The organism is Paenibacillus sp. J22TS3, assembly GCF_018403205.1.
In the GTDB taxonomy this organism is placed as follows: Bacteria; Bacillota; Bacilli; order Paenibacillales; family Paenibacillaceae; genus Fontibacillus; species Fontibacillus tuaregi.
This window is the reverse complement of record NZ_BOSF01000004.1, coordinates 230,686-288,356: the sequence shown is the minus strand read 5'-3', so window position 1 is coordinate 288,356 and position 57,671 is coordinate 230,686. Positions and strand designations below refer to the sequence as shown.

Below are 57,671 nucleotides of genomic sequence, written 5' to 3'. Positions count from 1 at the left end.
TCGTAAACGTGTAATTGAAGCGATAGGAAGAAATATGGACTTATACGGGGTTACCTTATCGACCGGTCATTTATACGGCCTGCTGTTTTTTGCGGACAAGCCGATGACACTCGATGAGATGGGCCATGAGATGAAGATGAGCAAGACCAGTATGAGCACGGGGGTGCGAACGCTGCTGGACCTGAAGATGGTGAACAAGGTCTGGGAGAAGGGTTCACGTAAAGACCTGTATGAGGTCGAATATGACTGGTATCAGACCTTCAATGACTTCTTTGCTATCAAATGGCGTAAAGCGGTCGAGACAAATTTAAATATTCTCAAGCGTTCCATTGACGAGCTGGGAAAATGGATTTCCCGGACAGAGGATGAGAATGTGAAGAAGATTCTCCTGGAGGACCAGCGCAAGATGAGGGAGGCCACCGAGTATTATATGTGGCTGGATCGCCTGATCGATACGCTGGAGAGCGGAGAGATCTATAACCTGGTTCCCAAACACGAGGGCCATGAGAAAGCCTAGGCGGGATACCGCTTAGGCTTTTTTATATAAAATGAACTTTAGAATTAACCGATCTCAGCTTCGATCCCGAGTGATTCTGAAAAAGTGGAGCGTCCGCCTTTGTCTCCGAAATGCCCCTACTTGGATATTTAATTCAAGCATTTCGGAGACAACAGCGGCCTTAAAGAACACTCGGCATCGCAGCGCCTCAATAGGGTAAACTTCATTAGTTCATTTTATATAGCGTATAAATATTGTTGCGAGGTGGCAGAATGATCTACTGTTTGCCATGTATCATAAAAAAAGTTGAATAAGCTGCATTAAAGACATGTAGGTAAGAGAGTGAGTAACAACAAAGAAGCAGGCTCCGTATGAAACGGGCCTGCTTCCTCCAGATATGCTAAAGTCGAGCTTGATTGGCTAAGTGCTCGAGGTTGAATCTTCCGGCTTAACCAAACCGTCCCGAAATATATTCCTGGGTATTCGGTTTGGCAGGGTTCGTAAAGATAATGCTGGTCTCGTTATACTCCACTAAGCTGCCAAGGTAGAAGTAGGCGGTGAAGTCGGACACCCGTGCAGCCTGCTGCATGTTATGGGTTACGATTACGATGGTGAGTGATTTCTTAAGCTCCTCAATGGTCTCTTCAATCTTTGCGGTTGAGATCGGATCAAGTGCGGAGGCAGGCTCATCCAGCAGCAGAATGGACGGATTAACCGAGAGGGCGCGTGCGATGCACAATCTCTGCTGCTGACCCCCGGAGAGCGCGAGCGCAGAGGTGTTCAGACGGTCTTTGACCTCGTCCCACAGCGCGGCTTTACGCAGACTGTCCTCTACAATGCGATCCAGTTCTTTTTTATTCTTAATCCCGTGATATTTGGGGCCAAATGCGATATTCTCATAAATTGACTTATAAAAAGGGTTGGGCCGCTGCCAGACCATTCCGATCTTCTGGCGGAGCACCGTTACATCGGTATCGGCGGAGTTAATATCCTTATCCCCGATCCAGATGCTGCCTGTCTGCCGGGAGCCGGGAATTTCATCGTTCATCCGGTTGAGGGAACGAAGATAGGTCGACTTCCCGCAGCCGGATGGACCGATCAGCGCCGTCACGCTTCGCTCGGCAAAGATCATATCAATGCCTTTTACAGCCTCATGTTCGCCGTAATAGACTTTAAGATTTTCAGTTCGTAAGGTGTCCGTCATGAGCCGTCTCCTCTTCCCATTACTTAAAATTATTTAATCGAAGTGAATTTGCGGTACAGGGCTCTTCCAAGCCAGCGGGCCAGCAGGTTGAACACCAAGACCATGATAACTAGAACGGCGGAAGCTCCCGCCGCAATCTGTACTGCATCCGGGGCAAGGCCTTCGCTGTTTACTTTCCAAATATGAACGGCCAGCGTCTCGGCCGGACGGAACGGATTCAGTGGCGATGCCGCATGCAGCGGATTCCAGTCACTGAAATTGATGTGTGGTGTGGTCATGCCTGCGGTAAAGAGCAGGGCCGCTGCCTCACCGAATACACGTCCTGCAGCCAGGATCGTTCCTGTCACAATAATAGGCAGGGCGACCGGGAACAGGATGGACGTAATGATTTTCCATTTGGACAAGCCCATGGCGAGTCCGGCTTCTTTTTGTTCCTTAGGAACACTGCGGAAGGCTTGCTCGGTTACGCGCACCATCAGCGGCATATTAAAGATGGTCAGCACGATGGCCCCGGAGAACAGGGAGAACCCGAAGTCGAACTGCTGTACCACAACGAGGAGGCCAAACAGCCCCACAACGATGGACGGGAAGGAAGACAGAACTTCCACTATGAGCCGGATGGCGTCAGTTAGACGGTTCGGCTTGGCATACTCTGCCATGTAGATCCCAGCCCCAAGTCCAAGTGGAATCGTGATAATCATGGTCAGGATAAGCAAATATAAGGAATTGAAGAGCTGCGGTCCAATACCGCCGCCTTCACGGATAGTCTGTGGTTCTGAAGTCAGGAAGTGCCAGTCAATATGGCTTAGGCCCCTGAACAGGATGAAGCCCAGCATGCCCAGAAGTACGGCAACAATCAGCAGGGCGAAGAAAACAATTATACCGGTTGCGAGCTTATCGGCGGCTTTCGGTTTCAAAGTTTATGTCTCCTTTCGAGAAGCCTTACGACAAAGACAAAGACGAAGGTCATCAGCATAAGAATCATAGCCATACTCCATAGGGCGTTGTTTTGAACCGAGCCCATTACGGTGTTGCTCATATTTAGAGTAATTACACTGGTCAGCGTAGAAGCTGACTCGAACAGGGAAGTCGGGATATGTGGTGCGTTCCCGATAACCATTTGTACAGCCAATGCTTCACCGAATGCCCGGGCCATACCGAGCACCACCCCTGTAAGAACAGACGGAAGCACGGTTGGCAGAATAACGCCGTAAATCGTCTGCCAGCGGGTGGCCCCCAGACCGTAGGAAGCTTCTTTTAAATTCCGGGGCAGCGCGCTAAGCGCATCTGTGGCAATACTGGTGATGGTAGGCAGAATCATAATGGACAACACGATGGCTCCGGCAGCAACGCCAATCCCCTGCCCGGGAAAGGTTGACCGCAGGAACGGAACGAGAATACTCAGGCCGATGAAGCCGTAGACAACGGATGGGATACCAGCCAGCAGCTCAACTACGGGCTGAAGCACCTTTTTCCCCCAGTTTGGAACAATCTCAGTCATGAACAGTGCGGCACATACGCTCAGGGGGCTTGCGATCAGCGCAGCGAGAAGCGATGTCAGAAAGGAGCCATAAATAAATGGCAGTGCACCGAATTTGTTATCATCAGGGCTCCAAGTGCTTCCGAAAAGGAACTCAGACAAGCTTACATGATCAATGGCAAAGGTTGAGATGCCTTTAGTGGCCACAAAATACACAATGGAGATAATAATAACAATGAGGAAGAGCACACATATGGTTGTATATCCCCGTCCAATCCATTCCTCTGTCCGGTGCTTGCGCAGGAGAAGGGGGGTATCCTGATTAGATTTCATTATGTCCTTCTATCCTTTCTAAAGAGAAAATAGAGGCAGAAGTGTAATCTTCCGCCTCTTGGTCTAATGGCCCTTGCTGCCGTGGTGAAATTACTTCGTTACGTTGCCTGCTTCGTCACGTTTTACCTGCATTTTGTTTGCAGGGATGTAACCGAGTTCCACAACGTCGCCGTTCTGAACTTCGTCAGTCATGAAGTAATCGAGGAACGCCTTGGTAGTGGCATCCGGTTCACCTTTGGTGTACATGTGCTCATAAGCCCATACCGGATATTTACCGGACACGACATTATCTACAGTTGCATCTACACCTTCATATTGAACAGCCTTCACTTTATCATCCAGATAAGACAGGGCAAGGTATCCGATTGCACCAGGAGTTTCGGTTACAAGCTTCTTCACGGTTCCTGAGGAATCTTCTTGAATGGAGCCCTTCAAATCTTCAGTCTTGGTTCCAAGTGCAAACTTCTCAAAGGTTGCGCGGGTTCCGGAGCTGCTTGGACGGTTAACAATTACAATTGCTTGATCTTTACCGCCCACGTCTTTCCAGTTGGTGATTTTACCTGTGAAAATATCCACCAGCTGCTGCTTTGTCAAATTTGTTACGCCTACTTCAGGATTGGTAACTGCCGCGATAGCAACTACGGCTACTTGGTGGTCTACCAATTCCTTGGCAGCCGCTTCGTCTTTCATTTTCTCGGAAGCAAATACGTCGGAGTTCCCGATTTGAACTTGTCCGCCGGACACTTGAGTCAGACCGGTACCACTGCCTCCGCCTTGAACTTGTATGGAAACGCCAGTGTTCTTATCCATGAACTTCTTACCCACTTGTTCAACGAGCGGCTGCAGGGCTGTGGAGCCTGATGCTAGAATGGAACCGCTGAGAGCTGTGGTTTCGGAGGTTGGTTTATTCGTAGTATCCGTAGTCGAGCTTCCACTGCTGTTGTCTTTGTTGCCACAAGCGGCCAGAGATACGGCAAAAGCCAGCGTGAGGGTCAAAAGGAACGACTTCTTCAATTTCATGTTTTGTATTCTCCCCTAGTGAATTAATTTTGGTCGAAATTTGTTCCCGACAAGTAAAATTATAGGACCCAACTATCATTCCAAATTCATAACTTTGTAAAGTTAAAAATAAAAAATGAAATAAAAAACTGATGTATCCATAGATTTTATTTAAATAACTGGCTATTATGAGGAGGTAAGGGAGGCATTGTATGAACATTGTAAAGCTGAAAATTGTCGTTCTTATTGACAAATATAAAAAAATCTCCGATGTGGCGAGGGAGCTTGAGCTCAAGCAGCCCACCGTCACTTTCCATATGAAGAGCCTTGAGGAGGAACTCGGTACGGTCCTATTCGACTCCCGGCGTGGACGTGTCATCCTGACCGAAGCGGGGAGGGCGCTGCTCTATTATGCCCAGAGGATTACCTCATTAACAGATGAAGCGATGAATATCGTAGCTGACTTCGACTCGCTTGAGAGAGGAACGCTGCACATCGGGGCGGGCCTGCTTCCGGGCAACTCCTATCTTCCCGCGTTGGCGGGGAGATTCATGCGTAAATTCCCCGGCATCCACCTGGATATCCGGGTTAGAGCTGACGCGGAGATCATGAAGCTGCTGCAGCGGGCGGAAATTGATCTAGCCGTAATGCATACGGACGGTTCCTTAGAGGAGGAGCATCTGGAATGTGAGCCGCTGGGCCGCGATGAGATGGTACTGATCTATCCCGACGAGCATTCTTTCTCGGCGCTCAAAAAAATTGAGGTTAACCAGATCGCCCAGGAAAGGTTCATTCAGCATGCCAAGGGCTCCTATATCAAGGATTTCTCTGAACGATGGGCTTCTGCGAACCAGGTTAACCTGTGGAACTCGGCAAGCCTGGATTCGCCGGAGGCGGTGAAGCTTGCTGTGCAGGCAAAGGCCGGGATTTCCTTCTATACCCGGAGGGGGCTGCTGCTCCCCTCCGCTCCGGAAGGAATCCGGACCGCCCCGCTCCCCGGCAATGCCATCCGTGAGCCTGAGATCACACTGGTCTACCGCAAAGACAGGCCGGTAACGGCTGCGGGCCGGGAGTTTGCGGCTTTTCTCAGAGCTTTGTAAAACCGGTGTAATCCCAATAGGTCAAGTTATATAGTTAATATTTATTCCTTAATAGAAAAGAACGCTAGTGGTATACTTGGAAAAAAGCTATCCAAACCGATAGCTGTCAGCTGATTGAAAATTGAAGAGGGGCATTCCTTAAATGACAAATAGCAGAACGAATCCTAAGGTTGATGAGTTTATAAGTAAATCTAAGAAGTGGAAAGAAGCTTATGAGAAGTTAAGACAAATTGTTCTTGACTGTGAGCTGACCGAGGAATTCAAGTGGATGCACCCTTGTTACACGCTAGAGAATAAGAACATAGTAATCATTCATGGATTTAAAGAATATTGTGCCCTCCTGTTCCACAAAGGCGTCCTGTTAAAGGACCCGGAGGGAATTCTGATCCAGCAAACGGAGAATGTGCAGGCGGGACGCCAAATCCGGTTCACGAATGTTCAGGAAATCAATGAAATGGAAGCTACCTTGAAAGCCTATATTAATGAAGCCATTGAAGTTGAGAAATCCGGGCTGGAGGTAGAGTTTAAAAAGAACTCGGAGTATCCCATCCCGGAAGAGTTTCAAAATAAACTCGATGAAATCCCTGCCCTGAAAACGGCCTTTGAAGCGCTGACTCCGGGACGGCAGAGAGCCTACCTGCTTTATTTTGCTGGGCCGAAGCAGTCCAAAACCCGGGAATCGAGGGTTGAAAAATATATGCCACTTATTTTAGAGGGAAAAGGACTCAATGATTAACAATATCAATCTCATTTATGAAATGGAGGGAGACCCATGGAAGATGAGAAGCAAAGGCTGAGTATTGAGGCCGCCAGGCTTTATTATCTATCTGATTACAGTCAGCAGGATATCGCAACAAGGCTTGGCGTCTCCCGCCCTACGATATCGAGGCTGCTGCAGCATGCCAAGGATCAGGGGTATGTGCGCATTGATATCATCGATCCTCTGGAGGATTTGGATACGCTTGGGGACAGCCTGAAGGCCAAGTATAATCTGGATCATGTGCTTGTAAGTTACTCGCCGCTTAATGAGTATCAGGAGATTCAGAAGCACATCAGCAAGCGTGCGGCTGAATATCTGCATGACATCGTTCAGGATACGGATATCATTGGCGTAACCTGGGGAACAACCATGTACGCAGTCGCACAGAACCTTGAGCCGAAGCATGTTAAGGGAGTGGAGGTTGTCCAGCTGAAAGGCGGAGTGAGCCATTCCCACGTCAACACATACGCGGTGGAGACCGTGAATTTGTTCGCTGAAGCCTATCAGACCGCTGCCCGTTATCTTCCGCTCCCGGTCATCTTTGACAATATTGCAGTGAAGCAGATGGTCGAGCAGGATCGGCATATCCAGAGGATTATCGAGCTCGGCAGGCAGGCGAACATCGCCATATTTACCGTTGGAACGGTGAAGAGTGATGCGCTGCTGTTCCGTCTGGGTTATTTCAGCAAGGAGGAGCAGCACCTGCTGGAATCAACCGGCGTGGGGGATATCTGCTCCAGATTTTTTGATACAGAAGGAAATATTATCAGTGAAGAGATTAACCAGCGCACGGTGGGCATTGATCTTCCAGACCTAAGAAACAAGGAGAAGTCGATCCTTGTGGCTGGAGGCCACCGCAAGATTGAAGCGATCCGGGCAGCCCTTATTGGGGGGTATGCAAATATTTTGGTTACGGATCAATTCACGGCCCAGTCTTTGTTATTATGATGAATCTGCCGCCTGCTGCGGCAGATTTTTTTGTATCTTTTGGGTGAATACTAGGATATAGATCACACTTGAACATAATTTCATAATAACGTTTACATTTGTTCAATGGCGTGGTAAGATAGCTATGAATCAAGCTAATGTCTAGACAACTTTCTCTGAGGAGTGAACAATATGAATGTTGCAGCATTAATCGATCATACTCTGCTTCGTGCGGATGCAACGAAGAGTGAGATTACTAAGCTTACAGAAGAAGCAAAGAAATATGAGTTTGTCTCGGTATGTGTGAATCCAACTTGGGTTGCTTACTGCGCCGAGCAGCTTGCAGGCACTCCGGTCAAGGTATGTACAGTTATCGGTTTTCCGTTAGGGGCTAACACACCTGAAGTCAAAGCCTTTGAAGCTTCCAACGCGATTCAGAACGGAGCCGGAGAAGTGGATATGGTCATCAACATCGGTGCTCTGAAGGACCGCAACGATGAGCTTGTGGAACGGGACATCAGAGCTGTGGTCGATGCTGCAGCAGGCAAAGCACTGGTTAAGGTTATTATTGAGACCAGCCTTCTGACAGATGAAGAGAAGGTTCGTGCATGTGAGCTGGCGGTTAAAGCCGGAGCGGACTTTGTGAAGACTTCGACTGGCTTCTCGACAGGCGGAGCGACTCCAGAAGATGTGGCTTTAATGCGCCGCACGGTAGGAGATGCGGTTGGGGTTAAGGCATCCGGCGGCGTACGCAGCCTTGAAGATATGACCAAGATGGTGGAAGCCGGCGCTAACCGGATCGGAGCCAGCTCGGGTGTGAAGATCATGGAAGGCGGACAGTCTACATCTTCTTATTAAGATAGGCCTATCCAAGAAGGAGGAGTTATCCATGAAAGACCAGTTGATTCATGAAGCGATTGAAGCACGGAAGACGGCCTATGTGCCTTATTCGAAATTTCAAGTCGGAGCCGCGGTATTGACGGACGGAAAGGTGTACCGTGGGTGCAACATCGAGAATGCTTCGTTCGGTCTGACCAACTGTGCTGAACGCACGGCGATCTTCAAGGCAGTATCTGAAGGTCATAAAAGAATCGAAGCCATTGCAGTCGTTGCGGACACTGAGGGTCCGGTATCCCCGTGTGGGGCTTGCCGTCAGGTACTGGCTGAATTTTGCGATCAAGATACGAAGATTTATTTGACTAACCTTCATGGTGACACGGAAGAGTGGACGATGGAACGCCTCCTTCCTGGAGCCTTTCAGGCTGAGGATATGGATAAGAAGAATTAATCCTGCGGGATTTTTTCTTTTTTCAACACGCTGTAAGCGCTTAATGAAAATACGAAATTGAGTTAGGAGAAAAGACTACATGAAATACTTAATTGCGTTAATTGGGATTGTGGTGGTATTTCTGCTTACCTATCTCGCAAGCAATGACAAGCGCAAGATTCGCTACAGGCCGTTAGTTATCATGATTGTCCTGCAGGCGGTGCTTGCTTTTATCCTGCTGAATACGGGTGTAGGGGAATTCCTAATCGGAGGTTTTGCTTCGGTATTTGATAATCTGCTCAGTTATGCTTCTGAAGGGGTTAACTTTGTATTTGGCGGTCTGGCAAATGAAGGACAGGCTCCATTCTTCCTGTCCGTGCTGCTGCCCATCATCTTCATTTCGGCGTTGATCGGAATTTTGCAGTACACGAGAGTTCTTCCTTTTGTCATTAAATACATTGGACTTATATTGAGTAAAGTAAATGGAATGGGTAAACTGGAATCCTACAACGCTGTAGCTTCGGCGATTTTAGGACAATCCGAGGTATTTATTTCCGTGAAAAAGCAAATCGGCATGCTGCCGAAGCACCGTCTCTACACGCTGTGTGCTTCTGCCATGTCTACGGTCTCCATGTCAATCGTGGGTGCGTATATGACCATGATTAATCCCAAGTATGTGGTGACCGCCCTGGTGCTCAACCTCTTCGGTGGATTCATCATTGCTTCTATTCTGAACCCTTATGAGGTGTCCAAGGATGAGGATATTCTGGAGGTGCAGGAGGAAGAGAAGCAGTCGTTCTTTGAAATGCTCGGAGAGTACATTATGGACGGCTTCAAGGTTGCAACGACCGTTGCAGCCATGCTGATTGGTTTCGTAGCCCTGATTGCGCTGGTTAATGGGATTTTCAACGGAATCTTTGGGGTTTCGTTCCAAGAGCTGCTGGGTTATGTATTCGCTCCGTTTGCCTTTGTAATGGGAGTTCCATGGAAGGAAGCGGTAGAGGCTGGAAGCATCATGGCAACGAAGATGGTGTCCAACGAGTTCGTGGCCATGCTGGATCTTGGCAAGCATACGGCGCTTTCCGCACATACCGTCGGAATTGTATCCGTATTCCTGGTATCTTTTGCGAACTTCTCCTCTATCGGAATTATCGCAGGTGCGGTAAAAGGGCTGCATGAGAAGCAGGGGAATGTGGTAGCACGATTTGGTCTTAAATTGTTATACGGAGCTACTATGGTAAGTGTGCTGTCGGCTACAGTTGCAGGGTTGTTTATCTAAGACACAAGGTAAGGGAGATGCTGAACATGGCAGATTTTAAAAGAATTCATGTAGTCGTGATGGACTCTGTTGGGATTGGCGAAGCGCCGGATGCCGCCCAGTTCGATGATTTCGATGTGGACACATTCGGTCATATCGCCGAGGCAACCGGAGGGCTTAACATGCCGAACATGGCTAAGCTGGGTCTGTCCAACATCAAGGAGGTCAAGGGAGTTCAGAAGGCGGACAAGCCGATGGCTTATTACACCAAGATGCAGGAAGCTTCCAAAGGCAAAGATACTATGACAGGACACTGGGAGATCATGGGCCTCTACATTGACACCCCGTTCCGTGTATTTGAGAACGGTTTTCCGGATGAGCTGATTCAGCGCATCGAAGAGAAGACGGGCCGCAAGGTAATCGGCAACAAGCCGGCCAGCGGAACCGAGATCATCGCAGAACTCGGGGAAGAGCATGTGAAGACGGGCGCCCTGATCGTATATACTTCCGCGGATTCCGTTCTGCAGATTGCCGCTCACGAAGACATTGTGCCTCTGAAGGAACTGTATGAAATTTGCGAATTCTGCCGTGAGATTACGCTGGATGATCCATATATGCTTGGACGTATTATCGCACGGCCGTTCGTGGGCGAACCAGGTAAATTCACCCGGACTGCGAACCGTCATGACTACGCGCTTAAGCCGTTTGGCCGGACTACGATGAATGAGCTTAAGGATGCGGGGCTGGATGTGATCGCACTTGGCAAAATCTCGGATATTTATGACGGCGAAGGGGTAACCAAATCAATCCGTACTGTGTCCAATATGGACGGTATGGACAAACTCGTTCAGGTGCTGGACGAGAAGTTCACCGGGATCAGCTTCCTGAACCTCGTTGACTTCGATGCCCTGTTCGGACACCGCCGTGATCCGGAAGGCTATGCCAAAGCTCTGGAAGAGTACGATGCGCGTCTGCCTGAGGTTTTTGCCAAGCTGACGGATGAGGACCTGCTGATTATTACAGCCGACCACGGGAACGACCCGACTTACCGTGGGACAGACCATACCCGTGAATATGTGCCGCTCTTGGTCTACTCGCCGAAATTTGCTGAAGGCAAGGAACTGCCGCTTCGTAAGACGTTTGCCGATATCGGTGCAACGGTTGCGGAGAACTTCGGGGTGAAGATGCCAGAGTACGGAACGAGCTTCCTGACGGATTTGAAATAATTATAAATAATGGGAGGATTCACACATGAGCGTTCATATTAATGCAAAAAAAGGCGATATCGCCGAGACGATTCTATTGCCAGGTGACCCGCTCCGGGCCAAATATATTGCAGAGACTTACCTTGAAGACGCAACTTGTTACAACCAGGTACGGGGAATGCTTGGATTTACCGGTACGTACAAAGGAAAAAGAATATCGGTACAGGGTTCTGGAATGGGCGTTCCGTCCATCAGTATCTATGTGAATGAGCTAATCAGTGAATATGGTGTGAAGAACCTGATCCGCGTGGGAACCTGCGGAGCAATGCAGCAGAACATCCGCGTGCGTGATGTCATTCTTGCGCAAGCATCTTCTACGGACTCCAGCATGAACCGCAACTTGTTCGGCGGATATGATTTTGCTCCTGTGGCAAGTTTCCCGCTGCTTAAAGCAGCTTATGATCGTGCGGTGGAGAAAGGATTGAAGCTGCATGTCGGCAATATTTTCAGCTCGGATATCTTCTATCGTGATGACAAATCCATCACCCAGAAGCTGATGGATTACGGGGTTCTGGCGGTTGAGATGGAGACGACAGCCCTCTACACCCTGGCTGCGAAGTTCGGTGTTAACGCACTGACCATTCTGACTGTGAGCGACCATCTTCTTACAGGGGAAGAAACTACAGCGGAAGAGCGTCAGACCACATTTAACGAAATGTTAGAGGTTGCTTTGGATACAGCGATTACTTTGTAAGTATATATAGTGAACTTTAGAATAAACCGATCTTAGTGGAGAGGTCTATGCAGGTCGGCATTGCAACAAAATGTGAGGAGAGTGTAAGTATGAGAATGGTGGATCTTATTGAGAAGAAGCGCGACGGTAAGGAATTATCAACAGAAGAAATCAACTTCATTATCGAAGGCTATACCAAAGGGGATATTCCTGATTATCAGGTAAGCGCGCTTGCCATGGCGATCTTCTTCAAGGACATGACAGAACGCGAACGCGCGGATCTGACCATGGCGATGGTGAACTCCGGAGAGACCATCGACTTGTCCGCAATTGAAGGCGTGAAGGTGGATAAGCACTCGACTGGCGGTGTCGGAGATACCACTACGCTCGTGCTTGCGCCCCTCGTTGCCGCCCTGGACATTCCAGTGGCAAAGATGTCAGGCCGCGGACTGGGCCATACCGGTGGTACGATTGACAAGCTGGAAGCCATTGAAGGCTTCCACGTGGAGATTACCAAGGAGGAATTCACGGATCTTGTGAACAATCACAAGATTGCGGTCATCGGGCAGACCGGAAACATCACCCCTGCCGACAAGAAATTGTACGCGCTGCGGGATGTGACAGCAACGGTAGACTCCATCGCGCTGATCGCCAGCTCGATCATGAGTAAGAAGATCGCGGCTGGTTCTGACGCCATCGTGCTTGACGTGAAGACTGGGGCTGGCGCATTTATGAAAACAGCCGAAGATGCCAGAGCACTTGCGCATGCCATGGTCAGCATTGGCAACAATGTAGGCCGCAGAACGATGGCGGTGATCTCAGATATGAGCCAGCCTCTGGGCTTGGCTATCGGGAATGCGCTTGAGGTCAAGGAAGCCATTGATACCCTCAAGGGTCATGGTCCTAAAGATCTTGAGGAGCTGTGTCTGGCCCTTGGACGCCAGATGGTCTTCCTGGCAGGCAAGGCGGCATCTCTGGAAGAAGCGGAAGAGAAGCTACGGGAAGTGATCAAGAACGGCAAGGCGCTTGAGAAGTTCAAAGAGTTCATCGCGAATCAGGGCGGCGACGCTTCGATTGTGGATCATCCTGAGAAACTTCCGCAGGCCGCTTATCTGATTGAAGTTCCAGCCAAGACCGATGGGGTTGTGGCCGAGATTGTGGCCGACGAGATCGGTACAGCTGCGATGCTGCTTGGGGCAGGACGCGCTACCAAGGAGTCGGAAATTGACTTGGCCGTAGGTCTGATGCTTAACAAGAAGATCGGGGATCAGGTTAAAGCTGGAGAGTCTCTGGTGACCATCCATGCCAACCGCGAGCAGGTGGACGATGTGATCGAAATGATTTATGAGAACATCCGTATTGCGGATCATGCGGAAGCGCCTGTCTTGGTGCACGGGATCGTAACGGAGTAAATGATCTGGTAGCTGGATCAGCTGACCGGATCGGATAACGATATTTATTTAAAGAGCATGGACCTTTGCGGGTCCATGCTCTTTTTCATGTGCAGATAAGTGATTATTAACTATAAAAGGTTGTCTTAACTCGTAGGGACGGCTTGAGATGAGGCTTGGAGCATAGTGACTTGGAGCATGGTGAAGGCCTACACACCCGACTAATGTCCTGAATTTTACGGTGCCTCTGGTCCCTGGTTGACAAGGGTCATCGTCTGATTACTGTCCCAAATAGAAGAAAGCCCTATGTAGCCCTTTCTTCGTATATCCTACCCCGCAGGTCGTGATTTGTGCTGAAATTCATGGCCCTTTCCTCCTTAAATTGCGAAAAAGTGTTTACGTTATATTGGATTCGGGTATTGTTATTATCGAAGATTGGGTTACCGCACGAAAATTGGATGACCCGTAACGAAGATTGAATGACCCGTATCCGGTAACTAAACGGCTAAATTTCGCATGCACTGTTAGCATGCAGTGGTATTAGGAGGAGAACATATGAATACGAATTTGACCGTTCATCAGGCGATGGCTTATCAGCACTATCAGCCCTTCAGAACTCAAAATGTTAATATACAGAAAAAAGAGAGCGAGAACGACAACCATCGGAGCTTCCGGGATATTTTAAGTGAGAAAATGGAGTCATCTAAGTCTGGTCTAAGAAGATAGACCTTTGTGTGAATTTTTACTGCACCCAAGACAAATACATAGAATATTTGATTGTCCACCTCTTTGTCCACACTGGTTTTGTTAAAGTATGGCTGCTTAGGTGGACTGCTGCTTTTTCAGCTATTATGGAAACATATCGAACGAACGGTACTTTTTTAGAAAGAGGTTAGTAATAAATAGCTTGAATAAGCTGCCAGACCACCTTCAAGATGTTGTCATGAACGAATTAAGGGGGAATATGGGTTGAGCAGGCGGCGCCTATGGGGCGGCAGGTTAACCGGCAAATTCATGATTTGCCTGTTGGTGGCGGTTGTGGCTGCAGGAACGGCTGCAGCAGAAGGGGAACGGCATAACATCTTTGGGGCCGCCGGGCTGGGGCCGGGTATACGAATTACCGATGTTCAGTTGACTAGAAATGTCCAGTACACCCTTGGCGGGATTACTTCCGAGAAACATGGTTATATCGCGTTGGCGAATAAGGAAGGGGACATCATTTGGTCCAAGGACATTGGAATTTCCGAGGATGACAAACAGATTCAATTCACAAGTGTACAGTCTGATGTGCAGGGGGCTTATTACCTCGGCGGTTCCCAGCCAGGGAGAAGTCAATATTATGCCGATCTTTATTTTACTAAGCTGGATAACAGCGGAGCTGTGAAGTGGAAAAAGGTTGTTGAGACGGGAGGCTTTGGGTACGTTTATTCCGTTGCTCCTGTGTCAGATGGGGGGATGGTTTACACTGCCGTCTCGTCAAAAAATGATCAGTCTCAGGATGCCTATATTGGAAGGTTGAACAAAAAGGGAGAGTCCGTCTGGACCAAGGTGATTTCTTCAAGTGGCTCAGACCCTGAAGGGGTGACCGCAGAGTCTATCTATCCTTCTGAGGATGGGAGCTTTCTAGTTGGAGGAAGCCAGAACGGCAGATGCTCGGTATGGAAACTGGATTCAGCGGGGAAGATGGTGTGGAGTAAAAATTTCAAGGGAGCTTCAAGCGGTAGAGTGACCGCATCCAAGGATGGGGGAGGTGTCGCGGCACACGTAAGCAGAACAGGAGAAGGTCGGCTGGTAAAGCTTGGGCGGGCAGGCGGAGAAGAGTGGAGCCAACCGTTTAAGGCCAAGGCCATCTTGTCTCTTGAACTGTCACAAGATGGAGGTTACTTGCTTGGTACCCCTGAAGGAATCGTTAAATTCAATCATCATGGTGAAGTCCAAGGGACATCAAATATACGTAAAGTAACCGGCTTGTACAAGACCGCCGGGACGACTATGGTTGCAGTCCGTTCCTTAAACCGTTTGGAGAAACTGTCTTTAGGCAGTTTCACTTCTCTTAAGTCTGATCGAAATCTGTCCAAGCTGCAGCCGAAGGTGGCGGACAAGCTTCAATTCGACTCCGAGGAATACAGCATCAGTAGCGGGGATACCTTTGATACGGTCGTACTCTCCTCCAGATCCGGCAGTGGAAGGCGTGTGCCTGTAACTAAGCTCAGCAAGTTCCAATCAGACAATCCGAAGGTACTCACCATTGACAACGAAGGGAACATTACAGGCGTGAAGCGGGGAAAGACTGTGATCCGGGCGAGCTATGAAGGGCAGAGCGTTACTGCGGAAGTAAGTGTGTACTAACGGGATTTAACCATATAGGCCAACTAAATATCTACAGCAGGTCAAGACTGAAGTGCTCAGTGTGCATCTTGATTTGCTGTTTTTTTATACATGAGTGAACCCAATTTTAGGATGAGTGTATAAAAATGGAATATATTGGCTGGAAAAAGGGTCTGTTCAGCAGTATGACTGCGGTGATGCTGGTTGCGGGCTCATGGTCGGGGCAAGCGTCGGCAGCGGAGAGAGATGCACAATCTGGGATTCAGTCGGCTTTTCCATTTAGTTCTGCGGTAGTCCAGGAGCCTGCGACCCAGTGGGAGAAGAAGCTGGATGGGATAGTCAGCGAAATTACAGGTGTATCCCTAATTGAGCAGGGTAAGTTTTCATTTGGGGGCTTGGGTCAGCGTAACTCGTACAATGAATTTGAGCACGCCGTTTTAGGCCGCATGGATGAGCAAGGGAACTTGGAGTGGAGCAGGGAGTTAGAACTGAGAGAGCCGTATTACCATAAGATTATCAAGATACTCCAAGTGAAGCCTGCGGAGGATGGTGGATATATTATTGCGGGAGAAGTTCCGAGTTTTCATTTTAGGTACACTTCAGGATATATTGCCAAAACCGATCGAAATGGGGATCTACTATAGGAGAAGTACTTTGAGGGCGCTGGCCAGGTGAAAATCAGTTCTCTGACTGAAACTACCGATGGGGGATTTCTCTATACGACAAATGAGGTACTTGGATCGTCAGGATTAGCTGGTGCAAAAGTCAAAAAGATTGACCAAACCGGCGGCACTGAATGGGACCTTAGGTTAGGGATGGGCCATCTTGAAAATCAAGTGGCGTTTACTACGAATATCGACGAGTCTGAAGATGGAGGCGCCATCATCGCCGGTTCCAAGGGCCGCACCCCCCAACTATGGAAGATTAGTGCAAATGGGGAATTGGAATGGATCAAGGATGATCCGAGTGTGAACGGCCGGGTCAAGACCGTGAATGGAGGATATCTTATAGCCAGTCGGGGTGCCGAACAATTCAATTTGCTTAAGACAGATGGAGCGGGAAATACGGAATGGAGTAAGAAAGTGGGAAGCGGCAGTATACAAGGGCTTTATGAGAATCCGCATGGATATCTATTTGGAGCAACAACCGGAATTTATCAGACCGACATTTCAGGTAATCTACTATGGGCGAAATCTCTGGGAAATGTAGCTGTGGTAGAATCTCTTGCGAATAGAGAGGTTGTAGCGGTCGCGGATAAAAACCGGTTGGTCAAGTTATCGTGGAACACTCCTGCCGATCCGGATAATCCTGGCACCGACCCGAATCTGCCTGGGGATGGCTTAAGGTTTGAAGATGAAGAGTACAGCATTAATGTGGGAGACACCTTCGATACTGTAGTTACAGTAAATGGAGCGGAAGGAACTCCCGTTAAGGTAACCAAATTCAGCACGTACAAGTCGGACAACCCGGACGTGCTGTCCATTGATGCTCAAGGCAACATCACAGGACTGAAGCGTGGGGTGGCCGTAATCACGGCCATTTATGGTGGCAAGACGGCAGCAGCAATGGTGAATGTTTATTAATATATTCTATCAATAAGTAGGATTGAACCCTTCAGCCATAGTGGGCTGGAGGGTTTTTGTGATGCTCAGAAACAAGTGGACTTAGGATTGCCTGGTAAAATCTGTGTTAAAACATTTTCGGCAATTAATATAAAATCCTGTCTTTTTTTGTCGATATAACTAATTAAATCATAATACAAGGTGTAACAAATTAAAGATTTGCAGGAACATATTCTCGATCATGTTATATCAGCAGCAATATCTTTAATTCAATCCACTTAGTAGGCAAAAAAAATAATATTCGAGGTGCTGCCATGTCTGTGAAATTTAAGCTGATTATCATGTTTATCTTAGTTGCCCTAATCACAATTGCGCCTACCAGCTATTTAAGTTTTAAGAACCTGGAGCAGCAGGCTACCCAAAGGGTCGAGAGCAAAATGCTAGGAACAGCCAATACAGTAACTAGTGATCTGAATGGCTGGATTCAAGGGAATATTAAGGTCGTCAAAACTTTGGGAACACTCCTGCAAGACGCTGTGTCTGAGGACCAACTGACCCCCGCTTATCTGCAGGCACATAAAAATGATGACATCGCCCGGAGTGTCACGAGTATTTATGTTGGGTATGAGGATGGAAAGTTTATTGATTCGGGAAATGCACCGCAGAATTTTGATCCCCGGAGCAGACCGTGGTACAAGCAGGCCAAAGAGACTGGCAAGCTCGTTGTTACCGATCCTTACCTTGATATGGGAACGAAGAGTTATACCATTTCCATCAGTTATCCCTTCAAAAATCAAAACGGCCAGCTTCAAGGAGTAATCGGGCTGGATATTCTACTGACCGATATCACGCCGATTGTGAGCAAGGTAAACCTGGATGGGATGGGCTTTGCATTCTTGGTGGATAAGAACGGAACTGTTCTGGCTCATCCAGATAAGAAGCTGCTCAATACGAACCTCAAGAACAACGCTGACCTAAAATCTGTGGTAGGCGATATGATATCCAAGCCTTCAGGCCAAGCGGAGTATACGCACACGAATGATACCCAGATCCTTGTGTATAAAAAAATCCCGAGCTCCGGCTGGGTGGTGGCAGCGTCCATCTCCAAAGATCTGGCTTATGAGCAGCTGACTCAAATCCGCACGCAGTTCATTTGGATCAATGTAGTTGTGCTTGGGATTGTGATTGCCTTGGCATTCTTTCTCTCCATGCAGATTATTAAGCCTTTGGCACGTCTTAAAGCAACCTCACAGAAGATGTCTGAAGGGGATCTGACGGTGAAAGTATCCGTTAACGGGAAAGATGAGATTGCCGAGCTAGGGCACTCCTTTAATACCATGGCGGAGAATTTGCGTCATCTTATTCAGAAGGTGGCGGATTCAGCCACCACGATAGACACTACATCCAAGAATATGCATCATCATGCGTCTGACAGCGGCAAGATCGCGGAACAGATCTCGACGGCGGTGGAAGAACTGGCCAAGGGAGCAACAGACCAGGCAGAGTCGGTCTTTACGGGAGCAGAGATGGTCACTGAGATGACCCAGTCGGTTCAACGCATTTCACAGAACGTCGAACGCTCTGTCCAGATGATCGATCAAGTGAACCAAGCGGTGAGCGATGGCTTTAAGACCATTGTGAACCAAGTACAGCTCTCGGGAGAGAGCAAGCTGACCACGAAGGATGTGGGGGAATCTATTCAGCTTCTGGCAGATAAATCACACCGGATTGAAGAGATTGTCGGGGTCATTCATAACCTTGCCACACAGACTAATCTGCTTGCACTGAATGCGGCTATTGAAGCGGCCCGGGCTGGGGAGCACGGCAGAGGATTTGCTGTCGTAGCCGGGGAGGTTCGCAAGCTGGCTGAGCAGTCGGCCGCATCGAGTGACAATATTATTGTGCTGATTAAGGAGATTCAGCAGGCCACCCTGCAAAGTGTGGATAAGATGGCAAAAGCCAAACAAGTCGTTGAATACCAGGAGTCTGCGGTAAGCGATACGAAAGCTTCGTTTGATAAAATTAAGGAATCTGTGGAGAACATTGTGGTCCAGATTCACGAGGTGTCTGCAGCGGAATCTGCGCTGAGTGCCAATGCCACCAATATTTCCGATGTCATCTCGACGGTTGCGGCTGTGGCGGAACAAAGCGCGGCATCTACGGAAGAAGTAGCTTCCTCGACTCATGAGCAGTCAGGAGCGATTATTCAGATCTCTGAGCTGTCCGGGGAGCTTGCAAAGAACGCGGACAGTCTTCTGGAAGAGGTAGGTAGATTTAAGATATAATCTAAGACTAATAAAACACCTCCAAGAAAATGCAACCCCATGTCATAAGATATGGGACAGGAATCTTGGAGGTGTTTTTCTTGTGGCAGCAGGCCAAATTTCCATATATATCTATTTCTACTCTTGGGCTGCGGTGATATTCCGCCTTCCATATATCCGGTTCAGCACAATCCCGAATACCATGCCGGCGAGCGACATGACCGAGATTGTTAAGAACAGCGCCTGTCCGCCAAAGGCCTCATACAGGGCTCCGCCAGCATAGGAGGCGATAATTCCCGATACACCGAAGAACAGGAGAGCCAGTACCGTCTGACTGGTAGCCCGCCATTCGACCGGCGCAATCCGGTACAAGTACTGGATTGCGGCAGAGTAGAATATAGGGAAGGTGAGAATTTGCAGCAGTTGAATGTACACCAGAGCATGCGGGTCTGTGACCCAGGCTGAGATGAAGAAACGCAGGAAATAGAAAGCGCTGGCAATGGTAATGATCATCAGCTCGTGTCCCTTGCGCATCCACCAGAAGCTGAGGGCGAAGACGACAATTTCACTACCGGCCGCAAGGAACCAGGCCTGGCCAACGAGCTCGGAATTCCCGCCGAGCTGGCCGATGTAGACTCCGAGGAACGTATCGTTCATCCGGGCCGGGACAGAGCTGATGAACACAAGAACCAGGAACAGCAGAGTTTCGCGGTTCCCGAGAAATTTCTTCAGGCTCTCCAGCGTAACAGGTTTCCCGGCAACGGGGGCATCTGGCATAATCAGACTGATCAGAAAGCTGACACCGCCGATGATGGCGAACAGGTAGGCAAGGCTATGGGCTCCGTACCAGGACATAATATATCCCGCGGCAAGGGACATAACCCCATAACCCAAAGCACCATAAGTTCGGATTGAACCGTAGCTGACCCCAGCTGCTTCACCGACCCGGAAGTTGAGGCTTTCGGTCAACGGATCGATCGGCATCAGAAAGAAATAGAGAAACATGGCATAGACAATCAGCATGCCGTAGCTTGTCGAGGCATAAAGCAGATATCCAAGTAAGGTGGAAAATATAAGCAGCAGCAGAAGCACTTTACGGATGGTCTTGGTGCGGTCACTGATCATCCCCCATAAGGGCTGGGCAATAATTGTGATAAATCCGCCGCTTCCCACGATGAATCCAATTTGGGCGGGATTCAGCCCTTGTTCGCTGAGATACACCGGAAGAAACGGGATAAAGATGGCCAGAAGCGCAAAATACAAAAAATTAAACGCCCGCAGCGGGGTAGTTGATTTCATAGCTATAATACCTGCCTTATGATGACATATTTGATTCACTGAACCAATTTATTCATTGTAACATGGCAGTGCACATTTCTGAATCCGGGATTTAACTTTAAGCATGTAAACGAATAAAATTAAAAATAGTACTTGGTTGATGGACTCTTAAAGGTTAATATAGACATAATCAAAATACACTTTTGGGAGGAAGAGTATGCAATATGTTAGTACACGGGGGCAAGTAGAACCCAAAGGTTTTATCGATACAGTGCTCATGGGGCTTGCGGATGATGGCGGACTGATGATTCCCCGGGAAATCCCGGTCATTTCCCCCTCCACATTGGAAGAGTGGAGGAATCTGAGCTATGAAGAGCTGTTCCTGCGCATTTTCTCTTACTACATTAATAATGAGATTCCTGCCGAGGACTTGAAGGATATGGTACGGCGCAGCTATGCGAGCTTCCGTTCTCCGGAAGTGGCACCGGTTAGAAAGATTAATGACTCTCTGTACATTCTTGAGCTGTTCCATGGTCCTACCTTTGCCTTCAAGGATGTGGCGCTGCAATTTATGGGAGAATTCTATTCTTATGTCTCCAAGAAGCAGGGGGAGATCATTCATATTCTCGGAGCTACCTCTGGAGATACCGGAGCGGCCGCGATCCAAGGTGTACGAGGCAAGGAAGGGATTAAGATTTGCATTCTCTACCCTCATCAGAAGGTCAGCAAGATTCAAGAGCTTCAGATGACCACGGTGAACGATGACAATGTGCTCAACCTCTCAGTCAAAGGAAACTTTGATGACTGCCAGAAAGTGATTAAAGACCTGTTCGCGGATCTGGACTTCAAGGCGAAGCATCATCTTCGGGCGATCAATTCGATTAACTTTGTGCGTATTCTGGCCCAGACCGTATATTATTTCTATGCCTACTTCCGTACGGATCTGGAGGACCAGCAGTCCAAGAAGATCAACATCAGCGTGCCGTCCGGCAACTTCGGCAACGTATTCTCCGGTTTCCTGGCCAAGAAGATGGGACTGCCTATTCATAAGCTGATTATTGCGACGAATGAAAATAATATTTTGGAGCGCTTTGTGCGCACTGGTGAATATAAGCCAGGGGACTTTAAGAGCACGTACAGTCCTTCCATGGATATTCAGGTTGCCAGCAACTTTGAGAGATATCTCTATTACCTGCTGGATGAGGATGCCGGGAAGGTCGCGGAATATATGGCTCAACTGAAGAATGAGGGACAAATCAACATCAGTCCTGAGCTTCTTAAGCGGGTACAGTCTGAATTTTCGGCTTACGGGGCTTCCAATGAGGAGTGCCTTGAATATGTCGGGAAGTATTATAAAGATTACAACTATCTGCTTGATCCGCACACGGCATGCGGAGTTGCAGCTTACCAAGAATGCAGCGGAGACGGTGAGGTTACCATATCGCTTGCTACCGCTCATCCGGCGAAATTTGATGAAGCGATTGGACTCTGCCAAATCAAGCAGCAGTTCCCGGATGAAATCTCGGCACTCTTGTCGAAGCCTCAATACCAGCAGGTTGTTGACTACGATCAGGACAAGATTGTTCGTGAACTGGAAACGTTCTACGGAGACAAGTAAGAGAGTTTATTTTATAAATAGAACCTTCGATATTCCCACCCCTTGGGGTGGCATCGAAGGTTCTTTGTCTTTTGCGCTTAAATCTATTCCTGTCCGAATGGGGATTCTGATCTGGAAATCGTTCACATGCGCTACAGCCGGAAGCGAGAGGAGAGCTCTTAAAGCTCCACGGTCATAGTGGTCAAGGACTGCACAGCCTCTTCAACCTCTGTCATGGTTGCAAGCTGCTGATTCACAATAAATCTCATTCTTGCAACCTTCTTTCATTCTAGGTTTTAAAAGATTTCATAAGTCTTTGCTCTCTATATATCGTATAATTTAGGCTGTTCCTAAAGACGATGGATCTGAATTTATAGAAGTTGGGTTAAATTACCTAGCAGTAAGGGGGAAGAATAAGATGAAGCTGGTATCCTGGAATGTGAACGGGCTGAGAGCCTGTGTGAATAAAGGGTTTAATGATTATTTTGACGCGGTGGATGCAGATATATTTTGTGTGCAGGAGATCAAGCTTCAGGAAGGTCAGATCGATCTGGATCATGGAGGAAGGTATCTGCAGTATTGGAACTATGCCGAGAAGAAAGGCTACTCCGGGACAGCGGTATTCAGCAAGATCAAACCGCTATCGGTGCGCTACGGCCTGGAGGAGGATCATGAACCGGAAGGGCGCGTGCTGACCCTGGAGTTCCAGGAATTCTACCTGGTTAATGTCTATACGCCAAACGCCAAGCGGGACCTGTCCAGGCTGGATTATCGTCTGGAATGGGAGGACCGGTTCAGGTCTTACCTGCTGAAGCTGGATGCACGCAAGCCGGTTATCGTGTGTGGGGATATGAATGTGGCACACCAGGAGATTGATATCAAGAATGCCAAGGGGAATAAGGGCAACTCGGGATTTACAGCTGAGGAACGGGATAAGATGAGCCGGCTGCTGGAAGCCGGATTTATAGATACCTTCCGCCACTTTTATCCGGACCGGGAGGAGGCTTACAGCTGGTGGTCCAATATGCCTAAGGTTCGGGAGCGGAATGTGGGTTGGCGGATCGACTACTTCCTTGCTTCCACAAGGCTTGGGCCTAATCTGGCTGACGCCGAGATCCATTCCCACGTCCTGGGAAGCGACCACTGTCCGGTCGTATTAATTCTAGCGGATGAGTTGAAATAGATGGGTGCCATTAGAAGAGGAGGAGCCTATGAATGATTCTAGCCATATCAGACAAGAGATCGAAGCACATCTCCAGCGGCAGCGGTGTTATCAGGAGGGTGGATATACCCGCAGTGTGAGCAAGAGATTGGACAGATTGGCGCGGCTTGCGGAGGTGCTCAAGTCTTATGAGCCTGATATTATGGTTGCGCTGCGGCAGGATCTGAACAAATCTGAGCTGGAATCCTACACAACCGAATTGGGGATTGTGCTTGAGGAGATCAGACACATTCGCAGACGCCTGCGCAGGTGGGTGAAGCCGCGCAAGGTCAAGACAGCGCTCACCCATGTCGGCTCCAAAGGATATATTGTGCCTGAGCCTTATGGCACCGTGCTGATTATCGCCCCATGGAATTACCCCTTCCAATTGGCAGTATCCCCGCTGGTGGGTGCGATTGCGGCAGGGAATACAGTCGTGCTTAAGCCCTCCGAGTTGGCGCCTGCCATGTCGGCGCTGCTGAAGCGGGTGCTGGGCGAGGTGTTTAGCGAAGATGAGGTGGTTGTCCTAGAAGGTGGTGTAGAGGTAAGCACCGCACTGCTTGAACAGAAATTTGACTATATTTTCTTCACCGGGAGTGTGAATGTTGGACGCATTGTGATGGAGGCCGCTTCCAAGCACCTAACTCCGGTCACCCTGGAGCTTGGAGGGAAAAGTCCTTGCATCGTCCATTATGATGCGGATGTGAAGCTTGCGGCCAGACGGATTGCCTTCGGCAAATTCACCAATGCAGGCCAGACCTGCGTGGCTCCGGATTATTTGTGGGTTCATAAGGACATCAAGGAGGAATTGTTATCCGAGCTGAAGATTGCCGTGCAAAGTTTCTACGGGGAACGTCCCCTGCAGCATCCTGATTATGGCCGGATCGTAAGCCGCAGGCACTTCGACAGGCTGGTATCCTTCACGGGGAATGGGCGGATTGTTATGGGGGGCGACTCGGATGAGGAGCTCCTCAAGATCGAACCTACTGTCATTGACCAGGTAACTTGGGATATGCCTATGATGAAAGAGGAAATCTTTGGTCCGGTATTTCCGGTAATGGAGTATGATTCCCTGGATCAGGTTATCCAAGGAGTCCGCAGCCATCCCAAGCCGCTAGCGCTGTACTTGTTCAGCGAGAGCCGCTCTGTCCAGCAGCAGGTGACAGAGTCCCTATCTTTTGGCGGCGGCACGATTAACGACACGCTGATGCATCTCGCGACCCCCTATCTGCCGTTCGGCGGCGTTGGAGAGAGCGGCATGGGCAGCTACCACGGCTATGAGAGCTTCAAGACCTTTTCGCATGAGAAGAGTGTGCTCGTGCAAACTACCCGTTTTGACTTCACTTTCCGGTATCCTTCCTCCAAACATGCTCTGAAAATAATGAAGAAGCTGTTGAAGTAAAGGAAAGCTGTTTGCGCTATGCTCAGTACGGGCAATAAAAAACAAACCCCCTGTCTAAAAAGACGGGGGATCTCATTTAATCTGAAGGAGAGCACTTAACAGGAGCTCTTTTTATTTTTGCAAAATATATTGACCTGTTCCCTTGTATGTATTCGTCTTAGAATTCCAGGTCAGAATTCCTTCCACCGGGTCCCATCCGCCTTCTTCCCGGTACTTTTTCCAATATTGATGTACCCTTCCCTTGGGATCGATCTTAACTCCCTGATCGCCCATTAACTGCAGCACCTTCTTCAGTGTTCTTCCCTGGAGTCTGTATACATACAGCTGGGTATTTGAAGGAAAAAAGGAGTAGGTCACAGCAACATGTTTTTCTTTTTTGGATACCGGGTAGATTTGGATGGATGGGTCCTCCCCGTATTCCTCGTCGCTTATTATTCCTGTATTGATAAGAGCAACAGCACCTTTGGAATCCACGTAGTAGAAGTTACCCGATTTAGTCAGCACAAAAGATTCATTCTTCTTGTCCGCATTGATGTCCGCTGTTTTTATTACGGTAATGACTTCTTTAGGATACTTTTTCTTCATTATATCCTGAGGTTTAACGGCTTGGGCATCCACAGACGAACCCAAGAACATAGGAATTGAAATTAGTAAAATAAATGATGCTAATAACTTGCTTGCTTTCATATGGACCTCCGTGTACAGTTCCCCGTCATTTAAACTGGACTTACTGCTTGGATAATTATGGTGACTTGAAGATTTAGATAAATATACCATACGAGATATGCATGTGAAAAGGCTTAGGGGCAGCCCGTGGGTTGTTATTCCCGAAAGCTGCCCTTAAAAGCCTTATAACCTTACGGGTTGGATACTCCCGTGTAGATCAGAATCGCATCCCGGAGAAATTCTGCCGTTCCCGGCACCTTCTCATCATAATGCGCTTTGAATCTCTCGTCATCCACATACATTTGGGCGAGCCCAGCATGGGCTTCCTTGCTGTAACTGCTCCAGTAGTGAGTCAGCCACTTCTTATGCAGCTCCGCTGTTTTTTGCGCCAGTTCACCTGCCGGGTCCCCTGTTTTGAAGGCTTCGGCTAAAGTGGCATACAGCTCTTCGGTTAGACGGGTAACTTCCTCGTACTCGGATTGGCTCATATTCTTCAGCTTGGCGTTCGATCGGGCGACAGCATCCTCGCCGTATTTCTCCCGGATTTCCTGTCCGTACTTGAGTTCATTTTCATCAATCAGCTTCTGTTTGAAGCCTTCGAATTTTTCCTGATCGGTCATGGTAATTCTCCCTTCATGCAGTGCGATGGTCTTCTCCACATTGGAGATGAGCAGGTCGAGCTGCCTTTTCTTGTCCAGGAGCTGTTCGCGATGGTCCTTCAGGGCGCTGACTCCATCGAAGGAATCGGAGTTCACAAGTTCATTAATCCGTTCCAGACTAAGTCCAAGCTCCCTGTAGAATAAAATGTGCTGTAATCTGTCCACTTCGGCCTGGCCGTAGATCCGATAGCCAGATGAGTTCATTCTTGCCGGCTTAAGAATGCCAATCTCATCATAGTAGCGGAGCGTCCTTGTGCTAATACCAGCCATCCGGCCAAGCTTCTGTATCGTGTATTCCATCTTGAATTCCCTCCTGACAACTAAAGGGTACACCTTAACGCTACGTGAAGGTCAAGGGGATTTTCGAACTTTTGACCGATTCAGAACTTTTTATTCGGCTCAACTCACCACTTCAACCGTAAATCCCCCTGGAGCCTTCACATAAAAGGTATAGCCGTGAGCATGCTTTGGAGGATTAACATCATAGCCGTCTTCCTTCAGCCTCTGATTGATTTGATCTACGACGGCCTCACTTTCCTGGGTGAACCCGATATGAAATGTTTCGGGATAATGAACTTCTGAGCCTTTCATCAAGGTAAGGATAATCTGGTTGTCATCGTTCAACAGAGCAAACGCATTCCCGCGTGTATTCAGACAGCGCAGCCCGAAATACTTTACCAGAAAGTCCTTAGCAGCAGTTACATCCGTGACCGTAAGATTGAGATGGTTCAGAATCATGAGATCACTCCTTTTTCATATTGTTAAGAAGATGGTGGGGGCTTAGTTATCATATTAAACCGAAATAATGGCTGGTGTAAAATGGAAAAAAAGAAGAACAAGGGCCTATAACGGTCCTTGTTCTTCTTTAGGGGAAGGAGAGGGGGCATGCCATATAATCTGGTGGCTTGTTTTACTAATTTTCTCATAGAATAAGGCTGAATCCTTGCGGATTACCCGGATGATAACATGGAAGAAGAACCAGGCGTTCATGGCGAACACCACCAGCCCCAAGAAGGCTCTTCCGATGTCTGGGATTTCACCCAGAGAGCCAACCATCAGCCGATTCATTCCGAAGAAGAGCCAGTATAGAAGACCATAACGGACGATTAGGGACGCAAGGCTAATCCGCTCCTGTCCGTCGGTGAGACGGATGCGCACCAGCCATTTTCCGGGAGTAACCCCGTTAGTGATCCAAGGAATCAGAATGAAATACAGGCCAGTTGCCACCCAGAAGGAGAACGGGATTTGGAGAATAATGCATATTCCCAGCAGGATAGGCCATAGTATGGAGTCCACTAGGAAAGCCATTGCCCGCCGGGTATAAGTAACCCGTTTGGCAGATACATCCACCTTGGCATCGAGCTGCTCGATACGGGGCAGCAGACCGGCCAGCCATTCAGCTGCAAGATATCCTATGATTCCCCCGAGCGTATTGGTCATTAAATCGTCAACGTCAAATACACGGTAGGCATGGTCATACAGCCCATAAATGCCGGTAACCTGTGTCACCTCGAAGAACAGGGACAGCAGGAACGAGAGCAGCAGTCCGCGCAGCCAGCTGATGCGGAAATAGTAGCGGAGCACCATCCCGAAAGGAACCGTCAGCAGCACGTTGAACACAACCTGAAGAAAAGCGCGTTCTTTCAGAAGGTGAATATAGCTGGACGGCTGGGAGAAGTTGACGGAAGTTTCCTTCAGAATATCATGAATAAAATTAAGCGGAACGAGCTGCAGCGCGCCGGAGGCCAGCGGCGGGTTATGCCTTGAGGAAGGCAGCGGCAGGATAACCAGGAACAGAGCGTTCAGCAAGTATAAGAGAAAGAGATAGAGCACTAGCGCCCGCACCTTGTTAATATAACCATGCTTACGGTATTGAACGATCAGAAATGGGAGTGTGAAGGCCATTGCCACAAAAGGGAATGCGAGAAAAGCATACGAAATCGGGAACAAATAAGAGTGAAGCATATATGTGTACACCTGCCTGTAGGGTAATCTTCGGCTGTTCGCAAACAGCCGGTACTCATCATAACACAGGTTAAGTTATTTTCTGGTTAAATTTTGTTTAAAAATCGGCATAAGGTTACACAGATTATTTCAGCGGAAGCTGTTTGGACAGCTTCTCGAATTGCTCAAGATACGGATTTATTTTCGTCTGAATCCGCTGCAAATATTTTAAAGCTTCTTGATTCTTACGCTCCTCGGCTTTCGTATCTCCAGGGAATATGGAGTAGACTTTGTGGACAGAGCCGTTAAGGTAATCTACGCTGAACAAGGTTCCCTTTCTCCAATCTGTCTTCATATTCGTATTGCTGCCCATGACAGTCAAAGTTTCGCGGGAGCTTTTGTAGGTGAAGCTGTAATCGGGATCTGCCACGGCATGAATGACATCGTAACCCTCTTGAAGCACTCCGTTCTTAAAGGTTCCTGTTTGAATCTCGTTCCATCTGACGGTACCGTCCTGCCGGGTTACTTTGTGAGTCAGCGTGCCTTTGCCATTCATTTGGTCCTGCTTCCAAGCTCCCGTGTATACGATCTTATGCTTCTCATCATCAGAAACATATTCATTCACATATTTGCCGGTTCCGTCGCGCTTGCCGCTGATAAAATCACCCGAGTACTGCTTGCTTGTCCCCCACGAGATCGTCCCTCTCCCCGAGGGCATACCTTCCTTGACTTCACCGTAATACGTAGCCTGCCCGGCTACCTGAATCCGTTCTTTGACGGAAGCGGCATCGGCTGAAGCTGATGCCGCAGTCACAGAAGCTGCTGTCAAGGAGAGGCTGAGTGCTGCAGTCAGAGTTAGAGCTGATATTTTGTTCATGGTGCTACATCCTTTCAAGATTATGTAATGGTGTTTGGCTTTCTTCCATATTAGACGCAAGAATCTGCGGTAAGTTGCCATCTCCAGCAGAGCGGACGCCCACGGGGGATGGCTGGTTGAGTGTCCCCCATTGCTGGAATCCACGGCAGGCTCTATAATTAGATGCGGCCTGCGGATGATGTCTGTAGGCATCATCAAGAGGTTAGGGGCAGACTGATGAACATTAAAACTAAATCTTTCGTATCTTGGGAGTTTCTTTATATTATCGGAATTATTGCGATTTCGTTCTCATCCATCTTTATTCGTTGGTCGACCGCGGAGGTCTCCGTCGTCGGCATGTATCGTCTGTACATGACGAATCTGCTAATGCTGGCGGCTGCATGGAAATACCGCAAGGAAATCTTATCGCTTAAGCCTAAGCAGTGGCTGGGGCTGCTGCTGTCTGGAGCCATGCTTGGACTGCATTTCCTGCTGTGGATGGGTTCCCTCCGCTTGACCACGGTAGCCAGTTCCACGGTGATTCTGACACTGGAGCCGATTCTTGTAGTGTTCGGTTCATTCTTCTTGTTCGGGGCGAAGATCAACCGCTTCATGATGGCGGGAATGGGTCTTGCCCTGATTGGCTCGATAGCCATCGGCTCAGGAGATTTCAAGCTGTCGGGTACGGCGCTCCAAGGGGATATATTGTCTCTGCTTGGCACGGTAGCAGTTGCCGCCCACATGCTGATGGGCAAGCGGCTGCTGGGGGGAATGAGCGCCTTTGTATATAATTTCTGGGTGTTTTTCATAGCGGCAACCATGCTCGCGGGATATAATCTGTTCCGCGGTTACCCGTTTACCGGCTATGCGCCGGAGGAGTGGGGGATCTACCTGCTGCTTGCTCTCGTACCTACCTTGTTCGGCCATTACTTGTTCAACTGGCTGATGAAATTCATCAGCGCCTCGGCGGTATCCATGGCTGTCCTTGGCGAGCCGGTCGTTGCCTCGCTGCTGGCGTGGCTGCTGCTTAAGGAAAGCTTGACAGGTCTGCAGCTGTCGGCCGGCGCAGCCATTCTGGCAGGGGTATGGATCTTTATCCGTTATGGCAAAGAAGCTCCGGACACTGCCGGAACTGAACCTCCGTCGCTTAAGGAGTCTGCCTGAACTTTGAACTGGTGAAAGACCGGGTGCTCGCCGCATCCGGTTTTTTTATGCAAGAGTCCCCTGGGAGACTGATTAATTTGTAACGATATGTGGGGCGTACGTTGTGTATATTGGAGTGTCTCTAGACAGGAGCCCTTCCCGAGTTCCAGGCTTTTACATAGGATAGAGAAATTGAAGTCTGAAGAAGTCGGACGCTGGTCTATCCTAAGGAGGGATGGGAAGTGGGCAAGTCAAGAACCATTAGGAGAGGCGGGGGTCAGCGGCGGACCGCGAAGCAGCAGCCAACAGCCGCACTCTTGCGGCGAGTGGCGGCAGGAATGCTGCCATTTCTGAGAGCTGTGGAACGCAGCCGCGGGTATGCTGCAGCCTGGAGCCGGGCGGTTGTCAAAGCTGACCTGGATGCCATGCGCAGGCTGCTGCATAGGGTGTCGCCGCGGCTTGGAAATCAGGGCCTGGGCAGCAACGGAATTGGCTACTTCATCTCCTTCTCGGCAGCAGGGGCCTATTATTCAAGTGGAACTACGATACCGCCGGGCAGCGTACAATTTTACTTCAATCCCCGGGTGCACCGATTGGTTGCCAAGGCTCTTCTGCCGTACTATCGCGAGCTGGTCTCCGAATCGGGATACGCGCTGGCGCTGGCCCGTGCAATCCGGCGGGGGGACCGGATGGCGGCAGCCCGGCTTGTCCGCAGCCGGATTCGAACGCGTGCACTGAAGTCCGTAAGGATCGAAGAGGCCGGGATTGTGCTGAGCTTTAAATATTCATTTAGCAAATATGAATATAACCATCTGCTCATTCAAGAGATTGATTAATGCCCGGAGCCCGCGCAAGCGGGTTTTCTTTTTTTGCCAGTATCCTATTGCAAGTATTCAGTTGTAGGATAAAACAATTTAAACCAAACTTGAACTTGATAAAAGTGGTAGTCCATTCAACAATATTCCATGAGGGAGCATTCACCTCAGAATTTAATGTTCAAGTCCCTACTATGAATTTTAGGAGTGATGGTGCTATGAAAACTTATATCCAAGTTATCCAATTCAAAGAACCAGTGAGAGGTTGTTACTCATAAGGACGTACTCCTCTCATTAGGTAATGGGAGGTAAAAGAAATTGTTAAATGAAGATTTACGCCATAGCTGCGGGCCCGTGGTAGAACTCAGACCGGTTGATGAAAACAACTGGTATGACTGCACCGAGCTCGAAGTGTCAGATGAGCAGAAAAGCTTTTTTCCTGTGCCGGCAGTCTATTGGCTTGCAGAATCAGCCTATTGCGGGTTCACCCCGCTGGCCTTGTACACTGGTGAAGAGCTGGTCGGTTATGCTGTAACGGCTGTCGATCCTGACGACGGGAGCCACTGGATCATGGCTTTTATGATTGACCAGCGATTCCAGAATCGGGGTTTGGGAAGATCAGGAATGAAGCAGCTTATCCAGTATATGCGGGATAAGTACGCCTGCAGTAAGATTGTAATCGGGCACCGGCCCGAGAATGTCCGGGCAGCTGCTTTGTACGCTTCCCTAGGCTTTGAAGAGGTAGACCGTGAAGAACAAGAAGTTATTCGTGAATTGAGGTTTTCGTGATCCATCACGAAGCTGGAGGATCTCGCCGCCATAATATTATGGCGGCTTTTCCGTTTGCTTTGAGGATCTCATCGCTTAGTCGACGGGTTACCTATATTAGATGGAATGTCTGTAATCCCTCAGACTTAAGAAGGATAATAAAATCCAAATTTTGGCTATAGGAATGTGAACAGAGTCATAGTCCGATTGATGCAGGCTAACTTGGTTGAAAATCAGATAAACACATTGCGGTGCAGGAAGAGGTTTCCAATCCATAGACAAAAAGGTGATTTTTTAGGCAAAAACTATTGAAATTCCAAGCCGCTTTAACAGGATCATATGTTATATTGGAGGTAATAGAGTAGAAAATTGCCTTTTTTCAATTTTGTTTTCAAATTATTTTCATAGATGTAATTCGCTAGGTATCCGGGCCCAGTGTTTATATATGCTTATAAGGTTAAAAAGGAGTGGGATGAATGGACGATAAGCGTGTCTCGGTGGTTGTTCCTGCTTACAACGAAGAGAAGGTAATCCGGTTATGCTATGACGCACTAACGGACGTCATGATGAGCATAGACTATGAATACGAGCTGCTCTTTGTTAATGATGGCAGCAAGGATCAGACGATGCGTATTCTGGACGAGCTGGCCAAGCAGGATGAGCATGTGCGGGTGATTAACTTCGCCAGGAATTTTGGCCACCAGGCCGCGGTAACTGCGGGAATCAATCAATCCAGAGGGGACTGTGTCGTTATTATTGATGCGGATCTGCAGGACCCTCCCGAAGTCATTCGTGACATGCTCAGAAAGTGGGAGGAAGGGTACGAGGTTGTGTACGGAAAGCGGAGGAAACGCAAAGGCGAGACACTCTTCAAGCTTGTTACGGCTTCGTTGTTTTATCGTTTTCTTAGACGGATGTCAGACACCGAAATTCCGCGCGATACAGGGGATTTCCGTCTGATTGACCGCAAGATCGTGCATGTGTTCAACCGGATGACAGAGCGGAACAAATTTATCCGGGGGATCGTCAGTTGGATTGGATTCAACCAGACCTTTGTCGAGTATGACCGGAATGAACGGGCCGCCGGAGAGACGAAGTATCCACTGCGCAAAATGATCGCCTTTGCTTCTGACGGAATTATTTCCTTCTCCTCCAAACCGCTCAAGCTGATTACCCGAATGGGTATGCTGACGGTTGTCCTGGCTTTTGCGGTGCTTGTGTACTCGTTATGCGCGAAGTTGTTCAACCTCCCCCAAGTAGAGCGGGGCTGGACGTCGATTATGATGGCCATTACCCTGTTCAGTGGTGTGCAGATGCTGTCGCTTGGCATTATAGGCGAATACATTGCCCGCATCTACGATGAGAGCAAGAACAGACCCCAGTACATTATTAAAGACACCGTACACTATTCACATGAGGAAATGAAGCTGCAGCAGGGGGCCTACTCAAGTGAATATCCCCGGTCTGAAATGGTTTCTAAGTGAACAGGGAAAGACCATGAAGCTGGCTCAGGGCGGGAGGTTAGAAAGTGAAAAAATATTGGACAGGCGGACTTAGTGCCGTTTTGCTGCTAAATGTCCTTATGGCTTGTGGAAATGCCCCGGCCCAGACTGCTCTGCCGAACCCGCCGGAACAGCAGAACAAATCTCAGAAAGCGGTGCCTGACCGTACTTCCCGGTTTAGCGATCAGCTTGGGCTGCAGCCGCACCGTGAAGAGACTGAACGTTTCATCATGAGTAAGATGTACGGACCTTATGGAGTGTACACGAATTATCAGGATTCGGATGAATCGGATACGGCTGCCACAGGGCATGAGGTGCTGAGTGAGTCCGCTGGGCTTCTGATGCGGTATGACGTGCTGATGAACCGGAAGGATGCCTTTCAGACCGAATGGGAACGGGCGAAGCAGGTTTTTGAGCTTGCTTCAGGCTTCAGCTACCGGTACAGCCCCAAGCAGGACAAGAAATACACGATCAATGCTGCCGTCGACGATCTTCGGATGATCAGGGCCTTGTATGATGCGGGGGAGAAGTTTCATTCCGCTGCATATACGGAATTGGCAGACACTTACGGCAAGCGGTTCTCCAGTTATAACATCAAGGGCGGCAAGCTTTACGACTTCTACGATGACATTTATAAGGTCACGAATGATTTTGTAACCTTGTGTTATATTGATCTGACTACGTTAAAACGGCTGCCCCTCCCTTCCACGGAAAAGGAAACCTTAATCAGCAATATGCAGAAGATTATTGAGCAGGGCTACTTGTCGGACGAGTTCCCATTTTACGAGACGAGATATCATTATTCTACGGACACATACCACTCAGAGGGCATCAATACGGTTGAATCGCTGCTGACGATTCTGTCGTTATCTGAAGCCGGTCTCCAGAAGCCGGCAAGCATTGCTTATTTGAAGCAGCAGGTTAAGGCTGGAACCCTGTACGGAAAGTATGACAAGAAGGGCAAGCCGCAAAATCAGATTCAGTCTACCGCAATTTATGCGATAACCGCCTTGATCGGTTCGGCACTGAAGGATGCTGATTTATATGGGGACAGCATCCAGCAGATGGAGAAATACCGGGTTACCGATAAGAACAGTCTGCTGTTTGGCGGATATGGCGATGCGGCTGCTATCCAAGCTTTTTCATTTGATAATTTAATGGCATTGCTCGCTTATGCTCACTAGCAGCCCGGGCATTTGAGAGAACGAAGGTAGGTGTGTGAATTTTGCCAAAAGCCAAGTGGTTGAAAGGGTTCGGGTCCAGAGTGGCCCTTCTCAGCCGTTATGTTTCGCCTTCTTTATTGGCAGCATCATTGGTGCTGATCATTACGGTTTTTGCCTTGTTCGTGCCGCCCTATATTGGGATGGCTGACAATGGCGATTATTTTCGCGTCTTGTACAGCAACGGACTGTATTTTAATAACCCTGAGTATGACAGTTTATACTTGGGCTATTTTAACAAAGCATTTGGGATATTCCAGTATTACAACGAAAACGGAGCTACCTTGACCTCCTCCCAATCCCTGCTTATTCGTTTGTCGGTATGGGTGAATCAATGGTTCGACAAGCAGGTGTTTGACATCCGGGTGCAAGGGGCTCTGTTGGTGCTTTTATATACAGTTGGCGTTTATCTATTCGTTGAGGCGTTAACCTGGAAAGTAAAACCGAAGTATGGGTACTGGGTGGCAGTGCTGGCTGTGTTTCTGTTTGCGGATACGGCCTATACGGCATATTTCAACTCGTTCTTCAGCGAGAGTATGGTTTGGATCATGCTGATCTATTTGTTCGCTTCGGGCCTGCTGCTGTACCGGAAACGATATCCTGACTATATGATGATGATTGTGTTCTTTATAAGCGGTCTGTTGCTAACAACGAGCAAACAGCAAAATGCCCCCGTCGGTATCATTGTTGCAGTGATCGGCATTATCTTTATTTTCGTGCGCAAGCAGCGGATTTACAGAACCTTTGTAGCCTCATCGCTGGTGCTTCTAATGCTTACCGGGATTGCCACCTATGTGCTGATTCCGAAGGAATTCGTTAATATCAACAAATACCATGCTATGACCCGCGGTGTGCTTATGCAGTCTGAAGACCCTGAGGAGACCTTGAAGTCCTTCGGGATCGACAAGCAGTACGCCATTCTTAATGGAAGCATTTATTATGAGCCTTACACGACAGTGGATGTGAACTCCCAGATCCTTGAGAATAACTTCTATAATCACTACGGCTTCGCATCTATTCTTGCTTATTACGTCAGCCACCCGGATCAAGCGGGGAAAATGATGGACCTGGCAGCTAAGAATGCGTTTACGATCCGGCCATCCGCAATGGGGAACTATGAGAAGTCGGTGGGTAAGCCCTTTGGGGCGCAGTCGATGTTTTTCTCTGGATATAGTGAGCTGAAAAAAGCGCTTGCCCCTAAGACATTTGGCTTCATCATCATCTGGATACTGGTTGTAGCGGGATTGTACACCCCGCAATTTGCTGCCGCGGTCAAGGCCAAGCACGTGCGCGGCATGGTACGGCTGCCGTTAATTCTTATGCTGATGTTGATGGGGCTCTCCGGAATCCTCGTTTCGATTATCGGGGCAGGGGATGCGGATTTGTCGAAACATGAATTTTTGTTTACAGCTGCTTTTGATTTGGTTACGTTCACCGCAGTAGCGGACGCGATATGCCGGAATTTGTGGCATGACCAGCCTGCTGAATATGAGTCAGCATGAGGGCACAGATGATACAGGTAGAAGGGAGGGGCGACATTTCATGAGACGAAACCACCGCTGGGGTGTTGTGCTGGTCGTGCTTCTGCTGCTGGTAACCAGTGCGGTTCATCCTGCTCAGGTGCGGGCGGCGGCCCCATCCTCTTTTTCCTCGGTTCTTGTTGTGTATGACAGTCTTGGAGTGGGTATGAAACAGGAAGGAAATGTGGAGGCCTTGAAGAGGCTGCTTGCAGCATTTCACGTACAAGTTACGGCGGAATCGGTAGATTCATATACCGCAGGATCGCTAAGCAAATATTCCAAGCTCATCGAGGTGCGCAACCGCTCTGATTTCTTAGATGACAACAATGATTTCCTCAAGGACAAGCAGTCTTATACCGGGGACTTCCTCTATATTGGCGAGAAGCCGGGAGAGAAGCTGGTTCAGTCCTTGGGGCTTCAGCTTCAAGCCGAACAGAAGGTAGCGGATCTTCAGATTGGGACCTTTGCCGAGAGATCCATCAGCGTCCCCTACTTGTATGACTCGAAGCAGCCCGGTGTGAAGAAGTATGGCCAGTTGAAAGTACAAGCCGCAGATATAAGTTACCCTTATGGAATACGTAAGGGGGCTAACGCTTATGTTCCTTTTATGGACAAGGATACTTTAAGCGAGCTTGCCCTGTCCTACGTGCTGAAGGATTGGCTTCAGGAGAATCAGGAAGGCCATTATTTTCTTGTTTTTAAAGAGATTTACCCCTTTTCAGATCTGGGCTTGCTGGAGAAAATGTCGGATGAGCTGTTTGAAGCAGGGATCCCGTTCATTGTTAGCGTGCATCCGGTATACAGCAATACCGATTATCCGGCCATGAAACGTTATATCAATACGTTGAAGTACATCCAGTCCCGTAATGGGACGATTCTTGTAGAAGCTCCTATTGTCGCCTCCACCATCCAGGATCTGGATAGAAGCTTATATCAACAGACAGAGCATTTTATTGATGCGCTGGCACAAGAGGGCGTCGTTCCGCTGGGAATGGGAGCCCAGATGTACTGGTCTTATGATGAGCATTACGTGTCGGAAGGAATGGCGTTTTTTGACTCTGTGATCCTGTTCCCGGATACGCGGCAGATCTACAAAGCGAAACGGAATCGTTCAACCGCCTACGCGTCCTCACTGTACAGTCTGGACTCTGCGTTCTTGCAGCGTTATCTTTCCGATGACCGCCATATCGCTCCGCTACCGATGGACACTGCGGTAACATTTGATTTTGTGCAGAAGGAATCGGAGCTGGAAGGACTGATTGAGGGGCTGAAGAAGAGCTGGATCGCTTTTGAAGACTACAAAAGTGAAGCCCATCATGTGAAAACCAAAACCAACGAGCTAGGCTCAGACCGGGGTTCTCTGGTGCTGAATGGGGTCAGCTTGGGCATTCAGGCCAGCCATGTGGAGACCAGTTCGAAGTATGTATACAAGCAGCAGGGCAAGATGAGCTTTGAGACCTGGTTTACGGTTCAGAATCAAATTTTTATTGTAATTATATTCATCACCTTGTTTGTATTCGGCGGCTTCCTTATTATTGGTTATCGCATGTATAAACGGAAATTTTACAAGTGAGGAGGCAGTTTAATGACTGCTGCAGACATCTTGATGCTGATTGCTGTCGTGAGTATTTGGTCACTGCTTCTTGTGAATGTGGTGCTGATTATCGCCGGCTATCTCTACTATATGGAGAATGAGAACCGGGAGGTGCCGCCGCTTCCCGAGGAGGTACCGTTTGTCACGCTGATGGTTCCTGCACATAACGAGGGCAAGGTGATCACGCAAACGGTCGAGGCCTTACTTGCACTAGATTATCCGCATGACCGCTATGAGATCATCGTCATTAACGATAATTCGAGCGATAACAGCAGTGAATTGCTTGCAAAGCTGCAGGCTAAGTACCCAGCTCGGCAGTTGGTCGTGATTAATACAGATAACATTACCGGTGGAAAAGGGAAGTCGAACGCGCTGAATATCGGCTTTCAACGGAGCAGAGGCGAGTTTATCGCTATCTACGATGCTGACAATACCCCGGAGAAGACGGCCCTGCGTTATCTGGTCGCCGAGCTGAGCCATGATCCAACCCTTGGCGCGGTAATTGGCAAGTTCCGTACACGCAACCGTTTTGCAAGCCTGTTAACCCGGTTTATCAACATTGAGACCTTATCCTTCCAGTGGATGGCTCAGGCCGGCCGTTGGAAGCTGTTCAAGCTCTGCACCATTCCAGGTACGAACTTTATTATGCGCCGGGAGATTATCGAGGAGATCGGCGGATGGGATGTTAAGGCGATTGCCGAGGATACGGAAATCAGCTTCCGCATCTACATGATGGGTTACCGGATCAAATTCCAGCCCAAGTCTGTGACCTGGGAGCAGGAACCTCAAACGCTGAAGGTATGGTTTAAGCAGCGGACGAGATGGGCCAAGGGGAATATTTATGTCATTGTCAAAAATGTGCCGTTGTTGTTCAACCGGTCAGCCAAACGAATACATTTCGACCTTCTTTATTTCCTATCCATCTATTTTCTGCTGCTGACCTCGCTGATTGTGTCCGATGCGCTGCTGATTCTATACGCGCTTGGGCTGGTGCATACGACCATTGCCGGGCTGAGCTCATTTCTATGGCTGCTCGCTATTATTCTGTTTGTGAGCGGGACCTTTATTACGCTGATTACGGAAAAGGGAGAAATGAGACTCTCGAATCTATGGATCATTATGCTGATGTATATCTCGTATTGTCAGCTGTGGATGGTTGTTGTTGCCTACGGCATGTATAACTATATCAAAGATTTGCTGTTTAAAAGAGAAGTCAAATGGTATAAAACCGAACGTTATTAAGACAAGACAAGGGGGAGAAATGTGAATACCAAATCAACGGTCTCCGGTATTCTTTGCTTGATTCTATTCTTTATTACCAGTGGTCAGGTATTTGCGCTGCCTGATTCAAGCGGCAGGTTAACCTACGAGGCACCGCTTACTACCTCAAATGTCTCCTTATCTGGAGTCACCGCCTCCAGCTCCATGTATATCCGGCTGGAGGATTACTGGAATGTCAACTCGCTGACGCTGCACTTGGATTATCAGGCCACCCAGTTGGCAGCCAAGGAGCATTCAAGTGTAACCCTCAAGATGAACGGTACAGGGTTCTACTCCTTCCGTCCTGTAGTGGAAAAGAAGCAGATGAACTTAACGGTACCTGTACCCAAAGAGTTACTCGTTCAGGGCAACAATACACTGTCCATCAACGGGTATATTGTGACCGATCTCCCTGATGGTGTTTGTGTCCCTACAGAGAAACGGGACAGCTGGCTTGAGCTGTATAAGACCTCATATGCTGAGATTAATTATACGAAACAAGCTATAGGAACCAGCATTCATAGCTTTTATCAGCAGTTTGTGGGGACGGATACTTTAAAAGACAAGATGAGCGCGCTCGCAGTTCCAAACCACAGCGACTCTTCCGAGCTAGAGGCGGCAGTCTATGCTCTCTCAGGCTTGGCCAAGGGGAACCGGTCAGAAGATGCCACGATTCCGATGCTGACTCTGGAGGATGCAGATCTGGCCCAGCGGAGTCAACTTGTTATCGTCTCCCTGTTTAAGAACCTGCCTGACAAGTGGAAGACAGCACTCGGACAACCCGATGTGCATGACAAGGCGCTCATCCGCATGGTAAATGCAGGTTCACAATCTGCGCTTATTGTGACCTCGGATGATCCGCTTATGCTCAAGAAGGCAGGGCGTTTTGTTGGCAACGTGTCACTGGTGAGCCAGGTGGATGGTCCTGAGAAGTGGATCGATCAGAATACGAATGTCGAGACCCCGGCCATTAATGTGAGCCGTGACGTCACGCTTACAGAGACTGGAGATAAGCTGACCGGCATGATGCATCAGGAGAAGAGCTACTTCGTCTCTCTCCCGGCCAACCGGTCTATTGCGGAATCAAGCAAAATCAGTCTGGATTTCCGGTATTCGGACAACCTGGATTTTGACCGTTCCCTTGTCACCATCCTGATTAACGATACGCCTATCGGCAGCAAGAAGCTTACAAAGGAATTATCCAATCAGGACGAGCTTACGCTGACCATACCGAAGAACCTGGGAAGCACGGGCAGTATAACAGTTACAGCAGCATTTGATCTGGAGCTGAAAAGTGCGGGTTGTATCGAGCTTCAGGATCAGATGCCATGGGCTTATATTACCAAGGATTCTCTGCTGCAGTTGAATACCAAGGACCGTACGGATATGTTGTTCAACAGCTATCCGAATCCGTTCCTCCGCGATGCAAGCTTTAACCAAATTGCTGTGCTTGTTCCGGACAAGATGGATCCCTACGATTACCTTACGGTTGGAAGCCTGTTCCACCTGCTTGGCAAGTACGCGGAAGCCAATACTGGCCAGGTGACGTTCTACAAGAATCAGGAACTTCCCGCAGACTCGAAGATGCAGCATTACAATCTTATCTCTGTCGGCTCATTCAAGGATAATCCTTGGCTGCAAAAGCATAACAATAAACTGTTTTTTCAATACAGCCAGGATGGGGAAAGATTTGTATCCAATGAGAAGATGAGCATTGAGGAGAACTATGGCAAGCGGATTGGGACGCTGCAGCTGATGGAATCGCCTTATAATCAAGGCTACGGCTGGCTTGCAGTGACTGGCCCAAGCTCCAAGACCAGCTTCCTGGTATCGAATCTGCTGTCGAGCGATAGTATGAAGTGGAAAGTGTATGGGGATGGCGTGGTGACGGATGTAGATGGAAACACGAAAGCCTTCCGCTTCAAGAAAGAAGTCCAGCAGGAAGGAAGCGGCTTGGTGGAGCAGATTACCGAACGCGGAGACGTGCTCGCTTTTATTGTGGCACTGGCACTTACCTTCATTCTGGTTGTCGTTTCACTGATATTCCTGATTCGTAAGTACAGGAAGAAAGCAGGTGAAGAGTGATGAAACGCTATCAGAGCAGTTTAATGTCTGATGCGGCATTTTTGCTGCTGTTTGTCCTCTGTTTTGTCCATATCCTGTTTACGGCAGGCGATCCGAATCACTATCTGATCAATATGATTCTGCTTAATGTCTCATTTCTGATTGCGATTATCACTTATTTCACCGGGCTTACCGCAGGTCTGATTCTAAACATTGTTTTTATTTTCGGATATGGAACGTATACGATTTATCAAACCGTTATCGTAGGGCAGCCTCTGCAGGCCTATAATTACTACTGGCTGGTTATGACACCTCTATTAACGGCGATCATTGCTCTGCTGACCTTCTCGAACCGGCGTCTGCAGCAAGATGCGGACCAGCTTCAGAAGAGGAATGCTACGCTTGCAACATTGGATGAACGTACGAATTTGAAGAACAGCCGCTCCTTTCAAAGTGATGCTACCATCTTCATGGCGCTTTCCAACCGGTACAAAATTCCGTTAACCCTGCTTGTCATGACGGTTAAACACTGGGATGAGCTGAGCCGGATGATCAGTGAGGCCCAGATGACGGAGATGATTTACGACATTTCGAGAATGAGTGAGACCAGCATTCGTCTCAACGATTCTCTGTATATGCTGAATGCGGAACGGCCTACCTGGGGACTGCTGCTGTTCACCGATCAAGACAGTGCCAAGATCGTGGTGGATCGTCTGAAAGAAAAAGTGGAATCATTCAACACGGTTGAATTCTCAAACAAGTATAAACTGGACATGAAGCTTACAATCGGAGCTGCCCAGTATACGCCTGAGGAGGTTCCGACACCACTTGACTTCATTGCCAAGGCACGCCAGAAGATGGAATATGATGTATAGAGGATAGAAGGTGAGGGTCCTTATGAAGTCTTATGCGGCTCGAGAGTCTCTGCGTGCCATTGTGATCTTTGGCCTTGTAGGTCTTGTGAATACAGGTGTAGACGTTGCAGTATTCACTTTGTTAACCTGGTGTCATCTTCCTTGGCTGGTGGCGCAGGTAGCGGCTTATGGGTGCGGGGTGATGAACAGCTTCCTGATGAACCGTAAGTGGACATTTAAACAGCAGAAGACGTCCTCAAAGGAGCTCATTCGCTTTATTATTCTGAACCTGCTGACTTTGGGGGTCACCTCAGTCTGTATGCTGCTTGTACACGAGCAGATCGGAGCTCCGCTGTGGATTAGCAAGGGAGTATCAACCCTGGTAGGGTTGGTGTTTAACTTTGCAGGAAGCCGCTGGTGGGTGTTCCAGGCGAAGCCTTCCCGTGAGGAGGCCGCGTCTTTATAGGCGCCTATTCACAGTAGTGTATCCATAACTACAGGCAGTTCTTTTGCAATTATGCAGAAGAGCTGCCTTTTTGTAATGTGCCGTAAGTCCATAGACACGCACACGAAAATCTTAAAAATACTCCTATATTTGTAAATGGTTCCTGATTATGATCAAGTTGCGGCTCACATTGTACCTGCACAGAAAAGGAGGGAATTGCAGGGTTTTTTGACACCGCTTACATGCTTGTACTACTAGGGCCCGAGCGGGTGTTTATAGCTGTGCCAGATTTACGTTTTCGAGGAAACAATTATTCTGAAGGGAGAAATGTAAAACGTGAAAAGCCAAAGACGTGTCACCGCCTGGATTTGTATCGTGACAATGATCGCAGGAATGCTCCTCTCACCTATCGGATTCCCTAATCCTGTTGCCCGTGCCGACGGCAAGCCGAATCTCGCGGCGGGCAAAGCGGCGGCCGAATCCGGCCATGCCGACGTATACACTTCTTCCAATGTAACGGACGGCAACCCGGATACGTATTGGGAAAGTACCAACAATGCCTTCCCGCAATGGGTTCAGGTCGACCTTGGCAGTGCGGCTCAAATCAGCCAAGTCGTACTAAAGCTTCCGTCCGGATGGGAGAGCCGGTCGCAGACCTTATCCGTACAGGGAAGCACGAACGGAACCAGCTTCTCGAATCTTAAGGCATCTTCCAGCTATACATTTGATCCGGGCGCCAAGAATACGGTATCCATCGACTTTGCCCCAGCCAGCGCACGCTACGTGCGGGTCCATGTGACCGCCAACACAGGTTGGCCTGCCGCACAGGTTTCTGAGCTGGAAGTCTATGGTTCATCCGGCACTGCTGATAATCAGCCTCCGACAGCCCCGGCAAACCTGAGCTTTACGCAGCCTAATCCGGGTACGATCAATCTGACTTGGAATGCGGCAGCTGATAATGTCGGCGTTACCGGATATGACATCTACGCGAACAACCAGCTTCGCGGGAGTGTGAACGGTTCAACCCTTCAGTTCACCGACCAGCAACCTTCGAACGAAACGGTGACCTATTATGTCATCGCGAAGGACGCTGCGGGCAACGCTTCCCCGCCAAGCAATTCCGTAACCCGGACCGGTTCAGGCAGCGATAATGGAACGAATCTGGCTGTTGGCAAGCCAATTACGGCCTCATCATCGACATTCACCTTTGTGGCGGCCAATGCCAATGATAACGATACGAACACGTATTGGGAAGGCAATGGTCATCCGAGCACGCTCACGGTGGATCTCGGAGCCAATGCTGATGTCAGCTCCGTCATGATCAAGCTGAATCCTTCCAGTGAATGGGCCACCCGTACACAGACAATTCAAGTACTCGGGCATGATCAAAATTCATCCGTCTTTAAGAATCTGGTCTCTGCCGCTTCTTATACGTTCAACCCGGCTTCCCAAAACACGGTGACAATTCCCGTGAACGCAGCAGCGAGCAGTGTGCAGCTCCGGTTTACAACGAACTCGGGAGCTCCTGGCGGTCAAGTTGCCGAGTTCCAAGTTATCGGCAAGCCTGCGCCTAACCCGGACCTGACGGTAACTGGCATCTCTTGGTCTCCGTCTTCCCCAGACGAGACCCATCCGGTTACGCTTAACGCCACTGTCCGGAATATCGGCTCTGTGGCTTCACCTGCAACGAAGGTGAACTTCTACCTTGGAGGCACCCTCGCCGGGACAGCTTCTGTAGGTACCATCGCTGCAGGAGCATCGTCGAATGTCTCCACGAGCATTAACCCCAAGAATGCCGGCTCTTACACCGTGACAGCGAAGGTGGATGAGGATAATACGGTCGCGGAGATGGACGACACCAATAACAGCTATACCCATCCTTCACCGCTGGTCATTGGCCAGGTCCAAAGCTCTGACTTGATTGGAACGGCTGCATGGACACCAAACAATCCAAGCGCCGGGAATACGGTCACCTTTACGGTGAATCTCAAGAATCAGGGAACCATGGCTTCCGCGAGCGGAGCGCACGGCATTACGGTTGAGCTGAAGAATGCAGGAGGAGCCACCGTTCAGACGTTTAAAGGTTCCTACAACGGAGCTCTGGCGGCGGGAGCATCGGCCAATGTCAACGTAGGCACATGGACGGCGGTTAACGGCAGTTATACAGTAACGACAACGATTGAAGTTGATGCAAACGAAGTGGCTGCCAAGCAAGCCAATAATGTCAGCACATCCAGCTTGTATTCCGGGCGGGGGGCTAACATGCCGTTTACGGTCTTAGAAGCCGAGGCATCGGGCAACAGCACCAATGGAACGAAGCTGGCTCCGAATTTTACACCAGGTGATTTCGCTGGTGAAGCTTCCGGCCGTTCGGCCGTGTATCTGGATGCCGCCGGAGAATATGTGGAGTTCACACTGACCTCATCTGCCAACGCGTTCGTCCTCCGTAATGCTGTTGCCGAGAATACCTCTGGAACAATAAGCATTTATGCGGACGGCGTAGATAAAGGGAACTTTAACGTAACCTCCAAGTACTCTTATGTATATGCAACACCTTCAACGCTTGGACGGCTGGGTTATGATAATTCGGGGTCCAAAGCCTACTGGCTCTATGAGGATTCACAGCTTATGCTGGATCAAGTCTACCCTAAGGGAACTAAAATCCGAATTCAAAAAGACGCCGGGGACGTTCCTTGGATTTATGTGGATATGATCGAGACGGAGAACGTTGCACCAGCCGCTTCGAACCCGGACCCAAGCAAATATGTTCAGGTATCGGCTTCAAAATCCATCGAGCAGGCCCTGACCGAATTCCGGCAGGATCCGGCCAAGAAAGGGATATTCATTCCGGCGGGCCAATGGACCATCCCGTCCAAGATATACCTGTACGGCCGGGCCACTGAGATCATCGGTGCAGGTCCATGGCACACCAAGCTTGTCGCACCGCAAGACCAGACGAATACCGACGTCGGCTTTAATATCGGCTCTGACGCGAACGGCACCACCATCAAGAACTTGTCCGCATGGGGCAACTACGTATACCGGCAGGACGGACCCGGCAAATTCATTGATGGGAACGGGATGAAGAATGTCACGATCGAGAACGTCTGGGCCGAGCATTTTATCTGCCTGTATTGGGGAGTGAACTCTTCGTACAATACGTTTAAGAACAACCGGATCAAAAACATGTTCGCGGATGGAATCAATATGACTAACGGTTCATCCTACAACATCATTGACAACAACTATGCCCGTGGAACGGGTGACGATTCTTTCGCATTGTTCAGCGCGATTGACTCGGGCGGTTCCTACAACGTGGGCAACAAATATACCAACCTTACTGCCACCAACGTGAGAAGGGCAGCTGCCTTTGCTGTATACGGCGGCAAAGACAACCTGTTCCAGAATTTGTATGGCGCGGATACGCTGACTTATCCGGGCGTCACCATTAGCAGCTTAAGCTTCGGTTATAACACACTCGGCTTCGGCGATCAGGATACCGTCATCGACGGTGTCACTCTGGATCGTACGGGTGGGGATTTCTGGACCAGCAATGGGGCCGATGACAAGATCAACGATTATCAGAATTTTGGAGCCATCTGGTTCCACGGCGGAGACAGGGACTTTAAGAATATTCTGGTGAAGAACGTTGACATCAATAATCCGGTGTACTATGGATTGATGTTCCAATCCAAATATCCGGAGAAGCTCCCGATGCAGAATGTCCGCCTTGAGAACATCACCATTAACAACCCTACCCGATACGGCATCAAGCTTGTTGTCAAAGCGGAAGATGGGCAAGGGCCAGCCGTCGGAGCAGCGAGCTTTACCAATGTCAAGGTGAACAACCCGGGCGTCACAGCCATTTACGGCGAAAAGCAGTCTCCGGGCTTCACCATCACCAGAGTATCAGGGAACAACTGGTAAGCTAACCAATGTTCAGTGGAAAGACGATTAAGGTGTTCCAGGTTTTAGTGGTAGTGAAATCAAGATGCAGTAAACAATCCACCCTGGTGAACAGCATCTTAAAAATGTGAAAATGGCGGCGCGGGGATTCTACTCCTCGCGTCGCTATTTTTAGATACAGAAACATTTCAGCAGACTATTTGTAGAAGTTGAACTATTGATTTACAAGTAACGCAGCCGTGTGAAATAGAATTTTAGAGTAAAGAAAACCTACGATTCTTGCGGTTGTCCCGATTCCTGACGCCGGAGATTCATGAAGACCAAAGCTAGGGCAATGATCGTGAGGATCACTCCAAGCAGCCGAAACCCACTGAAGCTGAAAGTTCCTCCCATAATAATACCTGTCAGCAATGAGGACAGGATCGTCCCCAGATATCTTGACGTGTTAAACAGCCCGGATGCCACACCTGTTATTTCTTTTGGCGAACTCTTAAACAAGGCTGCCTGCATCCCAACCGCGTTCAGCCCGTTGCTAAAACCGAAGGCGACTAATGCCAAGCATACGCTGATTACCGGTGAGGTTTGATTTAACATCACGAGCCACACGGAACCGAGCGTCATGAGAATGGCGGATACCAAGAGTGCGGGCCGGGGTCCTGATTTATCCACCCATCGTCCAGCTATCGGGGAAGCCACGATCGAGCTCAGCCCTAAGGCCAGCATAAGAATGCCTGTATGGAACTCGCTGATATGGCGTACCATTTGCAAATAAGAAGGTATTCCGAAAAAGAGAGCATAAAAAAGCAAGTTAACGAGCACGTACTGAATATTGACCCAAGTCATGGCCGGGTATTTGGCAAATGTACGTAAAGGAACAAATGGAGATGCCGTCCGCAGCTCATGTTTTATGAAAATCCCAAGAGCCAAGAGGCCGATCAGCACGGCGGTAATATTCCATAACGAGACATGTCCGGACGATTTGGCGGACAGCAGGCCAACGAGCAGGGCAACCAGCCCTACTGTGAAGAGCAGGATACCTGACGCATCAATCAGACCCAGCCATTTGCGAAGTGAAATGCCGCGCGTAGCGGATACTGCGGGTTCATCCTTGGGAATCATCTTCCATGCTAATAGGAAGCTTGCGGTCACAAACGGAATGTTGACAATAAAGATGGCATGCCAATCCCACCACTGAATCAAAATCCCTCCGGCAAATGGCCCAATGGCTGCCGCCCCGGAGAGGAAGATCGACAGAACAGCCAGGGCGGTTGCTTGTTTCTCTGTAATATGAATTCGTACAATTGCCATGCCAACGGCAATCATCATACTTGTTCCGATCGATTGCACAATGCGGAACACGATAAGCCATCCGAAGTTCGGTGATAATGGAGCAAGGAAAGAGGAAGCGAAGGATATCACCAGTCCCGCAAGGAATATTTTCCTCCGGCCAAATAAATCACTGGCCTTCCCCATAACAGGTTGAGCGATAGCACTCGCGATGTAGAAAGAAAAAATAATCCATGAAATCGCGGTAAAATCAAGCTTAAACACGTGTTGCAGCCTTGGAATAGCAACAGAAACCATGGAAGAGTTTAATGGGTTCAAGAGTATTCCGAGTCCAACGGCAATCATCAACCACCAGCTGCGAGCATTCATTTATGAGTTCCCCCCGAAGTGTTTTAAAGATATCGTACTTGAAACCAATCATTTACTCCAACGCATTTTATGTTATGATTTCATAGACTAGAAGGAATGATTGGAGGGTGGGAAATGGAGCTTCTTCAACTGCAATATTTTGTGACGGTTGCCCGATTGGAGCATATGACTGAAGCTGCACAGAGTTTGCACGTTACACAGTCATCGCTGAGCAAAACCATTCAGCGTCTGGAGGAGGACCTGGGAGCACCTTTATTCGATCGGACAGGAAGGGGACTCCGCTTGAATGAGTTCGGAAGCAGGTTTCTTCGCCGCGCTGAGAGAGCTTTGTTTGAACTCGAGCAAGGGAGGCAGGAGATTAGGGATTTGTCCAGCCAGGAGCCTAGCGCACTCGAATTGGCGGTAACTACGGCAAGCATGCTGCCTGGCATTCTTCGAGAGTTTCGGAAGAAGATGCCTAATATCCATTTCCATGTGCAAATGCTTACCACGCACGAAATGGTTACACTTCTCCATCAGGGTGAGGTCGATTTCTGCTTGTCCTCACCGCCGATACAGGGTGATGACATTGAATGCCAGGTTATGTTCGTTGATCCCATCCTCGTAGCGGTTCCACACGGTCATTGGCTTGCTGACCGAGACAGCGTATCCTTAACGGAGCTAAAGGATGAATGGTTTGTTGGTGTAAGGAAGGGTTATGGAACTCGGGATTTGGTCGATTCTGTGTGTCAATCAGTTGGATTTGTACCCAGGTATGTCTACGAGGGAGATGAACCTGCCAGGCTTAGCTCTCTTGTGGAGGCCGGAATCGGCATAGCCTTTATGCCTGGTACAGCAAGGAACTCACGGGAGCAGATTCACTATCTCCAAGTAGAAGATCAGGAGCTGGTACGGGAGATCGCCCTATTATGGAACAAAGGCCGGTATATTTCGCGGGCTGCCTTGGAATTTCGTGAGTTAGTTAGCGAATATTTTAAATCATTATCCTAAACGAGATCCAGTCGATTCTGCTTCTTGCTCTCTCGCGGTTGAAGATCATGTCTCACCGAATATGTCTCTCACTTCGTCTGTAACAGTGCGAAGCGGCTTCCCGATCAGCTTGGCCAAGTCATTGGATACGGATTGCATATCGGAGTACGGCAGCATCTGGTAGATGTTATTTTGATAATCGTTGTCCGTACAGTGAACCACTTGTCTGCCTGTAACTTCAGTGATAGACCTTGCCAGGTCATTCAGGTTCCAAGTCCGTGTTGGGGTCAGCTCATAGGTCTGATACTCATGCCCTTCCTCGGTAAGCACGGTTGCGGCGGCTTGGGCCAAGTCCCAACGAGAGGCAGTATTAAAGGTCCAATTCCCCGGAGGACTGAGCAAGACCCCACTAGTGGCCGCTTCCCGGATACCCAGGAAATTCACAATGTCTGTATAATAAGCATTTCGCAGAATGGTATAGGGAATCTTTGATTCCTGTATGGCCTGCTCCGTATCCAGATGAAGCTGGTGAACAGACAGGCGTCCCTTTTCCGGGGAAAAAATACTGGTATAGACAATATGATTGATTCCAGCTTGACGGGCAGCTTCAACAACGGAGAGATGCTGTCTTAGACGAACGGTATCGTCCATACAAGGGGAGGATATCATCATCAGCTTGTCAGCACCGCGGAAAGAGCGTTCGAGCGATTCTGTTATATCGTAGTCGCCGTACCGTACGTCCAGATTCGGATCTCTATATCCATTCGTTGAATTAGGCTGTCGGACGCTAAGGATCAGGTCTTGTGCGCGGCATCGAAGGAGTAATTGCTTCAGAATCAGACTTCCCAAATTGCCAGTTGAGCCGGTTAGTGCGATTTTCATAGGATCAGCCCTTTCATGTGATAAATGGTTAAACATTTAACTATATAGGCAAAGGAAGAAGTTACTCCTTCCTTTGCTGCAACTTGCCCAGAAGCGACAGCAGCAGGTGTAACTCGTTCGCATCCAAGCTCTCCATCCGCTTTGTAATGGCGGCCCGATTTCCTGGCAGTACATCCAGAAGCAGCTTCTCTCCATCCTCGGAGAGAAGAATTTTGCGCTTGCGGCCATCATCCGGAACACTGATGCTTCGAATATAGCCTTTCTGTTCCAGCGGCCCAAGCAGCACGCTAATATTGGCCTTCGTTACCCCAATCCGGGCTGCCAGATCGGAAGGGAGGATAGAACCGCCGGCCTTGGCGATCTCGACCAGAATGCGGATTCGCGCTCCGTTGATTCCCTGCGAGGACCAATATTTCTCCGAAATGCTGACAAGCTCAGCCGTGGTGTCCACCATGGCAAAAAAAGCTTCCACCTCTAGTGGCTGCTGAGACACATAACGCTGAAGATTACGCATCTTCCAACCTCCGGGCATGTAGTTTAATGTTTAACTATTCATATTGTATTCTTGTTTCTTTGTTCTTGTCAACGAATACAAACGCCTAGTTCCTATTATGGGATTGGTCCTATGAGTGGGTTCAAACCAAACGCAGTTCCGGCAAAGAAGGCCAGGTGCAGCAAGACAGCACTCCGTATGGGGGAAAGGGCTAGAACAGGCTGCAGCACTACTGCTTGCAGCTTGTTGACAGCCTGTTTGAAGCCCAGACCTTTAGATCTTCAATGTATTAAATAAAAATGGTGCTCCCTGTAAGTAACTTTTTATTATAGCTTGTGCGTAGGGCTGTTCTTCTATAAGTCCCTGTGTTTCTCTTGGATCAGGAGCGTGATGGCAATAATTTTCGATCATTACCATTACGGTAAAGGTCTCCAACACGGGAAGCCACTCATCTTCAAGCTCTCTAATGCTTTGGTAGCCTTTAATTACTAGCTCCCTTTGAGCGGGATACAGCCCCAAGATGGTTTGGGCTATATCATATAGGAAATATCCAAACCCACATCTTCCAAAATCGATAGGGCGAGGCTCCCCTTTATAAAAAACAATGTTTCCTTGGTGCAGATCACCATGAATTAACCCGTAACTTTCTTTATCCTCACGAAGTTCTTTAATCTTGGAGAGTACCTTCTCCGCCGCTGACTGGTACAAGGAAAACTCTGCGTCTGTCAAGAATCCATCATAATATTGCGCCAAACGCTCCATTGACTGTCTAAAGCTTTGCTCACCCCATACAGGGCGTGTGAAATTAGAGGGGGCCTCAAATTGCTGTGACACTTGATGAAGATTTGCCAAGAGAATTCCTTCCTTATAAACTTGGTCTTCAGATAATTCCCCACTTTCATGCTCGCCCTCGACCCAGCGCATTAATGTAGCGTAAACGTGAGAACCATTCTCTTGGTCAACGGTTACGGTTCTTGACCCATAGCGGTCTAACACTCCCTTAGGGAGGGTAAGCTTACTCTTCTCATTTAATGCATCCAGCCAAACGATTTCGGAATTTATCTCTTCGTTATTCATTCCTGAATGAATGCGTAGTAGAAAATTCCCATCGTTACTTGTCTGAACTATAAATGTACAAGTATCTGAAAGTTGATTAAACCGGATGTGTTCCCAATCCAAGTCGTAGTTTTGCAGCGCCTTCAAAGCGGCATTCTTTGACCGAATCATGGCTCTCTTTATATCCTCTTCAGAATCAACTTTAAATATCTCTCCCATGACTGTCCCTCCTATTATTGGTACACTTTTTCAATATAATGGTACCTTGAATTTCAGATGAACAGAAAGGAATTAATATTTATAGTCAAATTTGAAAATGGAAAGGCAGTGAAGGGAACGGACAACAGAAGGCTAGATGAAGCCAGCCATTCAATCTATAGATGTTACCTGTAGCCGGTAACATTCGCGGGTAGGCCTGCATCCTGCACTTCTACTATATACCGCCAACAATCCGGTTGTGAGCCGTCAATATCATAGAAGTTGTACTCTTGTGCAAGCTGACCGCTTGAAACAGAGTGTCCGTTCCACCTTGCAGCTTCCGGATCTGCAGCTAATGCGGCAACCGCACGGCCTACAAACCGGGGCGATTCCGATATCGCAAAATGAGGCTCCTTCACAATCGCGTCACGCCAGTTCTCTTCCTTAACACCAAAGTGATCGAGCATGATTTCAGAACGCATCCAGCCTGGAGTCACCGCTACAGCTGTGCAATCATAAGGGGAAAGCTCATGGGCAAGAGATTTAGCCATATCAATTACGGAGTTTTTTGCCAGATTGTAGAACAGCGATAAACGGTAGTTCTTATCATTATATTCTGCCGTGCCGTCCGTCACCTCAATGACCAATCCGTTCTTGTGTCGGATTAACAAGGGGAGAGCATAGTGGCTTGTAATGATATGCGTGTCAACCGCAAGCCTAAGCTGACGAAATCCCCGTTCAAGGGAATGTTCCCACACAGGCACATTCCACTCGGTCAAATGTTCACCGCCCCACACATCGTTCACCAGGATGTCCAATCGTCCATGTTCGTTTTCAATGCGGGCAATTAAAGCCTGAACCTGATCAGGATCCAGATGATCCACTTGAACGGCTATACCATGACCACCCGCATTCGTTACAAGCTCGGCAGTTTCTTCGATAGTTTCAGGGCGATTATATTCAGAACGCCTTGTTCGTGTCGTGCGCCCTGTTACGTATACCGTAGCCCCAGCCGCACCTAGTTCAATAGCTATTCCTCTGCCAGCCCCGCGTGTTGCGCCAGCAACCAAAGCCACTTTTCCATTTAGAGGTTTCATGATCTATCACTCCTTTTTTAGGATTACTCTCCAAATATAGACCATCAAATATGTCATCTTTTGTCTTATTAATAAAAACTGTGAAGGTATCTTTACAAGTAAGTTGTCCGTATTCGTTCCAAGAGATTTCAGCTTCTTATGTGGTCCCGTCTGCACGCTGCGGACCTGAACGAGAACGCCAAAGAGGCTGCACAAGCCTGCCCACCGGCAATCTGTCACAGCCCTTCAAATCCGCATTAGTTGCGGCCTAACGTCAGATATTGGCTTAACTTTATATTGATCTGTATTCAAGGTGAAGCAGGGGAAACGGTTTGCCCGAACCGTCTAATTCCGAGCGCCCAATCTGTACAAAACCAAACCGTTTGTAGAACGCGCATGCCCCATCGTTTTGCTCATTAACATCAACTTGGAGAGTGTCTCCCTTTAATTTTTGGGCATATGTTATTAATCGGCTGCCTATCCCCATTCCGTGGTATTCCGGATCTACGAACAGCATTTCAATCTTGGTTCCCACGAGCCCAATAAACCCAGTCGGTTCTTTATTTTCATTTCTGCTTACCCAGATCTCAACTTCTCTTAATGCCCCGTTTTGAACTATATCACGATAAAAATGGATGTCCGTTTCCGTCAAAAATGTATGGGTAAGACACACGGCCCGATACCAAATATCAACTAATGTATCGTGATCATTGTCGTGGTATGGCGTTATTTCCTTTGACAAGATAATTCCTCCAATCGCTCGAATTCTCAGTGATACAAGCAATAATATACCAATTGGGAGAGAACAAGAATGTAGATTTCTCCGCATAAACAGCCCCCACATGAATGGTATTCCAAACAGCGACAAATCAGGATACCATCATAGTACTTTTTGATATCTGATTTGACCTAGTTCTATAGCTCTAATGATTTTTAAGGTCGAAGGCGTGTGACATCGAGGTGCATTCGCGGCGCGGGGCCACCCTCTGTGTTGACGACGCCACTGGTGACGAAGCCAACGGATTCGTAAAATCCGATCGCGTGCGGGTTGGCGGTCACCTCTACACGCACACCGCGCCGCGTAATGTCTTCGACCAAGTTACTCGCGACGCCTTGACGCATCCAGTCAGGATCAGTAAACAGATCCTCGAGTTCGAGGAAGTCGTCGACAGGACGTGCCGATGCAAAGCCGACGACACGCCCGTCAACAACAGCGACACGCACGAACGGCAGCATCGCGTGATCCCATACGAGCCACTCTGGATGAGCAGTGATGAGGTTGCGGTTGCTCTCGACGGTCAGTGACGCACGGCGAAAGATGTCGCACAGCGCGCCAACGTCGTCAACGTCTGCGCTTCTAATGAAGAGGTTAGACGCATATATAAGTTTTTTTTCACTCATCGCCAATTCTCTCCCCCTGAACCTATACGTTCCTACTGCCGATGCTGTTTCTTGTTTCCAAGCTGTTGACCGAAAACGCTGAAAAGAGCGCAACGTCTGCCCACCGGGCAATCTGTTGCAGCCCCCAAAGCCAAATTGCTAAAAAACCATCCATACAATGATTGCTTGACTGGTTTTGACTTGTTTCACAATAAAATTGATTAAATTGAGTCCGCTTCCGGCTCCAATTGTTGCACCCACATCTAGTATGAAGTGACGTTCCTGTCATCATCGAGCGGGTGAAATAAGGCTCTCTTTCAGAGGAGTGCAATAATCTATCCATCCGTTCGATTCATCCCCTGTAACTAAATCAAAATCAATCATGTGATTTGATCCAAACACGAAGTGGACCTATTGTTGTCCACCCCGAAATGAGAGCTGCCGTAAGACCATCACCTTTTTCATATCCAACCATTTTCATCCCAGGGAAATACCTTGAAATAATTGGGGCAATATCTGACCAAATTTTTTTATTGCCGTTTGAAAATACATTCGATATCCCTATTGCATCGGCACTCAAGTTAGCAATGAATCCTGATAGCTCACCATTGTACTCGTGTAAAAAGATCTTCACATCTTTATGCTCTAATAGCTTTGGTTTTATTATGTTTTGCAATCCGCTTGCGTAAGTCCACTTTGCTAAATCTTCCTCGGTTGATACGACGGCCCATTCCGTGTGAACAGGAACACCGCCAGCAACCGGGTCATGACGAATCCATTCTGCATCAAATAATACTTTAAAACCGTATGGCACCATATTGAGATTAGCAAAACTATCTTTAATACTGAATACTTCTCTATTTCCAATAAAGGTATTAACTTCATCAGTTGTGGCCTGCCTACTTGAAGTAATGAGATCAGGATATAGTTCGGGTGCTTTAGAATGCAGTCCCCAAATACGTTCACTTGAAATTTGAGTTAATCCGTGTGTCTCACTAACAATCCCGCACCATACAATATTATTTAGTACCGCATAATCTAGGTCATTCAATTATATCCCCCTCTGGTTTACAAACGTTTTTGTAGTTGACTTAATATAATTATTGTACGAAGGGCTGTCCAAAATGTTGGTAAAGTTTAATTTAGTATTAAACTATCCTGTCCGTTAGCTTAATGTAGCATTGTCAGTCTAATACTAGTCTACAACTTAATTTTGCGAGTCTAAGACTTTATTTTTCAGTTTAGAACTTTATTTTCTTTTGACAGCAGCTTATTTTGAGCAGCTCTGTCATCAATGGATTAATTTAATGTTTATCGTTAATTAATTATTGTATTTCATTATATAATCATTGTATTTCATTAAATAATCATTTAGTATATATTGTAAGTTCACATGAAAAGGAGATTGCGTATGAACGGAATTGAATTCAAAGCCAAACCTGGCTTTAAAAGAATGCACACTGCACTTATGATCGGATACTGGGGAGGAATCGGGCTGCTCATTGCATTTGTCTGTTTCAATCTATGGATCGGATTAAAGCCCCCGGAGATTTTCCATGCAGAGAAGGGAATCGCGCACTGGTTCTTTTCAGTACCGTTATCAGATACGGTGACGAAGAGCGTCATGGTGCCTTTTACTAATTTTCAACCGATAAATCCAAGCATGTTCAATGCCAAGAACGCTTATCTGGTCGTCAGTTTGACCAATGTCACGCTTGTTTTCTGTGCCTATATCTACTCGATCGGTCAGATTCGCTATATAATAGGAAGCATACTTAGCGGAAACAGCCCATTTAGCCTAGCGAATGCCGTCCGTCTGAAAAGGCTGGGAATCGTTGTTATCCTGTATTCTTTGCTGGCGAAGCTCATTCTCAATATTCTGATCTGCCTGTTCGTTACTCACATCTTCTCAATCAATCTGGGTGGTATCTCTTTGATCGGAATTATCATCGGCATACTAGTGCTGTTCGTCTCCGAGATTTTCAAATATGGCGCTCTTCTGCAGGAAGAGCATGATTCGACTTTATGAGAATGGAGACTGATGAGAGTGCCGATTATTATACGTCTGGACCGGGTTCTGGCCGACAAAAAAATGAAATTGAATGACCTGGCCGACAAGGTAGGGATCTCGAACGTCAACCTGTCCAATCTGAAGACGGGGAAAGTGAAGGCAATCCGGTTCTCCACCTTGGAATCGATCTGCGAAATTCTAGACTGTCAGCCGGGAGATATTCTGGAATTTGTTCCGGCTGATAGCGACAGCAGTGAAATTGATTGAAGGGGCTATCCTCCCTTTAATTGTATTTTTGGCATAATTATTATGGGACTTTTTGTTGATCTAAAGTTGATTACTATTGTCTGTTCTTGACTCAATGGGAGCCTTGGGGCTCCCTTTCTGCTATATAAAAGCATGTCATGGCGACTGCTTTATGGGAGGTGTGCTCAAGACAAACTACACATAGATTAACTCACTCTTCTTGTTGACTTTTCGTAGACTAGGAATATCTCAGAGTACGGTGTACCGGGGGTACCTACCTTAGTCCTAACAAAAAGAACCCGCGCCCAGCGCGGGTTCTTCCACGTTATTCCTCACCAGTAGCCACCGGATTCTCCTCATAGCTAATCCAATCGCTCCAGCTTCCCGGATACAGCTTTACCTTCGTAAGTCCCAGCTCATGCAGGGCCAGCACGTTCGGGCAGGCGCTCACGCCCGAGCCGCAATAGACGATAACGTCCCGGCCAGCTTCTGCCGCCTGGATGATGTCGGGGTAATACTCCCTGAGCTGCTCCGCGCTCTTCCAGGCGCCGTGCTCATCCAGCACGCCCTTCCAGAAGCGGTTCGCCGCGCCGGGAATATGCCCGGCGCGGGCATCCATCGGCTCCTCCTCGCCGATGTAGCGCTTCGCTTCCCGCGAATCCACCAGCAGCGCGTCGGCATCCCCGGCGGCCGAGGCTTCGCGGACCTCGCTGACGTCGGCCCACAGCTCACGCTGCGGATGGGCCACGAACGTCTGCGGAATGACCACCCGCGTCTCGGCGGTAACCGGAAAGCCCGCCGCCTGCCAGGCGGTGAAGCTTTCCCCGAGCACATGGACATGCTCGTGCCCCGCATAACGAAGCAGCCACCACAGCCTTGCCGCGTACATGCCGCCCTGGTCGTCATAGGCGACAACTCTGGAGTCCGGGCCAATCCCGGCCTCCCCGAGGCGCTTCGCAAGCTGCTCCATATCCGGCAGTGGATGGCGTCCGCCGTGCGGTCCTACGGGACCGGACAAGTCCGCCTCCAGATCAAGGTAGACGGCGCCGGGAATATGCCCGGCTTGATAGGCCTGCCGTCCGGCTTCCGGCTTGCCAAGCTGGAAGCGGCAGTCCACGATGACAAGATCGTGGTCATACAGGCGGGCAAGCAGCCAGTTTTTTGCAACAATCGTAGACATTTGATCTCCTCCTCATAAGGGTTACTCCTTACGCCCGCGTACACGCGCAGACTTCTTCACCCGCGGCTTGGCGCCTGCGGGCTGCTTGCGGTTCCATCCCAGGTATGCAGCGATCGCGGAATCCTGCTGTAAAGCGGGAATTGTGGTGAGTCCTAGTATAACCAGATCCCGGTTCGTGTACATGGCGTGGATCATCTTGTGGCAGGCCTTGCACAGCTGTGCCGTAGGAAGATGGCTGCCGCCTTCCCCGCGGGGGATCAGATGATGGGTCGTCGTCTCAAGACTACTTCGCCCGCACAATTCACAGGCTCCCATGCTTGAACCGCCCGCCACTTACTTCCTAACCTCGAAGAACTGGCAGTCCTTGCGTGAATAGTAGGCGAGGTCGCTGACACTGGACTGCACGATGATTGTCTGCTCGTCGAACCGGATGATAACGCTGCCGGATTCCACCAGGTGGTCATCCTTGAATACACGGATGCGGGACTGCCGGTCCATCGCTTCCTGAAAGTCCTGTTCGGTC

At 48.7% G+C, this 57,671-nt stretch carries 54 protein-coding genes (2 of these 54 only partly in view); 33 read left to right on the top strand and 21 right to left on the bottom strand.

The window, feature by feature from the left end; translation table 11 throughout:
- Nucleotides 1-517: the 3' portion of a GbsR/MarR family transcriptional regulator gene (locus tag KJS63_RS14775; protein ID WP_213619808.1), read on the top strand. It extends 50 nt beyond the left edge of the window; the window shows 517 of its 567 coding nt (coding positions 51-567); its start codon lies off the left edge, out of view; its stop codon occupies nucleotides 515-517.
- 427 nt (nucleotides 518-944) lie between these two features.
- On the opposite strand, the gene pstB is transcribed toward KJS63_RS14775, so the two are convergent.
- The 4 genes from pstB to KJS63_RS14755 form a co-directional block, all read right to left on the bottom strand.
- Complete coding sequence (gene pstB, locus KJS63_RS14770) at nucleotides 945-1,700, bottom strand: phosphate ABC transporter ATP-binding protein PstB (protein WP_213619807.1); 756 nt, start codon at nucleotides 1,698-1,700, stop codon at nucleotides 945-947.
- Nucleotides 1,701-1,729: 29 nt separating this feature from the next.
- Nucleotides 1,730-2,617 carry a phosphate ABC transporter permease PstA gene (pstA, locus tag KJS63_RS14765; RefSeq protein WP_213619806.1) on the bottom strand — a complete coding sequence of 296 codons (888 nt, stop codon included), beginning with the start codon at nucleotides 2,615-2,617 and terminating at the stop codon, nucleotides 1,730-1,732.
- The gene (gene pstC / locus KJS63_RS14760; protein ID WP_068615248.1) at nucleotides 2,614-3,513 is read right to left on the bottom strand and encodes a phosphate ABC transporter permease subunit PstC; all 900 of its coding nucleotides are present in this window, start codon (nucleotides 3,511-3,513) and stop codon (nucleotides 2,614-2,616) included. The genes pstA and pstC overlap by 4 nt, the downstream gene beginning before the upstream one ends.
- A gap of 90 nt (nucleotides 3,514-3,603) precedes the next feature.
- Nucleotides 3,604-4,533: a phosphate ABC transporter substrate-binding protein gene (locus tag KJS63_RS14755; protein ID WP_213619805.1), complete on the bottom strand. Its 930-nt coding sequence runs from the start codon at nucleotides 4,531-4,533 to the stop codon at nucleotides 3,604-3,606.
- Between the two features lie 191 nt (nucleotides 4,534-4,724).
- Between KJS63_RS14755 and KJS63_RS14750 the strand changes: the two genes are divergently transcribed.
- The 14 genes from KJS63_RS14750 (at nucleotide 4,725) to KJS63_RS14685 (ending at nucleotide 19,328) form a co-directional block, all read left to right on the top strand.
- Nucleotides 4,725-5,612, top strand: a complete 888-nt coding sequence (locus tag KJS63_RS14750; protein WP_213619804.1) for a LysR family transcriptional regulator — start codon at nucleotides 4,725-4,727, stop codon at nucleotides 5,610-5,612.
- A 142-nt stretch (nucleotides 5,613-5,754) separates the two neighbouring features.
- A complete protein-coding gene (locus tag KJS63_RS14745; RefSeq protein ID WP_213619803.1) occupies nucleotides 5,755-6,348 on the top strand; it encodes a YdeI/OmpD-associated family protein in 594 nt (197 codons plus the stop codon).
- A gap of 36 nt (nucleotides 6,349-6,384) precedes the next feature.
- Nucleotides 6,385-7,320, top strand: a complete 936-nt coding sequence (locus KJS63_RS14740; protein ID WP_213619802.1) for a DNA-binding transcriptional repressor DeoR — start codon at nucleotides 6,385-6,387, stop codon at nucleotides 7,318-7,320.
- 171 nt (nucleotides 7,321-7,491) lie between these two features.
- Complete coding sequence (gene deoC, locus KJS63_RS14735) at nucleotides 7,492-8,157, top strand: deoxyribose-phosphate aldolase (protein WP_068615261.1); 666 nt, start codon at nucleotides 7,492-7,494, stop codon at nucleotides 8,155-8,157.
- Nucleotides 8,158-8,188: 31 nt separating this feature from the next.
- The gene (locus tag KJS63_RS14730; RefSeq protein ID WP_213619801.1) at nucleotides 8,189-8,587 is read left to right on the top strand and encodes a cytidine deaminase; all 399 of its coding nucleotides are present in this window, start codon (nucleotides 8,189-8,191) and stop codon (nucleotides 8,585-8,587) included.
- 79 nt (nucleotides 8,588-8,666) lie between these two features.
- Entirely contained in the window at nucleotides 8,667-9,845 is a 1,179-nt protein-coding gene (locus tag KJS63_RS14725; RefSeq protein ID WP_213619800.1) for a NupC/NupG family nucleoside CNT transporter, read from the top strand.
- 26 nt (nucleotides 9,846-9,871) lie between these two features.
- Nucleotides 9,872-11,050, top strand: coding sequence for a phosphopentomutase (gene deoB / locus KJS63_RS14720; RefSeq protein WP_213619799.1), 1,179 nt, complete (start codon nucleotides 9,872-9,874; stop codon nucleotides 11,048-11,050).
- A gap of 25 nt (nucleotides 11,051-11,075) precedes the next feature.
- Nucleotides 11,076-11,783, top strand: coding sequence for a purine-nucleoside phosphorylase (gene deoD / locus KJS63_RS14715; protein ID WP_068615272.1), 708 nt, complete (start codon nucleotides 11,076-11,078; stop codon nucleotides 11,781-11,783).
- Nucleotides 11,784-11,872: 89 nt separating this feature from the next.
- Nucleotides 11,873-13,174 (top strand): pyrimidine-nucleoside phosphorylase, encoded by a 1,302-nt coding sequence (locus KJS63_RS14710; protein WP_068615275.1) that lies wholly within the window; start codon nucleotides 11,873-11,875, stop codon nucleotides 13,172-13,174.
- 534 nt (nucleotides 13,175-13,708) lie between these two features.
- Nucleotides 13,709-13,879 carry a hypothetical protein gene (locus tag KJS63_RS14705; protein WP_213619798.1) on the top strand — a complete coding sequence of 57 codons (171 nt, stop codon included), beginning with the start codon at nucleotides 13,709-13,711 and terminating at the stop codon, nucleotides 13,877-13,879.
- 243 nt (nucleotides 13,880-14,122) lie between these two features.
- Nucleotides 14,123-15,502, top strand: a complete 1,380-nt coding sequence (locus KJS63_RS14700) for a PQQ-binding-like beta-propeller repeat protein (RefSeq protein ID WP_213619797.1) — start codon at nucleotides 14,123-14,125, stop codon at nucleotides 15,500-15,502.
- A gap of 125 nt (nucleotides 15,503-15,627) precedes the next feature.
- On the top strand, nucleotides 15,628-16,125 hold the full coding sequence (locus KJS63_RS14695) for a hypothetical protein (protein ID WP_213619796.1): 498 nt from the start codon (nucleotides 15,628-15,630) through the stop codon (nucleotides 16,123-16,125).
- A gap of 27 nt (nucleotides 16,126-16,152) precedes the next feature.
- The gene (locus KJS63_RS14690) at nucleotides 16,153-17,064 is read left to right on the top strand and encodes a hypothetical protein (RefSeq protein WP_213619795.1); all 912 of its coding nucleotides are present in this window, start codon (nucleotides 16,153-16,155) and stop codon (nucleotides 17,062-17,064) included.
- Nucleotides 17,065-17,357: 293 nt separating this feature from the next.
- On the top strand, nucleotides 17,358-19,328 hold the full coding sequence (locus tag KJS63_RS14685; RefSeq protein WP_213619794.1) for a methyl-accepting chemotaxis protein: 1,971 nt from the start codon (nucleotides 17,358-17,360) through the stop codon (nucleotides 19,326-19,328).
- A gap of 117 nt (nucleotides 19,329-19,445) precedes the next feature.
- On the opposite strand, the gene KJS63_RS14680 is transcribed toward KJS63_RS14685, so the two are convergent.
- Nucleotides 19,446-20,606 carry an MFS transporter gene (locus KJS63_RS14680; protein WP_213619793.1) on the bottom strand — a complete coding sequence of 387 codons (1,161 nt, stop codon included), beginning with the start codon at nucleotides 20,604-20,606 and terminating at the stop codon, nucleotides 19,446-19,448.
- A 196-nt stretch (nucleotides 20,607-20,802) separates the two neighbouring features.
- Here KJS63_RS14680 and thrC point away from each other — a divergent pair, with 196 nt between their 5' ends.
- The 3 genes from thrC to KJS63_RS14665 all read left to right on the top strand — a co-directional run bounded on the left by thrC (nucleotide 20,803) and on the right by KJS63_RS14665 (nucleotide 24,785).
- Nucleotides 20,803-22,203, top strand: coding sequence for a threonine synthase (gene thrC, locus KJS63_RS14675; RefSeq protein ID WP_213619792.1), 1,401 nt, complete (start codon nucleotides 20,803-20,805; stop codon nucleotides 22,201-22,203).
- A gap of 397 nt (nucleotides 22,204-22,600) precedes the next feature.
- Nucleotides 22,601-23,365 (top strand): exodeoxyribonuclease III, encoded by a 765-nt coding sequence (locus tag KJS63_RS14670; protein ID WP_213619791.1) that lies wholly within the window; start codon nucleotides 22,601-22,603, stop codon nucleotides 23,363-23,365.
- A gap of 28 nt (nucleotides 23,366-23,393) precedes the next feature.
- Nucleotides 23,394-24,785, top strand: coding sequence for an aldehyde dehydrogenase (locus KJS63_RS14665; protein WP_213619790.1), 1,392 nt, complete (start codon nucleotides 23,394-23,396; stop codon nucleotides 24,783-24,785).
- Between the two features lie 111 nt (nucleotides 24,786-24,896).
- Here KJS63_RS14665 and KJS63_RS14660 read toward each other — a convergent pair whose 3' ends face one another.
- The 5 genes from KJS63_RS14660 to KJS63_RS14640 all read right to left on the bottom strand — a co-directional run bounded on the left by KJS63_RS14660 (nucleotide 24,897) and on the right by KJS63_RS14640 (nucleotide 28,931).
- Entirely contained in the window at nucleotides 24,897-25,472 is a 576-nt protein-coding gene (locus tag KJS63_RS14660; protein ID WP_213619789.1) for a hypothetical protein, read from the bottom strand.
- Between the two features lie 170 nt (nucleotides 25,473-25,642).
- The gene (locus tag KJS63_RS14655) at nucleotides 25,643-26,410 is read right to left on the bottom strand and encodes a MerR family transcriptional regulator (RefSeq protein WP_213619788.1); all 768 of its coding nucleotides are present in this window, start codon (nucleotides 26,408-26,410) and stop codon (nucleotides 25,643-25,645) included.
- A gap of 99 nt (nucleotides 26,411-26,509) precedes the next feature.
- The gene (locus KJS63_RS14650; protein WP_068615307.1) at nucleotides 26,510-26,848 is read right to left on the bottom strand and encodes a VOC family protein; all 339 of its coding nucleotides are present in this window, start codon (nucleotides 26,846-26,848) and stop codon (nucleotides 26,510-26,512) included.
- Between the two features lie 105 nt (nucleotides 26,849-26,953).
- A complete protein-coding gene (locus tag KJS63_RS14645) occupies nucleotides 26,954-28,075 on the bottom strand; it encodes a VanZ family protein (protein WP_213619787.1) in 1,122 nt (373 codons plus the stop codon).
- A gap of 124 nt (nucleotides 28,076-28,199) precedes the next feature.
- Entirely contained in the window at nucleotides 28,200-28,931 is a 732-nt protein-coding gene (locus tag KJS63_RS14640) for an MORN repeat-containing protein (protein WP_213619786.1), read from the bottom strand.
- A gap of 216 nt (nucleotides 28,932-29,147) precedes the next feature.
- On the opposite strand from KJS63_RS14640, the gene KJS63_RS14635 reads away from it, so the two are divergent.
- The 12 genes from KJS63_RS14635 (at nucleotide 29,148) to KJS63_RS14580 (ending at nucleotide 46,022) form a co-directional block, all read left to right on the top strand.
- Nucleotides 29,148-30,074, top strand: a complete 927-nt coding sequence (locus tag KJS63_RS14635) for a DMT family transporter (RefSeq protein WP_213619785.1) — start codon at nucleotides 29,148-29,150, stop codon at nucleotides 30,072-30,074.
- Between the two features lie 221 nt (nucleotides 30,075-30,295).
- Nucleotides 30,296-30,889 (top strand): hypothetical protein, encoded by a 594-nt coding sequence (locus KJS63_RS14630; protein WP_244862609.1) that lies wholly within the window; start codon nucleotides 30,296-30,298, stop codon nucleotides 30,887-30,889.
- 297 nt (nucleotides 30,890-31,186) lie between these two features.
- Entirely contained in the window at nucleotides 31,187-31,657 is a 471-nt protein-coding gene (locus KJS63_RS14625) for a GNAT family N-acetyltransferase (RefSeq protein ID WP_213619784.1), read from the top strand.
- A 455-nt stretch (nucleotides 31,658-32,112) separates the two neighbouring features.
- The gene (locus KJS63_RS14620) at nucleotides 32,113-33,120 is read left to right on the top strand and encodes a glycosyltransferase family 2 protein (protein WP_213619783.1); all 1,008 of its coding nucleotides are present in this window, start codon (nucleotides 32,113-32,115) and stop codon (nucleotides 33,118-33,120) included.
- A 44-nt stretch (nucleotides 33,121-33,164) separates the two neighbouring features.
- The gene (locus KJS63_RS14615; protein WP_244862608.1) at nucleotides 33,165-34,322 is read left to right on the top strand and encodes a glycosyl hydrolase family 8; all 1,158 of its coding nucleotides are present in this window, start codon (nucleotides 33,165-33,167) and stop codon (nucleotides 34,320-34,322) included.
- Nucleotides 34,323-34,363: 41 nt separating this feature from the next.
- The gene (wsfD, locus tag KJS63_RS14610; protein ID WP_213619782.1) at nucleotides 34,364-35,860 is read left to right on the top strand and encodes a glycan biosynthesis hexose transferase WsfD; all 1,497 of its coding nucleotides are present in this window, start codon (nucleotides 34,364-34,366) and stop codon (nucleotides 35,858-35,860) included.
- A 40-nt stretch (nucleotides 35,861-35,900) separates the two neighbouring features.
- Complete coding sequence (locus KJS63_RS14605; protein ID WP_213619781.1) at nucleotides 35,901-37,451, top strand: hypothetical protein; 1,551 nt, start codon at nucleotides 35,901-35,903, stop codon at nucleotides 37,449-37,451.
- 12 nt (nucleotides 37,452-37,463) lie between these two features.
- A complete protein-coding gene (locus tag KJS63_RS14600; RefSeq protein ID WP_213619780.1) occupies nucleotides 37,464-38,714 on the top strand; it encodes a glycosyltransferase family 2 protein in 1,251 nt (416 codons plus the stop codon).
- A gap of 21 nt (nucleotides 38,715-38,735) precedes the next feature.
- On the top strand, nucleotides 38,736-40,817 hold the full coding sequence (locus tag KJS63_RS14595; protein ID WP_213619779.1) for a cellulose biosynthesis cyclic di-GMP-binding regulatory protein BcsB: 2,082 nt from the start codon (nucleotides 38,736-38,738) through the stop codon (nucleotides 40,815-40,817).
- Nucleotides 40,817-41,671: a diguanylate cyclase domain-containing protein gene (locus KJS63_RS14590; RefSeq protein ID WP_213619778.1), complete on the top strand. Its 855-nt coding sequence runs from the start codon at nucleotides 40,817-40,819 to the stop codon at nucleotides 41,669-41,671. Before KJS63_RS14595 ends, KJS63_RS14590 begins: the two co-directional genes overlap by 1 nt.
- 22 nt (nucleotides 41,672-41,693) lie before the next feature.
- Nucleotides 41,694-42,116 (top strand): GtrA family protein, encoded by a 423-nt coding sequence (locus KJS63_RS14585; protein WP_213619777.1) that lies wholly within the window; start codon nucleotides 41,694-41,696, stop codon nucleotides 42,114-42,116.
- A gap of 315 nt (nucleotides 42,117-42,431) precedes the next feature.
- Complete coding sequence (locus KJS63_RS14580) at nucleotides 42,432-46,022, top strand: discoidin domain-containing protein (RefSeq protein WP_213619776.1); 3,591 nt, start codon at nucleotides 42,432-42,434, stop codon at nucleotides 46,020-46,022.
- Nucleotides 46,023-46,271: 249 nt separating this feature from the next.
- Here the strand turns inward: KJS63_RS14580 and KJS63_RS14575 are convergent, their stop codons facing one another.
- Complete coding sequence (locus KJS63_RS14575; protein WP_213619775.1) at nucleotides 46,272-47,657, bottom strand: MFS transporter; 1,386 nt, start codon at nucleotides 47,655-47,657, stop codon at nucleotides 46,272-46,274.
- Between the two features lie 114 nt (nucleotides 47,658-47,771).
- Between KJS63_RS14575 and KJS63_RS14570 the strand changes: the two genes are divergently transcribed.
- Nucleotides 47,772-48,647, top strand: a complete 876-nt coding sequence (locus KJS63_RS14570; RefSeq protein ID WP_213619774.1) for a LysR family transcriptional regulator — start codon at nucleotides 47,772-47,774, stop codon at nucleotides 48,645-48,647.
- A 45-nt stretch (nucleotides 48,648-48,692) separates the two neighbouring features.
- Here the strand turns inward: KJS63_RS14570 and KJS63_RS14565 are convergent, their stop codons facing one another.
- The 7 genes from KJS63_RS14565 to KJS63_RS14535 form a co-directional block, all read right to left on the bottom strand.
- Nucleotides 48,693-49,508, bottom strand: a complete 816-nt coding sequence (locus tag KJS63_RS14565) for an NAD(P)H-binding protein (protein ID WP_213619773.1) — start codon at nucleotides 49,506-49,508, stop codon at nucleotides 48,693-48,695.
- Between the two features lie 61 nt (nucleotides 49,509-49,569).
- Nucleotides 49,570-50,022, bottom strand: a complete 453-nt coding sequence (locus tag KJS63_RS14560) for a MarR family winged helix-turn-helix transcriptional regulator (protein ID WP_213619772.1) — start codon at nucleotides 50,020-50,022, stop codon at nucleotides 49,570-49,572.
- A 252-nt stretch (nucleotides 50,023-50,274) separates the two neighbouring features.
- A complete protein-coding gene (locus KJS63_RS14555; protein ID WP_213619771.1) occupies nucleotides 50,275-51,276 on the bottom strand; it encodes a phosphotransferase enzyme family protein in 1,002 nt (333 codons plus the stop codon).
- Nucleotides 51,277-51,440: 164 nt separating this feature from the next.
- Nucleotides 51,441-52,352 (bottom strand): SDR family oxidoreductase, encoded by a 912-nt coding sequence (locus KJS63_RS14550; protein ID WP_213619770.1) that lies wholly within the window; start codon nucleotides 52,350-52,352, stop codon nucleotides 51,441-51,443.
- A gap of 271 nt (nucleotides 52,353-52,623) precedes the next feature.
- On the bottom strand, nucleotides 52,624-53,073 hold the full coding sequence (locus KJS63_RS14545; RefSeq protein ID WP_213619769.1) for an acetyltransferase: 450 nt from the start codon (nucleotides 53,071-53,073) through the stop codon (nucleotides 52,624-52,626).
- A 191-nt stretch (nucleotides 53,074-53,264) separates the two neighbouring features.
- Nucleotides 53,265-53,732, bottom strand: a complete 468-nt coding sequence (locus tag KJS63_RS14540) for a GNAT family N-acetyltransferase (RefSeq protein WP_213619768.1) — start codon at nucleotides 53,730-53,732, stop codon at nucleotides 53,265-53,267.
- 355 nt (nucleotides 53,733-54,087) lie between these two features.
- Nucleotides 54,088-54,762, bottom strand: a complete 675-nt coding sequence (locus tag KJS63_RS14535; protein ID WP_213619767.1) for a hypothetical protein — start codon at nucleotides 54,760-54,762, stop codon at nucleotides 54,088-54,090.
- A 360-nt stretch (nucleotides 54,763-55,122) separates the two neighbouring features.
- Between KJS63_RS14535 and KJS63_RS14530 the strand changes: the two genes are divergently transcribed.
- Together KJS63_RS14530 and KJS63_RS14525 are read left to right on the top strand one after the other, a co-directional pair.
- The gene (locus tag KJS63_RS14530; RefSeq protein ID WP_213619766.1) at nucleotides 55,123-55,740 is read left to right on the top strand and encodes a DUF2975 domain-containing protein; all 618 of its coding nucleotides are present in this window, start codon (nucleotides 55,123-55,125) and stop codon (nucleotides 55,738-55,740) included.
- A gap of 18 nt (nucleotides 55,741-55,758) precedes the next feature.
- On the top strand, nucleotides 55,759-55,989 hold the full coding sequence (locus KJS63_RS14525; protein WP_068615353.1) for a helix-turn-helix domain-containing protein: 231 nt from the start codon (nucleotides 55,759-55,761) through the stop codon (nucleotides 55,987-55,989).
- 304 nt (nucleotides 55,990-56,293) lie between these two features.
- Here the strand turns inward: KJS63_RS14525 and KJS63_RS14520 are convergent, their stop codons facing one another.
- The 3 genes in view from KJS63_RS14520 to KJS63_RS14510 are tightly spaced (at most 33 nt apart) and all read right to left on the bottom strand, a layout consistent with a single transcriptional unit that may run on beyond the window.
- The gene (locus KJS63_RS14520; protein ID WP_213619765.1) at nucleotides 56,294-57,148 is read right to left on the bottom strand and encodes a sulfurtransferase; all 855 of its coding nucleotides are present in this window, start codon (nucleotides 57,146-57,148) and stop codon (nucleotides 56,294-56,296) included.
- Between the two features lie 21 nt (nucleotides 57,149-57,169).
- The gene (locus KJS63_RS14515) at nucleotides 57,170-57,448 is read right to left on the bottom strand and encodes an HNH endonuclease family protein (protein ID WP_374706291.1); all 279 of its coding nucleotides are present in this window, start codon (nucleotides 57,446-57,448) and stop codon (nucleotides 57,170-57,172) included.
- 33 nt (nucleotides 57,449-57,481) lie between these two features.
- Nucleotides 57,482-57,671: the 3' portion of a hypothetical protein gene (locus KJS63_RS14510; RefSeq protein ID WP_068615384.1), read on the bottom strand. It continues 23 nt past the right edge of the window; only the last 190 of its 213 coding nucleotides appear in the window; its start codon lies off the right edge, out of view; its stop codon occupies nucleotides 57,482-57,484.

Coding starts and splice junctions, on each gene's coding strand:
- KJS63_RS14530 (WP_213619766.1), top strand. CDS start 55,123: ATGAACGGAATTGAATTCAAAGCCAAACCTGGCTTTAAAAGAATGCAC.
- KJS63_RS14645 (WP_213619787.1), bottom strand. CDS start 28,075: ATGCTTCACTCTTATTTGTTCCCGATTTCGTATGCTTTTCTCGCATTC.
- KJS63_RS14745 (WP_213619803.1), top strand. CDS start 5,755: ATGACAAATAGCAGAACGAATCCTAAGGTTGATGAGTTTATAAGTAAA.
- KJS63_RS14550 (WP_213619770.1), bottom strand. CDS start 52,352: ATGAAACCTCTAAATGGAAAAGTGGCTTTGGTTGCTGGCGCAACACGC.
- KJS63_RS14750 (WP_213619804.1), top strand. CDS start 4,725: ATGAACATTGTAAAGCTGAAAATTGTCGTTCTTATTGACAAATATAAA.
- KJS63_RS14665 (WP_213619790.1), top strand. CDS start 23,394: ATGAATGATTCTAGCCATATCAGACAAGAGATCGAAGCACATCTCCAG.
- KJS63_RS14620 (WP_213619783.1), top strand. CDS start 32,113: ATGGACGATAAGCGTGTCTCGGTGGTTGTTCCTGCTTACAACGAAGAG.
- deoB (WP_213619799.1), top strand. CDS start 9,872: ATGGCAGATTTTAAAAGAATTCATGTAGTCGTGATGGACTCTGTTGGG.
- KJS63_RS14520 (WP_213619765.1), bottom strand. CDS start 57,148: ATGTCTACGATTGTTGCAAAAAACTGGCTGCTTGCCCGCCTGTATGAC.
- KJS63_RS14585 (WP_213619777.1), top strand. CDS start 41,694: ATGAAGTCTTATGCGGCTCGAGAGTCTCTGCGTGCCATTGTGATCTTT.
- KJS63_RS14560 (WP_213619772.1), bottom strand. CDS start 50,022: ATGCGTAATCTTCAGCGTTATGTGTCTCAGCAGCCACTAGAGGTGGAA.
- KJS63_RS14685 (WP_213619794.1), top strand. CDS start 17,358: ATGTCTGTGAAATTTAAGCTGATTATCATGTTTATCTTAGTTGCCCTA.
- KJS63_RS14555 (WP_213619771.1), bottom strand. CDS start 51,276: ATGGGAGAGATATTTAAAGTTGATTCTGAAGAGGATATAAAGAGAGCC.
- KJS63_RS14655 (WP_213619788.1), bottom strand. CDS start 26,410: ATGGAATACACGATACAGAAGCTTGGCCGGATGGCTGGTATTAGCACA.
- thrC (WP_213619792.1), top strand. CDS start 20,803: ATGCAATATGTTAGTACACGGGGGCAAGTAGAACCCAAAGGTTTTATC.
- pstB (WP_213619807.1), bottom strand. CDS start 1,700: ATGACGGACACCTTACGAACTGAAAATCTTAAAGTCTATTACGGCGAA.
- KJS63_RS14725 (WP_213619800.1), top strand. CDS start 8,667: ATGAAATACTTAATTGCGTTAATTGGGATTGTGGTGGTATTTCTGCTT.
- KJS63_RS14680 (WP_213619793.1), bottom strand. CDS start 20,606: ATGAAATCAACTACCCCGCTGCGGGCGTTTAATTTTTTGTATTTTGCG.
- KJS63_RS14565 (WP_213619773.1), bottom strand. CDS start 49,508: ATGAAAATCGCACTAACCGGCTCAACTGGCAATTTGGGAAGTCTGATT.
- deoD (WP_068615272.1), top strand. CDS start 11,076: ATGAGCGTTCATATTAATGCAAAAAAAGGCGATATCGCCGAGACGATT.
- KJS63_RS14635 (WP_213619785.1), top strand. CDS start 29,148: ATGAACATTAAAACTAAATCTTTCGTATCTTGGGAGTTTCTTTATATT.
- KJS63_RS14575 (WP_213619775.1), bottom strand. CDS start 47,657: ATGAATGCTCGCAGCTGGTGGTTGATGATTGCCGTTGGACTCGGAATA.
- KJS63_RS14730 (WP_213619801.1), top strand. CDS start 8,189: ATGAAAGACCAGTTGATTCATGAAGCGATTGAAGCACGGAAGACGGCC.
- KJS63_RS14590 (WP_213619778.1), top strand. CDS start 40,817: ATGAAACGCTATCAGAGCAGTTTAATGTCTGATGCGGCATTTTTGCTG.
- KJS63_RS14755 (WP_213619805.1), bottom strand. CDS start 4,533: ATGAAATTGAAGAAGTCGTTCCTTTTGACCCTCACGCTGGCTTTTGCC.
- KJS63_RS14705 (WP_213619798.1), top strand. CDS start 13,709: ATGAATACGAATTTGACCGTTCATCAGGCGATGGCTTATCAGCACTAT.
- KJS63_RS14540 (WP_213619768.1), bottom strand. CDS start 53,732: ATGAGTGAAAAAAAACTTATATATGCGTCTAACCTCTTCATTAGAAGC.
- pstC (WP_068615248.1), bottom strand. CDS start 3,513: ATGAAATCTAATCAGGATACCCCCCTTCTCCTGCGCAAGCACCGGACA.
- deoC (WP_068615261.1), top strand. CDS start 7,492: ATGAATGTTGCAGCATTAATCGATCATACTCTGCTTCGTGCGGATGCA.
- KJS63_RS14570 (WP_213619774.1), top strand. CDS start 47,772: ATGGAGCTTCTTCAACTGCAATATTTTGTGACGGTTGCCCGATTGGAG.
- KJS63_RS14640 (WP_213619786.1), bottom strand. CDS start 28,931: ATGAACAAAATATCAGCTCTAACTCTGACTGCAGCACTCAGCCTCTCC.
- KJS63_RS14660 (WP_213619789.1), bottom strand. CDS start 25,472: ATGAAAGCAAGCAAGTTATTAGCATCATTTATTTTACTAATTTCAATT.
- KJS63_RS14740 (WP_213619802.1), top strand. CDS start 6,385: ATGGAAGATGAGAAGCAAAGGCTGAGTATTGAGGCCGCCAGGCTTTAT.
- KJS63_RS14650 (WP_068615307.1), bottom strand. CDS start 26,848: ATGATTCTGAACCATCTCAATCTTACGGTCACGGATGTAACTGCTGCT.
- KJS63_RS14710 (WP_068615275.1), top strand. CDS start 11,873: ATGAGAATGGTGGATCTTATTGAGAAGAAGCGCGACGGTAAGGAATTA.
- KJS63_RS14605 (WP_213619781.1), top strand. CDS start 35,901: ATGAGACGAAACCACCGCTGGGGTGTTGTGCTGGTCGTGCTTCTGCTG.
- KJS63_RS14600 (WP_213619780.1), top strand. CDS start 37,464: ATGACTGCTGCAGACATCTTGATGCTGATTGCTGTCGTGAGTATTTGG.
- KJS63_RS14670 (WP_213619791.1), top strand. CDS start 22,601: ATGAAGCTGGTATCCTGGAATGTGAACGGGCTGAGAGCCTGTGTGAAT.
- KJS63_RS14695 (WP_213619796.1), top strand. CDS start 15,628: ATGGAATATATTGGCTGGAAAAAGGGTCTGTTCAGCAGTATGACTGCG.